This window comes from Duganella sp. Root198D2 (assembly GCF_001428585.1).
In the GTDB taxonomy this organism is placed as follows: Bacteria; Pseudomonadota; Gammaproteobacteria; order Burkholderiales; family Burkholderiaceae_D; genus Rugamonas.
In genome coordinates, this window is sequence record NZ_LMIC01000002.1 from 399,851 (window position 1) to 456,758 (window position 56,908).

52 protein-coding genes (2 of these 52 cut by a window edge) are annotated in these 56,908 nt (G+C 62.7%); 16 read left to right on the top strand and 36 right to left on the bottom strand.

Translation table 11 applies throughout. The features are described 5' to 3' along the window. The 8 genes from ASE26_RS04600 to puuE form a co-directional block, all read right to left on the bottom strand. A protein-coding gene (locus ASE26_RS04600) for a bifunctional UDP-sugar hydrolase/5'-nucleotidase (RefSeq protein WP_055932824.1) crosses the window boundary here: on the bottom strand, positions 1–161 show its 5' portion. The gene continues 1,495 nt to the left of window position 1, outside the view; only the first 161 of its 1,656 coding nucleotides appear in the window; it begins with the start codon at positions 159–161; the stop codon falls past the left edge of the window. A gap of 124 nt (positions 162–285) precedes the next feature. Next, positions 286–2,661 carry a TonB-dependent receptor gene (locus ASE26_RS04605; protein ID WP_055932821.1) on the bottom strand — a complete coding sequence of 792 codons (2,376 nt, stop codon included), beginning with the start codon at positions 2,659–2,661 and terminating at the stop codon, positions 286–288. Positions 2,662–3,003: 342 nt separating this feature from the next. Next, positions 3,004–4,434 (bottom strand): adenosine deaminase, encoded by a 1,431-nt coding sequence (locus ASE26_RS04610; protein WP_055932818.1) that lies wholly within the window; start codon positions 4,432–4,434, stop codon positions 3,004–3,006. A gap of 13 nt (positions 4,435–4,447) precedes the next feature. Beyond that, complete coding sequence (guaD, locus tag ASE26_RS04615; protein ID WP_055932816.1) at positions 4,448–5,755, bottom strand: guanine deaminase; 1,308 nt, start codon at positions 5,753–5,755, stop codon at positions 4,448–4,450. Between the two features lie 3 nt (positions 5,756–5,758). Then, positions 5,759–6,691: a xanthine dehydrogenase accessory protein XdhC gene (gene xdhC, locus ASE26_RS04620; RefSeq protein ID WP_057245705.1), complete on the bottom strand. Its 933-nt coding sequence runs from the start codon at positions 6,689–6,691 to the stop codon at positions 5,759–5,761. Between the two features lies 1 nt (position 6,692). Continuing rightward, positions 6,693–9,032 carry a xanthine dehydrogenase molybdopterin binding subunit gene (gene xdhB, locus ASE26_RS04625; RefSeq protein WP_057245673.1) on the bottom strand — a complete coding sequence of 780 codons (2,340 nt, stop codon included), beginning with the start codon at positions 9,030–9,032 and terminating at the stop codon, positions 6,693–6,695. Between the two features lie 9 nt (positions 9,033–9,041). Continuing rightward, positions 9,042–10,508, bottom strand: coding sequence for a xanthine dehydrogenase small subunit (gene xdhA, locus ASE26_RS04630; RefSeq protein ID WP_055932807.1), 1,467 nt, complete (start codon positions 10,506–10,508; stop codon positions 9,042–9,044). A gap of 78 nt (positions 10,509–10,586) precedes the next feature. Then, positions 10,587–11,537, bottom strand: coding sequence for an allantoinase PuuE (gene puuE / locus ASE26_RS04635; RefSeq protein ID WP_055932804.1), 951 nt, complete (start codon positions 11,535–11,537; stop codon positions 10,587–10,589). A gap of 94 nt (positions 11,538–11,631) precedes the next feature. Between puuE and uraH the strand changes: the two genes are divergently transcribed. Beyond that, positions 11,632–11,976: a hydroxyisourate hydrolase gene (gene uraH / locus ASE26_RS04640; RefSeq protein WP_055933528.1), complete on the top strand. Its 345-nt coding sequence runs from the start codon at positions 11,632–11,634 to the stop codon at positions 11,974–11,976. On the opposite strand, the gene ASE26_RS04645 is transcribed toward uraH, so the two are convergent. Both ASE26_RS04645 and ASE26_RS04650 read right to left on the bottom strand, forming a co-directional pair. Beyond that, positions 11,973–12,461 (bottom strand): NADH-quinone oxidoreductase subunit B family protein, encoded by a 489-nt coding sequence (locus tag ASE26_RS04645; protein ID WP_055932801.1) that lies wholly within the window; start codon positions 12,459–12,461, stop codon positions 11,973–11,975. The genes uraH and ASE26_RS04645 overlap by 4 nt on opposite strands. 80 nt (positions 12,462–12,541) lie before the next feature. After that, entirely contained in the window at positions 12,542–13,432 is an 891-nt protein-coding gene (locus ASE26_RS04650; protein WP_057245674.1) for an AraC family transcriptional regulator, read from the bottom strand. Between the two features lie 99 nt (positions 13,433–13,531). Between ASE26_RS04650 and ASE26_RS04655 the strand changes: the two genes are divergently transcribed. From ASE26_RS04655 to yacG, 7 genes are all read left to right on the top strand, one after another. Continuing rightward, positions 13,532–14,821 carry an HlyC/CorC family transporter gene (locus ASE26_RS04655; protein WP_055932795.1) on the top strand — a complete coding sequence of 430 codons (1,290 nt, stop codon included), beginning with the start codon at positions 13,532–13,534 and terminating at the stop codon, positions 14,819–14,821. A gap of 83 nt (positions 14,822–14,904) precedes the next feature. Further along, complete coding sequence (pilB, locus tag ASE26_RS04660; protein ID WP_055932792.1) at positions 14,905–16,635, top strand: type IV-A pilus assembly ATPase PilB; 1,731 nt, start codon at positions 14,905–14,907, stop codon at positions 16,633–16,635. Positions 16,636–16,645: 10 nt separating this feature from the next. Then, positions 16,646–17,857: a type II secretion system F family protein gene (locus tag ASE26_RS04665; protein WP_055932790.1), complete on the top strand. Its 1,212-nt coding sequence runs from the start codon at positions 16,646–16,648 to the stop codon at positions 17,855–17,857. 5 nt (positions 17,858–17,862) lie between these two features. Further along, positions 17,863–18,732, top strand: coding sequence for an A24 family peptidase (locus ASE26_RS04670; RefSeq protein ID WP_055932787.1), 870 nt, complete (start codon positions 17,863–17,865; stop codon positions 18,730–18,732). A 1-nt stretch (position 18,733) separates the two neighbouring features. Beyond that, on the top strand, positions 18,734–19,336 hold the full coding sequence (gene coaE, locus ASE26_RS04675) for a dephospho-CoA kinase (protein ID WP_055932784.1): 603 nt from the start codon (positions 18,734–18,736) through the stop codon (positions 19,334–19,336). A gap of 61 nt (positions 19,337–19,397) precedes the next feature. Continuing rightward, positions 19,398–20,153 carry a cell division protein ZapD gene (zapD, locus tag ASE26_RS04680; protein ID WP_057245675.1) on the top strand — a complete coding sequence of 252 codons (756 nt, stop codon included), beginning with the start codon at positions 19,398–19,400 and terminating at the stop codon, positions 20,151–20,153. 5 nt (positions 20,154–20,158) lie between these two features. Further along, positions 20,159–20,338, top strand: coding sequence for a DNA gyrase inhibitor YacG (gene yacG, locus ASE26_RS04685; RefSeq protein ID WP_057245676.1), 180 nt, complete (start codon positions 20,159–20,161; stop codon positions 20,336–20,338). Between the two features lie 63 nt (positions 20,339–20,401). Here the strand turns inward: yacG and ASE26_RS04690 are convergent, their stop codons facing one another. From ASE26_RS04690 to argJ, 3 genes are read right to left on the bottom strand one after another with little or no spacing between them, the layout of a single operon-like run. Continuing rightward, on the bottom strand, positions 20,402–20,812 hold the full coding sequence (locus tag ASE26_RS04690; protein ID WP_055932775.1) for an NUDIX domain-containing protein: 411 nt from the start codon (positions 20,810–20,812) through the stop codon (positions 20,402–20,404). Further along, positions 20,809–21,675 carry an ATP-binding protein gene (locus ASE26_RS04695; RefSeq protein ID WP_055932773.1) on the bottom strand — a complete coding sequence of 289 codons (867 nt, stop codon included), beginning with the start codon at positions 21,673–21,675 and terminating at the stop codon, positions 20,809–20,811. The genes ASE26_RS04690 and ASE26_RS04695 overlap by 4 nt, the downstream gene beginning before the upstream one ends. 4 nt (positions 21,676–21,679) lie before the next feature. Next, the gene (argJ, locus tag ASE26_RS04700) at positions 21,680–22,918 is read right to left on the bottom strand and encodes a bifunctional glutamate N-acetyltransferase/amino-acid acetyltransferase ArgJ (RefSeq protein WP_055932771.1); all 1,239 of its coding nucleotides are present in this window, start codon (positions 22,916–22,918) and stop codon (positions 21,680–21,682) included. A 250-nt stretch (positions 22,919–23,168) separates the two neighbouring features. Between argJ and ASE26_RS04705 the strand changes: the two genes are divergently transcribed. The 3 genes from ASE26_RS04705 (at position 23,169) to ASE26_RS04715 (ending at position 26,978) form a co-directional block, all read left to right on the top strand. Next, complete coding sequence (locus tag ASE26_RS04705; RefSeq protein ID WP_055932768.1) at positions 23,169–24,401, top strand: porin; 1,233 nt, start codon at positions 23,169–23,171, stop codon at positions 24,399–24,401. A gap of 12 nt (positions 24,402–24,413) precedes the next feature. Continuing rightward, positions 24,414–24,821 (top strand): hypothetical protein, encoded by a 408-nt coding sequence (locus tag ASE26_RS04710; protein WP_055932765.1) that lies wholly within the window; start codon positions 24,414–24,416, stop codon positions 24,819–24,821. A gap of 180 nt (positions 24,822–25,001) precedes the next feature. After that, positions 25,002–26,978, top strand: coding sequence for an ATP-binding protein (locus tag ASE26_RS04715; protein ID WP_057245677.1), 1,977 nt, complete (start codon positions 25,002–25,004; stop codon positions 26,976–26,978). Here ASE26_RS04715 and ureG read toward each other — a convergent pair. From ureG to ASE26_RS04755, 8 genes are read right to left on the bottom strand one after another with little or no spacing between them, the layout of a single operon-like run. Continuing rightward, a complete protein-coding gene (ureG, locus tag ASE26_RS04720; RefSeq protein WP_057245678.1) occupies positions 26,975–27,613 on the bottom strand; it encodes an urease accessory protein UreG in 639 nt (212 codons plus the stop codon). The two genes, ASE26_RS04715 and ureG, sit on opposite strands and share 4 nt — an antisense overlap. A gap of 4 nt (positions 27,614–27,617) precedes the next feature. Beyond that, positions 27,618–28,277 carry an urease accessory protein UreF gene (locus ASE26_RS04725; protein WP_055932756.1) on the bottom strand — a complete coding sequence of 220 codons (660 nt, stop codon included), beginning with the start codon at positions 28,275–28,277 and terminating at the stop codon, positions 27,618–27,620. A 2-nt stretch (positions 28,278–28,279) separates the two neighbouring features. Beyond that, on the bottom strand, positions 28,280–28,771 hold the full coding sequence (gene ureE / locus ASE26_RS04730) for an urease accessory protein UreE (RefSeq protein ID WP_055933526.1): 492 nt from the start codon (positions 28,769–28,771) through the stop codon (positions 28,280–28,282). A 13-nt stretch (positions 28,772–28,784) separates the two neighbouring features. Next, a complete protein-coding gene (gene ureC, locus ASE26_RS04735) occupies positions 28,785–30,485 on the bottom strand; it encodes an urease subunit alpha (protein ID WP_055932753.1) in 1,701 nt (566 codons plus the stop codon). Beyond that, positions 30,485–30,802 (bottom strand): urease subunit beta, encoded by a 318-nt coding sequence (locus tag ASE26_RS04740; protein ID WP_055932751.1) that lies wholly within the window; start codon positions 30,800–30,802, stop codon positions 30,485–30,487. The genes ureC and ASE26_RS04740 overlap by 1 nt, the downstream gene beginning before the upstream one ends. 7 nt (positions 30,803–30,809) lie before the next feature. After that, entirely contained in the window at positions 30,810–31,112 is a 303-nt protein-coding gene (locus ASE26_RS04745; protein ID WP_055932748.1) for an urease subunit gamma, read from the bottom strand. A 1-nt stretch (position 31,113) separates the two neighbouring features. Then, positions 31,114–31,956, bottom strand: a complete 843-nt coding sequence (locus tag ASE26_RS04750; RefSeq protein WP_055933524.1) for an urease accessory protein UreD — start codon at positions 31,954–31,956, stop codon at positions 31,114–31,116. Between the two features lie 11 nt (positions 31,957–31,967). After that, positions 31,968–32,801 (bottom strand): nickel transporter, encoded by an 834-nt coding sequence (locus ASE26_RS04755; RefSeq protein ID WP_055932746.1) that lies wholly within the window; start codon positions 32,799–32,801, stop codon positions 31,968–31,970. A gap of 104 nt (positions 32,802–32,905) precedes the next feature. Here ASE26_RS04755 and ASE26_RS04760 point away from each other — a divergent pair, with 104 nt between their 5' ends. Together ASE26_RS04760 and ASE26_RS04765 are read left to right on the top strand one after the other, a co-directional pair. Then, complete coding sequence (locus ASE26_RS04760; RefSeq protein WP_057245679.1) at positions 32,906–36,253, top strand: ATP-binding protein; 3,348 nt, start codon at positions 32,906–32,908, stop codon at positions 36,251–36,253. Continuing rightward, entirely contained in the window at positions 36,237–37,172 is a 936-nt protein-coding gene (locus ASE26_RS04765; RefSeq protein WP_055932739.1) for a response regulator transcription factor, read from the top strand. Before ASE26_RS04760 ends, ASE26_RS04765 begins: the two co-directional genes overlap by 17 nt. Here ASE26_RS04765 and urtE read toward each other — a convergent pair. The 7 genes from urtE to secA all read right to left on the bottom strand — a co-directional run bounded on the left by urtE (position 37,150) and on the right by secA (position 46,692). Beyond that, positions 37,150–37,848 carry an urea ABC transporter ATP-binding subunit UrtE gene (gene urtE / locus ASE26_RS04770; RefSeq protein ID WP_057245680.1) on the bottom strand — a complete coding sequence of 233 codons (699 nt, stop codon included), beginning with the start codon at positions 37,846–37,848 and terminating at the stop codon, positions 37,150–37,152. The two genes, ASE26_RS04765 and urtE, sit on opposite strands and share 23 nt — an antisense overlap. Positions 37,849–37,855: 7 nt before the next feature. Continuing rightward, positions 37,856–38,635, bottom strand: a complete 780-nt coding sequence (gene urtD / locus ASE26_RS04775; protein ID WP_057245681.1) for an urea ABC transporter ATP-binding protein UrtD — start codon at positions 38,633–38,635, stop codon at positions 37,856–37,858. Continuing rightward, complete coding sequence (gene urtC / locus ASE26_RS04780; protein ID WP_057245682.1) at positions 38,632–39,744, bottom strand: urea ABC transporter permease subunit UrtC; 1,113 nt, start codon at positions 39,742–39,744, stop codon at positions 38,632–38,634. Before urtC ends, urtD begins: the two co-directional genes overlap by 4 nt. Next, the gene (gene urtB / locus ASE26_RS04785; protein WP_373922400.1) at positions 39,741–41,312 is read right to left on the bottom strand and encodes an urea ABC transporter permease subunit UrtB; all 1,572 of its coding nucleotides are present in this window, start codon (positions 41,310–41,312) and stop codon (positions 39,741–39,743) included. The genes urtC and urtB overlap by 4 nt, the downstream gene beginning before the upstream one ends. A 53-nt stretch (positions 41,313–41,365) precedes the next feature. Beyond that, positions 41,366–42,565 (bottom strand): urea ABC transporter substrate-binding protein, encoded by a 1,200-nt coding sequence (gene urtA / locus ASE26_RS04790; RefSeq protein ID WP_057245707.1) that lies wholly within the window; start codon positions 42,563–42,565, stop codon positions 41,366–41,368. A 92-nt stretch (positions 42,566–42,657) separates the two neighbouring features. Further along, on the bottom strand, positions 42,658–43,767 hold the full coding sequence (locus tag ASE26_RS04795) for a hypothetical protein (RefSeq protein WP_057245683.1): 1,110 nt from the start codon (positions 43,765–43,767) through the stop codon (positions 42,658–42,660). A 162-nt stretch (positions 43,768–43,929) separates the two neighbouring features. Beyond that, positions 43,930–46,692 (bottom strand): preprotein translocase subunit SecA, encoded by a 2,763-nt coding sequence (gene secA / locus ASE26_RS04800; protein WP_055932725.1) that lies wholly within the window; start codon positions 46,690–46,692, stop codon positions 43,930–43,932. A 247-nt stretch (positions 46,693–46,939) separates the two neighbouring features. Here secA and ASE26_RS04805 point away from each other — a divergent pair, with 247 nt between their 5' ends. Then, on the top strand, positions 46,940–47,308 hold the full coding sequence (locus ASE26_RS04805; protein WP_229208113.1) for a DciA family protein: 369 nt from the start codon (positions 46,940–46,942) through the stop codon (positions 47,306–47,308). Positions 47,309–47,321: 13 nt separating this feature from the next. Here ASE26_RS04805 and lpxC read toward each other — a convergent pair whose 3' ends face one another. Next, the gene (gene lpxC / locus ASE26_RS04810; protein WP_055932719.1) at positions 47,322–48,257 is read right to left on the bottom strand and encodes a UDP-3-O-acyl-N-acetylglucosamine deacetylase; all 936 of its coding nucleotides are present in this window, start codon (positions 48,255–48,257) and stop codon (positions 47,322–47,324) included. A gap of 33 nt (positions 48,258–48,290) precedes the next feature. Further along, entirely contained in the window at positions 48,291–49,133 is an 843-nt protein-coding gene (locus ASE26_RS04815) for a DMT family transporter (protein ID WP_057245684.1), read from the bottom strand. A gap of 707 nt (positions 49,134–49,840) precedes the next feature. On the opposite strand from ASE26_RS04815, the gene ASE26_RS04825 reads away from it, so the two are divergent. Then, positions 49,841–50,374, top strand: a complete 534-nt coding sequence (locus ASE26_RS04825; RefSeq protein ID WP_057245685.1) for an SET domain-containing protein — start codon at positions 49,841–49,843, stop codon at positions 50,372–50,374. 66 nt (positions 50,375–50,440) lie between these two features. Further along, positions 50,441–50,791 (top strand): DUF2628 domain-containing protein, encoded by a 351-nt coding sequence (locus ASE26_RS04830; protein ID WP_055932707.1) that lies wholly within the window; start codon positions 50,441–50,443, stop codon positions 50,789–50,791. A 20-nt stretch (positions 50,792–50,811) separates the two neighbouring features. Here the strand turns inward: ASE26_RS04830 and ASE26_RS04835 are convergent, their stop codons facing one another. The 6 genes from ASE26_RS04835 to murC all read right to left on the bottom strand — a co-directional run. Further along, positions 50,812–51,315, bottom strand: a complete 504-nt coding sequence (locus ASE26_RS04835; protein WP_057245686.1) for a peroxiredoxin — start codon at positions 51,313–51,315, stop codon at positions 50,812–50,814. Positions 51,316–51,396: 81 nt separating this feature from the next. Then, on the bottom strand, positions 51,397–52,617 hold the full coding sequence (ftsZ, locus tag ASE26_RS04840; RefSeq protein ID WP_057245687.1) for a cell division protein FtsZ: 1,221 nt from the start codon (positions 52,615–52,617) through the stop codon (positions 51,397–51,399). Positions 52,618–52,715: 98 nt separating this feature from the next. Beyond that, positions 52,716–53,948 (bottom strand): cell division protein FtsA, encoded by a 1,233-nt coding sequence (gene ftsA, locus ASE26_RS04845; RefSeq protein WP_055932698.1) that lies wholly within the window; start codon positions 53,946–53,948, stop codon positions 52,716–52,718. 15 nt (positions 53,949–53,963) lie between these two features. Beyond that, on the bottom strand, positions 53,964–54,728 hold the full coding sequence (locus ASE26_RS04850; RefSeq protein ID WP_055932695.1) for a cell division protein FtsQ/DivIB: 765 nt from the start codon (positions 54,726–54,728) through the stop codon (positions 53,964–53,966). An 18-nt stretch (positions 54,729–54,746) separates the two neighbouring features. Beyond that, complete coding sequence (locus tag ASE26_RS04855) at positions 54,747–55,706, bottom strand: D-alanine--D-alanine ligase (RefSeq protein ID WP_057245688.1); 960 nt, start codon at positions 55,704–55,706, stop codon at positions 54,747–54,749. 4 nt (positions 55,707–55,710) lie between these two features. Continuing rightward, positions 55,711–56,908: the 3' portion of a UDP-N-acetylmuramate--L-alanine ligase gene (gene murC, locus ASE26_RS04860; RefSeq protein ID WP_055932689.1), read on the bottom strand. Its footprint extends 191 nt past the window's final position; only the last 1,198 of its 1,389 coding nucleotides appear in the window; the start codon falls outside the window, past its right edge; its stop codon occupies positions 55,711–55,713.

Below are 56,908 nucleotides of genomic sequence, written 5' to 3' on the forward strand. Positions count from 1 at the left end.
TCGACGCCGCCTGCCTTGGTGTTTTCAAAGCGCGATGATTCCAGGTGGCCGTGCAGGTCATTCAGCCCGACCAGCGTCAGCTCGACCTGGTTGTCGGGACGCTGTGCGGCGCAGCCGGCCAGCAAGGCGGCTAATGCAATAGGGCGCAGGAATGGCTTCATATGTTCAAAGGGTAAAACGAAGATTGTACAGGCGGCGCAAGGCGCGGCGCGCGCCGGGAAACGATATGTTACGTTCAAAAAAAAACGGGCCCGAAGGCCCGTCTTCATCTCAGCACGACAGCATTTAGAAGTCGACCGACAGGGTGCCCGAAATCATACGCGGAGCGCCCAGGTAGTAGCGGGTGGCGCCGGAAGCGGCCAGGCCCTGGTATGGCAGCGAGTTGACCACGGTGGTGGACGACGGGTTGCGATACTGCTTGTTGTTCAGGTTGCTGACGTTCCAGGTGAACTTAGGACGCTTCAGGTAACCAATGTTGGCGAAGGTGTAGCCACCGTCCAGGCTGAAGGTGGTGTAGCCAGGAGCCACTTCATCGTTCATGAAGGAAGCGTACTGGCGGCTGGTTGCACGCGCCTTGGCACGAACGTAGAACGAACCAACCTGGTATTCCACCGACACGCCTGCCTTGCGGCGTGGCGAGTTAGGCGCTTCCTTGCCTGCGGTTGGCAGGGTGATGGCGGCGCTGCCAGGGATGTTGTCCTTCAGTTCGGTCTTCAGCAGGCCCAGGGAACCGTAGAACGACCAGCCGTTGACCGGGGTGTTACCAATTTCAACTTCCAGACCGCTGTGCTTCTCGGCGCCGACGTTGACGTAGGTGTTCTTCTTGGTATCAGGGTCAAAGCTGGTTGCCTGCTTGTTCTTGAAGTCGGTGTAGAACGCAGTCACGGTCGCGATGAACTTCTTGTCCTGGTGGCGGTAGCCGATGTCGCCGCTCCACGAGGTTTCCGGCTCAACGTTGCGGAACATGGCAGCAACCAGGTTCGCGTCCACAGTCACGCTGGTGCCGATGTTGCCGAACACGAAGTTCGGTGGGGTCTTCATGTTCTTGGCGGCCGAGGCGAAGACCTGGTCGTCAGGAGTGAAGCGCCAGCGCGCGCCGAACTGCGGCAGTACTTCGCTGTACTTGCGGGTGTAGCTGTATGGCTTGACGTTGTTGCCCTCGTCGCCCCAGTTGCTGAATTCGCGCTTGACGTGCGGCGCACGAACGCCAACGTTGATCTGCACGGCGTCGTCAGCCAGGCTGACGGTGTCTTGCAGGAAGGCCTGGTAAGCGGTCGAGATCGAGATCCAGTCGCGGCTGTTTGCCGGATGGCCATCAGGACGCAGGATCTGGCCGTCTTCCAGCCAGACGTCGGCACGCTCGCCGGCATTGGTCAGCGCCAGCATTGGGCCGGTCTGCTCGTGGCGTGCACGCTCATACCAGACACCTGCCTTGATCTCGTGGTTGGCGATATTGTAGATCGCTGCGAAGTTGAAGCCAGGACGGAAGGTCTTGGTCACGCTGGCGTTAGCTACCAGCACGGTATCCAGGGTGTCGCCGTCGCCGTTCAGGTCCACAGTGCCGTTACGGTTGCCGGTAGTCGGGTTGTAGAAGCCCTTTTCCGACTGGGCGCGCTGCTGCACGCCGCCGTTGCCGAAGCCGTACCACAGGTATGGGGTGAAGGCCAGGTCCAGGTTGTCGGTCACGCGCATCTTGCTGACTGCCGAAGCGATCACGTTCTTGAACGGATTGATGCCCAGGCCGTAGTAAGCCGGCGACTGGGTGGTTTCGTTCTGCACAGTGCCCTTCACCGGGGTCAGGTGGCCCTTGAAGGTATCAGCGTAATCGAAGTAGTAACCGTTGGCATTCATTTCAGCCAGGGTGATGTTGTTGATGTTGTTGTTGACAGCCTTGTTGAACAGCACCGTACCGTGGATGTAGTTGAAGCGATCCCAGTCGTAGTTCATGCCGAGGTCGATGTGGTTACGCTCCGCACCGCCCTTGCCCTTCCACTTGTCCGCTTCTGCGTGCGAAGCCGAGATGAAGGCCTTGAACTTGCCGATCTCGCCGGTATCGTAGCGCACGAAGGTCTTTTTCAGGTTCAGCTGGCCGAGGGTTTGCATGACGCGCACGCGCTGCATTTTTTCAGGCTGGCAGGTGGTGATGCCGAAGTTGCCGCCGGTGGCGCCCACTTGTGGGGAGTCCACGTCGGTCGAACCCTGGGTCACGAACTGGGAGCAGGTGTTTTCCTGGTCCACGTATTCTTGCGGGTAGATCGCGAAGTTGCCGGAGTCGTTGACCGGCACGCCGTTGATGGTGGCGCCGATCTGGTCGGAGTTGAAGCCGCGCAGGGTCATGCCGCCGCCGAACAGGCCGGTTGCGTCATGGTTGTAGCTGTTCACTGCTGGCAGCATTTCCAATGCCTCGTAGGCGTTACCGGTTGGGCGCTGCTTTTCCAGCTCTTCCAAGGTAATCGTCGAACGCGCTTTCGGTGCGTCTTCGGTCACCATCAGGCCCATACCCAGCTTCTTGCCGGTGATGACCACGGTGCTCTCGCCCTTGGTGGTGGTAACTTGCGGCGCAACGTCCGACGCGGATTGGGCGTAAGCCGAACCGGCAGCGATGCTAGCCATCTGCGCCGCGACGGCGATCAGGCTCATGCGCAATTGTTTCGATTGCATTGGATTTCCCCTAGTGTGTTGTGAAACTGAAAAGCGTGTGTATATTAGTTGCCGAGCATGACGCTAGCATGACAAGGAACCACTATTGCATGGGTGCGACTGAGGCGACAAATATGTTTTCCCTAAGCGATTTATTCGTTGCCGAAATAAATAGACAATAAGGGAAGCTGTGCGCTCTTATTTAGTAAGGCGGCATTATATGTGAGCCGGCTCCGAATGAAATTTTCTAATTTTCGGAATGAAGCAATTGGCTGCTTCAGGCAGGTCAAACTGTAGCAAATGCGCTACATTGCATAATGGGAGGACAACAATCCGCCGCAGCGGATTGTCGTTTTTTTGCAATTACTGGCGGGATTTAGCGCCCAACTCCGCGATATCTGCCTCGAACTTGGCGAACCGGGTATCGAGCTGCTTCGTCAGGCGTTGCTTATCCGCCTCAGCCAGGAAGGCATAGCGGATGCTGTCATATGAAAGCCTTTTCACCTCGGCATAGCTGGTTTTGTAGCGGCTCGCGAACAAGACATACTCGTTCGACAGGGTGTTGCGGCTAACGCCGGTATCATCGCTCGAGAGGATAAACGGCACACCGTATTTGCGGTAAATATTGACCGGATGCGCCTCCCCTTTCACGCCCAGAATGAACTCGTTGGAAGTCAGGTTCACTTCCACCGCCACATTCTTTTCGCGCATCTTTTTCAGGATGGCTTGCGGCTGGCTTTCGTGGGCGATGTCCATGCCGTGGCCAATGCGCTTGGCGCCGGCGACATCGATCGCTTCAGCGATGTGGAACTTCAAGCCTTCCGGCGGCACCTGGCCCAGGGCCAGCTCGCCGGCGTGCAGCGACAGCTTCACGTTCGGGTATTTAGCGCTCAGGAATTTGTACATGCGCATGTGCAGGCGGTAGTCGCGCATCGACACCGGATAATGCTCGGCGCCGACGATATTGACCGACACCACTTTCGGGTTCTGGCTGGCGATCTTGAAGCCCGCCGCCATTTGCGAGAACACGATCGATGGCGACAGGAAGCGCAGCACGAAAGGCTGGTAGCGCATGGTGAAGTTGTCGTCGTCGATGCCGGCGCTGCTGCTGTCGACATAGGCGCTGTAGTCGGCGATGCCCTTGGCGAAAGCCGGGCTGGCTTCCAGTTTGGCCAGGTAGGCTGCAAAAGCTGCTTCATCGGTCAGCTTGCCGTCGAATTCAGCGTCGAAGGTGATCGGGGCGATTTCGAATACGGTTTCGATATAGCTGACATTTTCCGCGATCGCACGCTGTTTCAGGCGCTTCTGGCCATCATTGCCATTGGTCGAGGCAACGTCGTTGAAACGCGGGAAGGTGGTGAAAAAGGCCAGGTCGGGCGCCAGCTGGTTTTCGCTGTGGTTGTAGAAGTCCAGGGTAGACCACTTGTGCAGCAGCTCGCGGTAGGCGACGGGGTCTTGCTCGAGTTGGGCGACAGTTGCGCAATTCTTGCGGTCGGCAGCCTTGTCGGTCTGCACGCTCCAGCTGGTCTTGTCGACGCAGTAGCCCAGCTTGTCGACCCATTCCAGGTATTGCTCGGCGTAGATGGAGCCCGAGTAATGGTGGTGCAGGTCGGCCCCCTTCGGCATATTGTTAAAGAACATGGCCAATTCCGCAGTCTTCGGCGCCGGGCCGGAGACCAGTGCGGCGAAGTGGCGGGCAGTGATCTCGGCGTTCGAGGCTGCGCTGGCAGACGGAACAGCAACGGCGGCAGCAATTGCGGCGGCGATCACCGCGCTAGTCAGGTTCTTATGCATGGGCGTTCCCTTGTTAGTGTGCTTCGTGGACCAGCCTCCCCGCCGAATACGTGGCCGCGATGGCACGGTCATCCCCCAGCAGCGCCAGTGCGAACAGCTGTTCTTCCAGGCTGTCGGTATTGGCGCTGCGGCGTGCCAGCAGCGGCGTGGCCTGCGGGTCGATCACGATAAAGTCCGCTTCGCGGCCGGCGGCAAAGCTGCCGATCGTGTCGTCCAGGTGCAGGCTGCGCGCGGCGCCCAGCGTCGCCAGGTAGAACATGCGCATGGCAGGCAGGTAGCTGCCCTTCAAGCGCGCTACTTTATAGGCTTCATTCATCGTTTGCAACATGCTGAACGAGGTGCCTGCGCCGACGTCGGTCGCCAGCGACAGCAGCATGCCCGCCTTGTCGGCTTGCTCGAAGTCGAACAGGCCGGAGCCGAGGAACAGGTTGGAGGTCGGACACACGGCGGCGGCGGCCTTGGTTTCCGCCATGCGGGCGCGGTCGGTTTCGTCCAGCCAGATGCAATGGCCGTAGACGGCGCGCGGACGCATCATGCCGTAGCGGTCGTACACGTCCAGGTAGCTGCGCGCCTGCGGGAACAGTGTCTTGACCCAGGCGCATTCCTCCTTGTTTTCCGAGACGTGGGTTTGCAGGAAGGTGTCCGGGTACTTCTGCGCCAGCTCGCCGGCCAGCTGCAGTTGCGCTTCGGTTGAAGTCGGGGCGAAGCGCGGAGTAATGGCATACAGAGAACGCCCCTTCTTATGCCAGCGCTGGATCAGGGCTTCGGTCTCCTCCGCGCCGCTTTCGGCGGTATCGCACAGGAAGTCGGGGCAATGGCGGTCCATCATGACTTTACCGGCGATCATGCGCAGGTCGCGCTTTTCACTGGCGGCGAAGAAGGCGTCCACCGATTGCGGATGCACGGTGCCGTAGACCATGGCCGTGGTGGTGCCATTGCGCAGCAGTTCATCGAGGAAAAACTCGGCCACCTGGGCGCCATGCGCCGGGTCGGCGAACTGGCGCTCGGTCGGGAAAGTGTATTGCTCCAGCCATGGCAGCAGGCCGGGCGCCGGCGAGGCGATCATATCGGTCTGCGGGTAATGCACATGGGAGTCGATAAAGCCGGGCATGATGATCTTGCCGCGATAGTCCTTGACCTCCGTGCCCGGCGGCAGGGTCGGCGCCAGCGTGGCGTAATCGCCGGCAGCTTGCACCTTGCCGTCTGCCACGATCAGCAGGCCGTCTTCGTGCCAGGCATGGGCGCGTTCGATGAAGGCCGGATCGGCGTGAAAATGCAGCAAGCCTGCTCGGTAGGCCTGCACGCTGGTGGTTTTGCTCATTGCTTAGTCTTTCGCCTGGGATTCCCAGACCATCAGTAATTGGGCGGCAACCGAAGCGGCAATCACCGCTGGGGCCTTGTCGATGATACCCGGTAGGCCGATCGGGCATACCATGTTTTGCGTGCCCAGCCCCTTGACCTCGAGGCGGGAGGTAAACTGGGCGCGCTTGGTTTTGGAGCCGATCAGGCCGAACCAGCCAACCTTGGGTCGGCGCAGGATGGCCTCGGTCAGTTGCAGGTCCAGCGCGTGGCTGTGGGTCAGGACCAGGTAGCTGGCGTTGTCGGGCGCCTCGTCGATGCAGGCTTCCGGCGTGTCGGTGGCCTCGATGGTGACGTTGCCCGGCACTTCAGCCGGGAACATGGCGTCGCGCTCGTCGACCCAGGTAACGGTACACGGCAGCTCGGCAAGGGCGCGCACGATGGCGGCGCCGACGTGGCCCGCGCCAAACAGGACGAGGTGGGCACGCGGTGCTTTGACCGGGTCGACCAGCCAGCGGCGGCCGTCGGCGTCGGTACGGATGTGGGTTTCCTTATGCTCCTCGGCCACGAGCCTGCATTCCGCTTGGCCGTCGATGGCGGTGATGCGGCAGCTATCCTCCCGGCGCCGCAGATCCAGCTGCGCCAGGACCTCTTCCAGTCCACCGCTTACCGCTTCGAACAGCAACCAGACAACGCCGCCGCAGCATTGGCCCAGGCTTGGGCCCAGCGGGAAGCGTTCAAGGTGCGGCGTCACCGGGCGGCCGGCGCGCTGGGCGGCAATCATTTCGCGGGCAATGTCGAAAGCCTTGTGCTCCAGGTGGCCGCCGCCGATCGTGTCGAACTGGCCGCTGGCGGTGACCAGCATATGCGTCCCCGCCTCGCGCGGCACCGAACCTTCGGCGCGCGCGACCGTGACGAGAACCGCCGCTTCCCCGGCTGGCGTCAACCAGTCAGCCATGTCAGCCTGCCGCTGCAACTGCGGCTTCAACTGCCGCGATGGCGCGCAGGATTTCTTCGCTGGTCGCCGGCGCGTTCAGCGGAGGATTGACGCGATGCCCGCCGACTGCGGAAATCGCATCGCGGATGGCAAAGAATACCGAGAACGGCAGCAGCAGCGGCGGCTCACCCACAGCTTTCGAGCGATGGATCGAATCCTCCACGTTACGGTTCTGGAACAGCTTGACGCGGAAATCTTCCGGGCAATCCGAAATGCCGGGAATCTTGTAAGTGGACGGTGCATGCGTCATCAGCTTGCCGGCGCCATTCCACCACAGCTGCTCGGTGGTCAGCCAGCCCATGCCCTGGATGAAGGCGCCCTCGACCTGGCCGATATCGATGGCCGGGTTCAGCGACTGCCCGGCATCGTACAGCGCGTCGGCGCGCAGCAGCTTCCATTCCCCGGTCAGGGTATCGACCACCACTTCCGCCACTGCGGCGCCATAAGCGTAGTAAGAGAACGGATGGCCGTTCATGGTCTTCGGGTCCCAGTGCAGGTTGGGCGTCGCGTAGAACCCGTCGGACCAGAGCTGCACGCGCGCCAGGTAGGCCTTCTGCACCAGCGCTTCGAACGGCACGCTCTGGCCATTGACGTGGATTTCGTTGGCAAAGAAGCGCACATCAGCCGTCTCGCCGCCCAGCGTTTTCGCAGCAAATGCCGCCAGCCGCTCGCGGATCTGGCGCGCCGCATCCTGTGCCGCCTTGCCGTTCAGGTCCGCGCCGGTGGAAGCCGCCGTGGCCGAAGTATTTGCCACCTTGCTGGTATCGGTTGCCGTGATGCGCACGCGCTCCAGGTCCAGGCCCAGCTCATGCGCGACCACCTGCAGCACCTTGGTGTTGATGCCCTGCCCCATCTCGGTACCGCCATGGTTGACCAGCACCGAACCATCGACATAGACATGCACCAGCGCGCCGGCCTGGTTGAGATGGGTCACATTGAAGGCGATACCGAACTTGACCGGGGTCAGCGCCAGGCCGCGCTTCAGCACCGGGCTGGCCGCGTTGTAGGCGGCAGCCGCGGCGCGGCGCGCGCGGTATTCGCTGCTTTGCTCAAGCTCCGCCACCAGCTCGTGGATCACGTTATCGACGATCACTTGCCCGTACGGCGTCTCATTGCGCTCGGTCTTGCCGTAGAAATTCAGGCGGCGGATATCCAGCGGATCCTGGCCCAGGTTGCGCGCGATCTCGTCGATCACGTATTCGATTGCGATAGCGCCCTGCGGGCCGCCGAAACCGCGGAAGGCGGTGTTCGACTGGGTATTGGTCTTGCCGCAGGCGGCATGGATTTCCACGTCCGACAGGTAATAGGTATTGTCGAAGTGGCAGACCGCGCGCGTTGCAACGGGGCCCGACAGGTCGGCCGAATAGCCGGCGCGCGAAGTCATGTCGACCTTGGCCGCCACGATGCGGCCCGCGTCGTCGTAGCCGACTTCGTACTCGTAATAGAAGCAGTGGCGCTTGCCGGTCACCAGCATGTCGTCATCGCGGTCGGCGCGCAGCTTGACCGGCTTGCCGGTGCGCTTTGCAGCAATGGCCGCGGCAGCGGCCCACAATGCCGATTGCGACTCCTTGCCGCCGAAGCCGCCGCCCATGCGGCGGCATTCCACCGTCACATGGTGCGAATGCAGGCCCAGCGCATGCGCCACCACGTGCTGCATTTCGCTTGGGTGCTGGGTCGAGCATTGCACCAGCATGGCCTTGCCCTCTTTCGGGATGGCGTAGGCGATCTGGCCTTCCAGGTAAAACTGTTCCTGGCCGCCGACGTAGAGCTGGCCCTTGACCGTGTGCGGCGCTTTCTCGAACGCCGCCTGCGCGTCGCCGCGCAGCAGCTTCATTGGCGGCAGCACATACGAAGCAGCAGCCTTGGCCTGTTGCGGCGTCAGGATCGCCGGCAACTCTTGGTAGCCAACTACGCCGCGCTTGGCGGCACGCCGCGCATTGGTGTGCGAATCAGCGACCACGATGAAAATCGGCTGGCCTACGTACTGCACCAGGCCGTCGGCCAGGATCGGGTCGTCGTGGATGATCGGGCCGCAGTCATTGGTGCCCGGGATGTCGGCGACCGTATACACCGCAACCACGCCGGGCGCGGCGCGCACCGCATCCAGGTCCAGCGAAGTAATGCGGGCATGGGCTTTGGACGACAGGCCGAGCGCCGCGTGCAGGGTGCCCTGCACTTCCAGGATATCGTCGGTATAGGTTGCCTGGCCCAGCACATGCAGCTCGGCCGATTCATGCGCGCGCGGAATGCCGACGCCGGTCCAGGTGGCGGCCTTCAGTTCAGGCGTGACGGGATGGTTCATTTTGCCTCCTTACGCGCTGACGGCAAAGGCGTTGACCGCGTCGGCCGCCAGCGGTGCATCGTTGCGCGTCTCAAGCCAGAAGCGGCGCAGCAGGTTCTGCGCCGTCTTCATCCGGTATTCGCTGCTGGCGCGCATGTCGCTCAACGGCGCATAGTCGCGCGCCAGGGCGGCCATGGCGTCGGCCAGCGCAGTCTCGCTCCAGGCGCGCCCCTTCAGCGCCGCTTCCGCCTGTGCTGCGCGTTTCGGCGTCGCCGCCATGCCGCCAAAGGCAATGCGCGCTTGCGCGATCGCATCGCCGTCCATGCGGAACGCAAAGGCGGCGCAGACGGCGGAAATATCCTGGTCGAAGCGCTTGGCCAGCTTGTAAGTGCGGAAGCGCACGTCCTCGCGCGGCAGCGGCACGCGCACAGCCTGCACGAATTCGCCCGGCTGCAAGTCCTTCTTCATGTAATCGAGATAGAAATCTTCCAGCGCCAGCACTCGCTCGCCGGCTGCACCGCACAGCACGACTTGCGCACCGAGCGCAATCATCCATGGCATGGAATCGCCGATCGGCGAGCCGTTGGCGACGTTGCCGCCCAGCGTACCGGCATTGCGGATCGGCAGCGAGGCGAAACGCTGGCGCATTTCGCCCAATTGATCCGGGTAGTATTTGCACAACGCGTTGTAGGCATCTTCCAACGACACCCCGGCGCCGATTTCGATGGCGCCATCGCCCACGCGCAGCATCTTCAGCGCATCCACGTGTCCCAGGTAGATGATGTCGCCAAGGTCGCGCATCTGCTTGGTGACCCACAGGCCAACGTCGGTGGACCCGGCCAGCAGCACCGCGCCAGGATTGGCTGAGCGCAGCTGGATCAGTTCATCAAGGGTGCGCGGGGCCAGGAAGGTCTGGCCATGCGCGCTGTAGACGGCCAGCGAGTCGCGTTTCAGCGCCTCGAGCTGTTCGGCCACGCGGGCCGCATCGAATTCGACTTTCGGCAGTTCGGCCATGCGCTGGGCAGCGTCGATGATCGGGCGGTAGCCGGTGCAGCGGCACAGGTTGCCCGACAGGCAGTCGTCGACTTCCTTGCGCGAGGCGCATTGGCCTTCTTTTTTCAGGTACAGGCCCCACAGCGACATGGCGAAACCCGGCGTACAGAAGCCGCATTGCGAGCCGTGGCATTCGACCAGTGCCTGCTGCACCGGATGCAGCGCGCCGTCGGCCTGTTGCAGGTCTTCCACGGTAAACAGGGCCTTGCCGTCCAGCGTCGGGGTCAGCTGGATGCAGGAATTGACCGCTTTCAGTTCCAGCTTGCCGTCGACCATGCTGCCCAGCACCACGGTGCAGGCGCCGCAGTCGCCCTCGGCGCAGCCTTCCTTGGTGCCGGTGCAGTGCAAGTCTTCGCGCAGGTGCTGCAGCACAGTCTGCGTCGGGGCAGCGTCGCGTACTTCATGTACGGCGCCGTGGTAGTAAAAGCGGATCGGTTCTGACATCTTGTCCTCGCAGGTCTCCTAGCTTGCAAGATAACATTACCGGACCCCGGCCATATAAGAAATCTCTGATTTTGAATATCAGGCGTTTCGCATATGCGGATGGTGCTTGTGCCAGTGCTCGGCGATATCGATGCGGCGCGTGATCCACACCTTGTCGTGGCTTTGCACATAGTCAAGGAAACGTGCCAATGCGGCCGCGCGCGCCGGACGCCCCACCAGGCGGCAGTGCAGGCCGATCGACAGCATTTTCGGCTGGTTCAGGCCGTTCGGGTCCCCTTCCTTATAGAGTACGTCGAATGCGTCCTTGAGGTAATCGAAGAATTGGGTGCCGCTGTTAAAGCCTTGCATGGCGGCAAAGCGCATATCGTTGGTGTCGAGCGTGTAGGGCACGATCAGCTGCGGGGTGATGGCTGGCTTGCCGTCGGCGCCGGTATGCGCCACTTCCTGCCAGAACGGCAAATCGTCGCCGTAATAATCGGCATCGTAGCGGAAGCCGCCGTGTTCCACCACCAGGCGGCGCGTATTGGGCGAATCGCGGCCGGTATACCAGCCCAGCGGCGCGCTGCCGGTCAGCTCCTGGATGATCTGCACCGCTTCCTTCATATGCGCGCGCTCGGTTTCCTCGTCCATGTTCTGGTAAGTGATCCAGCGCAGGCCGTGGCAGGCAATCTCGTGGCCCAGTTCCCGGAAGGCGGCCACCGCTTCCGGGTGGCGCTGCAAAGCCATCGACACGCCGAAGACGGTCAGCGGCAACTTGCGCTCCTCGAACATGCGCAGGAGGCGCCACAGGCCGGCGCGCGAGCCGTATTCATAGATCGACTCCATGCTCATATGGCGGCTCTGGAAGGCCGCGGCGCCGATGATCTCGGACAGGAAGGTTTCCGACGCCTGGTCCCCGTGCAGCACACAGTTCTCGCCGCCCTCTTCGTAATTCAGCACGAATTGCAGGGCGACGCGGGCCTGGCCGGGCCATTGCGGATGGGGTGGATTGGGGCCGTAGCCGACGAGGTCGCGCGGGTAGTTGCTCATGATAGGTCCGGGATGAAAGGTATATCCTCAATAATATATTGGCGTTATGGCACCGGTATATCATCTGCCGGATAAGCAAAATAAGGAATGCAAAATGGGAAAACTGAGCACTCACGTCCTGGATACCGCCAATGGCAGGCCAGCCGCCGGCGTGCGCATCGCCCTGTACCGCGCCGATGGCTCGCTGGTAAAGGAAGATGTGACCAATGCCGACGGCCGCTGCAGCGCGCCGCTATTGGAGGGAGCCGCCATGCAACCCGGCCAGTACCGGCTGGTGTTTGGCGCAGGCGACTATTTCGCCGCAGCAGGCGTGGACTTGCCGGAGCCGCGCTTTCTCGATGAAGTGACGATCGCCTTCGGCATCGCGCACGCCGACCAGAACTACCATGTGCCGCTGGTGGTGTCGCCCTGGTCGTACTCCACTTACCGCGGCAGCTAGTCGCGCAGCATGACGGCGCGCTCGCCGCGCCGGGCTTTCCGCTGCAGCTGCATCAGGCCGTACAGCAAGGCTTCCGGCGTCGGCGGGCAGCCGGGCACGTAGACATCGACCGGCACGATGCGGTCGCAGCCGCGCACCACCGAATACGAGTAGTGGTAATAGCCGCCGCCATTGGCGCAGGATCCCATCGACACCACATAGCGCGGCTCGGGCATCTGGTCGTACACCTTGCGCATGGCGCGCGCCATCTTGTTGGTCAGGGTGCCGGCCACGATCATCAGGTCGGCCTGGCGCGGCGAAGGCCGCGGGCACATGCCGAAGCGGTCCATGTCATAGCGCGCCGATGCCGCTTGCATCATCTCCACCGCACAGCAGGCCAGGCCGAAGCTCAGGTACCACAGGCTGTTGGTGCGGACCGTTTCCATCAGCGAGTCCAGCGAAGCGAGTACGTAGCCGTCGCGCTCCAGAGTAGCATCCAGTTCCATTTCGTTCCCCTTTCAGTAGCGTCGCTACGATAGCGGGGAGTACGCAAGAAATATTGTATGGATGCGACACCCGCCGCGTACTAATAACGCTCGCGGGTGACGACGGCGCGCGAAACCTCGTCATAGCGCAGCAGGCGCAGGCTGCCGCTGGCATCGCTGGCGGCTTGCATCAAGGCCTTCGGCGCAAGGCCGGTGAAAAGCACGAAATCGCGCACCATATGCGCCTGGTCGTGGTAGCCGCAGTCGACAGCGAGGCGGGTCAGGCCGCCATGCCGCACCGGCGTACCGAGCATGCGCGACAAGGCGCGGACATAGCGCATCATGCGGCGGCTGTCGCGGATGCTCTGGCCGTAGCTGGCCATCACCCGCCGCTCTAGCTGGCGCACGCTGATGCCGAAACGGGTAGCTATTTCATCAGTAGGCAGGGCCAGCAAGGCCGGCGGCAGCACGAGTGGCGCATGCCCACGCGCCAGCCGTTGTTCGCGCGCGGCCAGGCGCTGCAACAGCCAATCGCCCATCAGCGCGACCCAGGCTGCACTACCAGCGCCGGCACGCAATCGGTGCTCCAGCTCTGCCGCGCCGCGCCATTCGGGAGCCGCGTCGGCCAGCGGCACCACGGCGTCGCGCAATTCGCCCAGCGGGATGTCGAACAGGCGGCCGAACTGGCCCGGCTCGATCACGGCGCTGATGAAGCTGGTACCCGGCTCCCACACGGCGGGAAAGTGCTGCGTCAGCGGTCCGGAGACGAAGGGCTCGCCATACAGGCGTTCGCGGCCATCGGCTTCGGCGAATCGCGAGCCGCCGCTGACAAAGAAGGTGACCATGGGACAAGGGGACGCGGGCACCAGCACGGCGCCGGGGCTTCGCAACTCGACATGGAAATAGCGCACCACGCCCGCCAGCCTGGACGGCGGGGTAATGGCCAGGCGCATCGGCGCCAGAATCGCATCCACATCACGCATGGCTTGCATTATAGAGGGCTTCGACAGCACGCGCCGGCCGCGGGCAACGGCACGGGCAGCGAGGGTGCCATGCTAGAATCGCCCTCTTACTGACTCGCCATACTGACCTTGGATACCGTTCCCTTGTGGGCGCAATTTGCCGCCCTCGCCTTCCTGATTCTTGCCTCGGCCTTCTTCGCCATGGCCGAAACCGCCCTGATGGCGGCCAATCGCTTCCGCCTGCGCCACCAGGCCAAACGCGGCAGCCGCCGCGCCATCGCCACCCTGTGGCTGCTGGAACGCACCGAACAGCTGCTGTCCCTGGTCCTGGTCGCCAACACCCTGCTCAATGCCATGGCCATCGCCCTGGCGACCGCCATTGCCATCACCCAGTTCGGTCTCGAGCAGCATGTGATCCTGCTGTCGACCGTGGTCGTGGTGTTCATCCTGATCGTGCTGGCTGAAATTTCGCCCAAGATCGTCGGCGCGCGCTATGCCGACCAGATCGTGCTGCCCGCTTCCCTCGTGCTGCGCCCGCTGCTGTCGGTGTCGAAACCGCTGCTGTGGTTCGTGCACCTGTTTGTCAACACCCTGCTGCACCTGTTCCGCATCAAGCCTACCGGCCAGGTCCACGAAGGCAACTTGTCGCCGGACGAATTACGCTCGGTGCTGCTGGAGAACGGCAGCTTCATCCCCAAGAAGCACAAGAGCATCCTGCTCAACCTGTTCGACCTCGACACTATCTCGGTGGAAGACATCATGACCCCGCGCGCCCACATCGAGGCGCTCGACCTGGCCATGCCGGTGGCGGACATCAAGTCCCAGCTCACCACCTGCTTCCACAACAAGCTGCCGGTGTATGACGGCGAGATCAACCGGATTGTCGGCATCCTGCACGTGCGCAAGGCCATCGCCCTGCTGAATGAACAGGATGAACTGACGGTCGAACACTTCCGCAAGCTGCTGTCCGAACCGTTCTTCATCCCGCAGGACACACCGGCCTTTGCTGCCTTGCAGAACTTCCAGGAGAACAAGGAACGCCTGGCCATCGTGGTCGATGAGTACGGCGAGGTGCAGGGCCTGGTCACGCTGGACGACATCATCGAAGAAATGATCGGCGAATTCACCACTTCGACCCCGAGCGCGGCGCGGGCCGACAGTTTCGGCTGGGACGGCCATGGCGAATGCCTGCTGGAGGGCAGCACGGCATTACGTGACATTAACAAGCGTCTGGGTTTAAACTTTCCTCTTGATGGGCCCAAGACCCTGAACGGCATGTTGTTGGAATTTTTACAAGACATTCCCGACGCTCCCATATCCATCAAAGTGGGATCCTGCATCGTGGAAGTGGTGCAGGCACAAGACCAGGCCATTAAAGTAGTGAAATTGCGACGTCCGGAGTTCCGCCAGGCCGAGTGAACCGTGCGGACCTTTACAAAAATGATGCCTACAGGCATCATCCGGAGACTCACTCTTTCTTAACATTCTGATAGTGCGCTCCTATGGCAGCAGTCCAACCCAACTCGGCGTCCGGTTCCCCTATGTCGGGACTGGCCCGAGCCCTGATGCAAGCGGGGCGTCTGACCCCGCCGCAAGCGGACGCTCTGAATAAGAAGGCTGTTGCCGAAAAGTCCACGTTTATCGACGTGCTGCTTGCCGGCGGCACCATCAATGCGCGCGAGCTGGCCGTTTTCTGTGCCGAAACCTTCGCTTATCCGCTGCTCGACCTGAGCGCCATCAATCTGGAAATTTTGCCGCCCAAGGCCATCGATACCCGGCTGATGGCGACCCAGCGCGTGATTCCGCTGGCCAAGCGCGGCAACAAGATGTCGGTGGCTTTGTCCGACCCGACCAATACCCAGGCCCTGGACCAGATCAAGTTCCAGGCCGAATCGACGGTGGAACCCGTCATCGTGCAGCACGACGTGCTGCTCAAGCTGCTCGAAACCCTGACCAAGAGCTCGACCCAGACCGTCCTCGAGATGACAGGCGACGAAGCCGAAATCGAGTTCGCCGAAGAAGAAAGCGTCTCGGCGGCGCAGGGCGCCGGCGCCGACGCCGAAGTGGAAGACGCGCCGATCGTGCGTTTCCTGAACAAGATGCTGATGGATGCGGTCAATATGGGCGCCTCCGACTTGCACTTCGAACCTTACGAAAAGTTTTACCGCATCCGCTTCCGGGTCGACGGCAACCTGCTTGAGCACGCCCAGCCGCCAACCTCGATCAAGGACAAGCTGGTGTCGCGTATCAAGGTGCTGTCCAAGCTCGACATCTCGGAAAAGCGCGTGCCGCAGGATGGCCGCATGCGCCTGATCGTCTCATCCACCAAGACCATCGACCTGCGTGTCTCGACCCTGCCGACCCTGTTCGGCGAAAAGACCGTGATGCGTATCCTGGATGCGACCCAGGCCCAGATGGGCATCGATTCGCTCGGGTACGACCCGGACCAGAAGGAAATCCTGATGGACGCCGTGCACCGCCCTTACGGCATGGTGCTGGTGACGGGCCCGACCGGCTCGGGCAAGACGGTGTCGCTGTACACCTGCCTGAACATCCTGAACAAGCCAGGCATCAATATCTCGACCGCGGAAGATCCGGCCGAGATCAACCTGCCCGGCGTGAACCAGGTCAACGTCAATGACCGGGCCGGCCTGACCTTCCCGGTGGCGCTGAAGGCCTTCCTGCGCCAGGATCCCGACATCATCATGGTCGGTGAGATCCGCGACCTGGAAACGGCGGACATCGCGATCAAGGCCGCGCAGACCGGCCACATGGTGTTCTCCACCCTGCACACCAATGACGCGCCGTCGACCTTGACGCGTTTGATGAATATGGGCGTTGCGCCCTTTAATATTGCCTCCTCGGTCATCCTGATCACGGCTCAGCGCCTGGCGCGCCGGCTGTGCACTTGCAAGAAGCCGATCGACATCGCGCCGGAATTGCTGGTGAAAGCCGGTTTCAAGGATGACGACCTGGATGGCAGCTGGAAACCTTACGGCCCGGTGGGCTGTGAGCGCTGCAACGGCTCGGGCTATAAAGGCCGGGTCGGTATCTACCAGATCATGCCGATCACGCCCGCGATCGAAGCATTGATCCTGGCACATGGTAACGCGATGCAGATCGCGGCACAATCTGAGGCAGAGGGCGTCAAGTCCCTGCGCCAATCGGGCCTGGTCAAGGTCAAAAACGGACTGACCAGCCTGGAAGAAGTGCTGGGCTGCACCAACGAATAGGAAATAAGATATGGCTACTGCGGGCACCGCAAAAGAACAGATATTCACCTGGGAAGGCAAGGACAAGACAGGCAAGACCGTGCGCGGAGAAATGCGCGCCGGTGGCGAGGCCGTGGTCAATGTTACCTTGCGCCGCCAGGGCATCATGGTCACCAAGATCAAGAAGAAGGTCTACCGCTCGGGCAAGAAGGTTACCGAGAAAGACCTGACCCTGTTCACGCGCCAGCTGGCGACGATGATGAAGGCCGGCGTGCCGCTGCTGCAGGCCTTCGACATCGTCGGCAAGGGCCACGCCAATCCTTCGGTCTCGAAGCTGGTGCTGGACCTGCGCGCCGATATCGAAACCGGTACCAGCTTGAACATGGCGTTCCGCAAATACCCTCTGTATTTCGACCCGCTGTTCTGTAACCTGGTGGCGGCCGGCGAACAGGCCGGTATCCTGGAAGACCTGCTGACGCGCCTGGCGATCTACAAGGAAAAGACGCTGGCCATCAAGGGCAAGATCAAGTCCGCCCTGACTTATCCGATTGCCGTGCTGGCGGTGGCCTTCATCGTGACCGCCGTGATCATGATCTGGGTGGTGCCGGCCTTCAAGGAGGTATTCTCCAGCTTCGGTGCCGACCTGCCGGCGCCGACCGTGTTCGTGATGACGGTGTCCGAATACTTCGTCAAATACTGGTACCTGATATTCGGCAGCCTGTTTGCCGGGCTGTACTTCTTCTTCCAAAGCTGGCGCCGTTCGGAAAAGATGCAGGCCACCATGGACCGCCTGCTGCTGAAGCTGCCGATTTTCGGCGACGTGATCCTGAAAGCCACCGTGGCGCGCTGGACCCGCACCCTGTCGACCATGTTCGCCGCCGGCGTACCGCTGGTGGAATCGCTGGACTCGGTGGGCGGCGCAGCCGGCAACCGCGTCTACATGGACGCGACCAAGAAGATCCAGACCGAAGTGAGTACCGGTACCAGCCTGACCGTGGCGATGCAGAATGCTGACGTGTTCCCGAGCATGGTGACGCAGATGGTGGCCATCGGTGAAGAGTCCGGTGCGCTCGATGCGATGCTGGGCAAGGTCGCCGACTTCTACGAAGAAGAAGTGGACGAGGCGGTAGCCCAGCTCTCGAGCCTGATGGAACCGATGATCATGGTGATCCTGGGCGTGCTGATCGGTGGCCTGGTGGTTGCGATGTACCTGCCAATCTTCAAACTCGGTTCGGTGGTGTAACCAGCATGCAAGACGTATTCATGCTGTTTTCGCCACCAGCCACGCTGGCCGCCGCTGTGGTGGCCGGCATCCTTGGCCTGCTGATCGGCAGTTTCCTGAACGTGGTGATCCACCGCGTGCCGATCATGATGCAGCGCGAGGTCGACAGCGTCTGCGCCTGCGAACGCGATGAACCGGAACCGCATCCGGAGCGCTACAACCTGGTGGTGCCGCGTTCGGCCTGCCCGCATTGCAAGCACCAGATCACGGCGCTGGAAAACATCCCGGTCATCAGCTGGCTGGTGCTGCGCGGAAAATGCAGCTCCTGCAAGGCGCCGATTTCGGCGCGTTATCCGGCGATCGAGCTCCTCAGCGGCCTGCTGTCGGCCGGCCTGGTGTGGCACTTCGGCTCGGGCTGGGCCGGCATGGCCACCCTGGTCTTCGGCTGGCTGCTGATCGCGATGACCTTTATCGACCTCGACACGCAGTTGCTGCCGGACGACCTGACCCTGCCGCTGATGTGGCTGGGCCTGCTGGTCAACGTGAAAGGCCTGTTCGTGCCGCTGCAGGACGCCGTACTGGGCGCAGCCGCCGGCTATATGGTGCTGTGGACGGTGTACTGGGTGTTCAAGCTGGTGCGCGGCAAGGAAGGCATGGGCTACGGCGACTTCAAGCTGCTGGCGGCCCTCGGCGCCTGGATGGGCTGGCAGATGCTGCCGGCAATTATCCTGCTGTCCTCGGTGGTCGGCGCAGTGGTTGGCATCGGCATCATCGTCGCGTCGCGCATGGGCTTCGACCACAAGATCCCCTTCGGCCCTTACCTGGCCGGCGCCGGCCTGGTGGCACTGCTGTGCGGCCAGCAAATCACTGCAATGTTGTACGGCGTACCGGGCTGACATGCCGGCGCGCTTCGTGGTCGGCCTGACAGGCGGCATCGGCAGCGGTAAAAGCCTGATCGCCAATATGTTTGCCGACCGCGGTGCCAGCATCGTCGACACCGACCAGATTGCCCACGCTTTAACCGGGCCCAATGGCGCCGCCATGCCCGACATCCTGGCCGAATTCGGCCCCCACATGGCCGACAGCCACGGCGCCATGGACCGCGCCAAAATGCGCGAACTGGTATTCCGCGAACCAGCGGCCAAGCGCCGGCTGGAAGCCATCCTCCACCCCATGATCCGCGACGCCACCCTGGCGGCCGCCGCCGATGCCAGCGGCGACTACGTCATGCTGGCCATCCCCCTGCTGGTTGAATCCGGCGCCTGGAAGCAGCGCGTCAACCGCGTGCTGGTCATCGACTGCCCGGAAGAAATCCAGGTAGCGCGCGTGATGGCGCGCAATGGCCTGGCGGAAGACCAGGTGCGGGCCATCATGGCGACCCAGGTACCGCGCGCCGTGCGGCTGGCGGCAGCCGACGATGTCATAGACAACGGCGGCCGGATCGAAGCTTTAACCCCTCAAGTAGACCATTTGCATGGTTTTTATCAGCAATATTTGTAATTTTGCTTCGCATAGTTCAGAATCACGAGATTATTAATAGGTCTTCCAGACGAGGGATGCTTTGATCGTTTACGAATATCCTTTCAATGAGCGCATCCGCACCTTGCTGCGCCTGGAGGATTTATACGAGAAATTCAAGTTCTTCGTGCATCAGGAACACCCGATGCAGCATCACGTCGCATTGGCCACCATCTTCGACATGCTCGAAGTCGCCGGCCGCGCCGACCTCAAGTCCGACCTGCTGCAGGAACTCGAGCGCCAGCGCCAGAGCCTGCTTGGCTACCGCTCCAACCCGAACGTCCAGGCCGAAATGCTGGACGCCATCCTCACCGAACTCGATAGCGTGTCGAGCGCCCTGGTCGCCTCCCAAGGCAAGACCGGACAGAACGTGCGCGACAATGAGTGGCTGATGAGTATTCGCGGCCGCACCATCATCCCCGGCGGCGCCTGCGAATTTGACCTGCCTTCCTATTACGCCTGGCAAAAGCAGCCGGCCGAAAAGCGTTTCAACGATATCGTCACCTGGTTCAACCCGCTGGCACCGTTGTTCGACGCCCTGGCCCTGGTATTGCGGCTGCTGCGCGATTCCGGCGCACCGGTCAAAATGATCGCTAATGCGGGAAGTTACCAGCAGATGCTTCAAGGCAAGGTCTACCAGATGCTGCGCCTGTCGGTCGACCAGGCGCTGGGGGCAATCCCCGAGATCTCGGCCAACAAATACATGCTGTGGGTGCGTTTCACCTCCCAGGGCGGCGACCTGAAGCCCAAGCCGCTGGATGAAGATGTACCATTCGAGCTCACCCTCTGTAATTTCTAAGCACCATGCCTACTGTCGTTGAATGCCCCACCTGCCACACCAAGGTAGAGTGGACGGAAGCCAATAAATACCGCCCTTTCTGCAGCGAGCGCTGCAAGATGATCGACCTGGGCGCCTGGGCCGAGGAAAAATACACCATCCCCGGCACCGCCCCCGCCGATCCCCTGGACGAAGACAAGCAATAAGAAAGTCGGGGTCAGCTCCGGCAATCGGACATTTTGTCCGATTGCCGGAGCTGACCCCGACTTTTAATATCGTACTTTGTCGAGCCACTCCAGCAAGGGTATGGTGGCTGGCAACAGCGGTTCGACACCTACCGTTCCTTGCCAGGCGAAGGCCTGGCCTTCCAGGCTTTGCGGTTCGCCGCTCCATTCGCGGCTGATGAAGAAGTGCAATCGCACGTGGGCGTGCTCGTACACGTGCTCCACGCCGCACCATTCTTCCGCACTCTGGATATGGATGCCCAGTTCCTCGACGAACTCGCGCTTGAGCGCTTCGAGGATGGTTTCGCCCGGGTCGACTTTCCCGCCCGGGAATTCCCAATAGCCGGCGTAGGGCTTGCCTTCCGGGCGCTGGCCAAGCAGGACGTCGCCATTGGGCTGCATCAGGATGCCGACCGCCACGTCGATCGGGCGCGGCGAATGCAGTGCGGCGCTCATGGCAGCCTCCCGGCGTAATCGCGTGCGAATTGCCAGGCTACGCGGCCGGAACGCGAGCCGCGCTGCAGCGCCCATTGCAGGGCTTCGGCGCGGGCGTCGGCGATCTGCGGTACGCTGCAACCGAATGCTGCCAGCCAGTGCGCCACGATGCCCAGGTAATCGTCCTGCTTGAACGGGTAGAACGACAGCCACAGGCCGAAGCGTTCGGACAGCGAAATCTTTTCTTCCACCGTTTCGCCCGGATGCAGGTCGCCATCCTCGTCATGCTTGTAAGTGGCATTGTCCGACATGCGCTCGGGCATCAGGTGGCGGCGGTTGGAGGTGGCGTAGATCAGCACATTGTCGATCACGGCCGACACCGAACCGTCCAGCGCCACCTTCAGCGCCTTGTAGCCGCTTTCCCCTTCCTCGAACGACAGGTCGTCGCAGAACACCACGAAATGCTCCGGGCGTCCTGCGACCAGGTCCATGATGTCGGGCAGGTCGTGCAGGTCGCCCTTGTCGACTTCAATCAGGCGCAGGCCTTGCGGTGCAAACTCCGCCAGGCAAGCCTTGATCAGCGAAGACTTGCCGGTGCCGCGCGCGCCGGTCAGCAGCACGTTGTTGGCTGGCTTGCCTTCCACGAACTGGCGCGTGTTCTGCTCGATCTGCGCCTTCTGGCGGGCGATATGCTGCAAGTCGTCGAAAGCGATTTGCGCAGGGCGCGGTACCGGCTGCAGGTAGCCGGTATGGCCCCGCTTGCGCCAGCGGAAAGCGGTGGACGCCTTCCAGTCGGGCTTTGCAGCCGCAGGCGGCACGATGGCTTCCACGCGCGCCAGCAAAGCCTCGGCGCGCTTGAGGAATTGGTCGAGTTGGTTCGACATCCGCTCAGGAACGGTAGTCGGCGTTGATCGACACGTAGTCGTGCGACAGGTCGCAGGTGTAGACGGTGGAAGCGGCAGTGCCGCGCGCTAGTTTCACGCGCACGGTGATTTCGCTTTGCTTCATCACGCGCTGGCCCTGCTCTTCCTTGTAGTCCGGATTGCGGCCGCCGTCCTTGGCCACCCACACGTCGTCCAGGTAGAGGTTGATTTTGCTGACGTCCAGGTCGTCCACGCCGGCATAGCCGATGGCGGCCAGGATGCGGCCCAGGTTAGGGTCGGAGGCGAAGAACGCCGTCTTCACCAGCGGCGAGTGGCCGATCGAGTAGGCGATCTTGCGGCACTCGTCGGTATCCTTGCCGTCTTCCACGGTGATGGTCATGAACTTGGTCGCGCCTTCGCCGTCGCGCACGATGGCCTGCGCCAGGAATACCGACAGCTCGGTCACCGCGGCAGCCAGCGCCTTGTATTCAGGCGAGTCGACGGAATCGACCACCAGGGTGCCGGCACCGGTGGCCACCAGCATGAAGGAATCGTTGGTCGACGTGTCGCCATCGATGGTGATGCAGTTGAAGGACTTGTCGGCCGCTTCCTTGACCAGCACGTCCAGCACCGGCTGCGCCACTTTGGCGTCGAAGGCCAGGTAGCCCAGCATGGTGGCCATGTTCGGCTTGATCATGCCGGCGCCTTTGGAAATGCCGGTCATGGTGACTTTGTGGCCGGCGATATCGACGGTGCGCGAACCCGCCTTAGGCTGGGTGTCGGTGGTCATGATCGCTTCGGCGGCATTGAACCAGTTGTCCAGTTTCAGGTTCTGGAGCGCCTTCGGCAGGCCGGCCACGATTTTTTCGACCGGCAGCGGCTCCAGGATCACGCCGGTGGAGAACGGCAGGATCTGCTGCGCGTCGCAACCCAGCTCCTTGGCCAGCGCAGCGCAGGTGGTGCGGGCATTGGCCAGGCCGGATTCGCCGGTGCCGGCGTTGGCATTGCCGGTGTTGATCATCAGCGCGCGGATCGGCTTGCCGCCCGCTTTCACGGCCGCCAGGTTTTCCTTCGAAATCTGCACCGGTGCGGCGCAAAAGCGGTTCAGCGTGAACACACCGGACACGGCGGCGCCATCGGCCAGCTTCAGGACCAGCACGTCCTTGCGACCCGGCTTCTTGATACCGGCTTCGGCATAGCCAAGCTCGATACCGGCAACCGGCTTCAGGTCGGCGGCGACAGGGATAGGGGAATTGACGGCCATGGTTTTCTTCTCAATCTTGATGGGGAACGAAGCTGTTATTTTAAACGCACGCGCATTCCAGTGCGCAGTGCAATAACACCAATCAACGAACGCAAAAACCCCACACTTTGTAGAAGCTGCTCTCTAATTGTGCAGGATTCGTTTCAAATCAGTTCAATTTTCGTTTATCATGGGCAACTGTCATAAATAAAATGATATCACTTTGGTGCGCTGCACTATCAATAAAATAACATTCGATCGGATCACTTTCATGAAGAAACAGCTTCTCGCCGCCGCCATGCTGGCTGCTACCGGCATGATGGCCCAGGCCGGTACCCTGGGCGACGGTAACCTGAGTATCAGTGGCTTTGGCACCCTGGGTGTGGCCAAGACCAACTCCGATGACGCAAAATTCGCACGCTACAACCAGGCAGCCGGCACCGGCGACTCGCCACGCATCGGCCTGGACAGCAACCTCGGCCTGCAAGCCACCTACACCTTCAACGAGAGCCTGTCGGGCACCGTGCAGGTACTGACCCGCAAGAACACCAGCCAGCAGTTCACCACCGACTTCACCTGGGGCTTCCTGAAGTACAAACTGAACGACGAGACCAATGTGCGCCTGGGCCGCGTTGTGCTGCCAGCCTTCCTGATCTCGGACTACCAGAACGTCGGCTACGCCAACACCATGATGCGCCCGCCGATCGAAATGTACGGCCAGGCCCCGATCGAAAACATGGACGGTGCTGACATCAACTGGCAGCACGCCTTCGGCGACACCAATGTCACCGTGCAGGGCTTCGGTGGCGTCAGCCGTGGCAAGCTGTACATCCCGACCGGCGGCGGCTCCGTTGCCAAGCACCAGTCGCCAGTCTTCGGCGCTGCCGTGACGGCCGAATACGGTCCGTTCACCGCCCGCCTGGCGCACGCCCGCGCCAAGATCGAAGTCAACAACCTGGCCCCGATCAACGCCCTGACCGACGGCCTGGCCGCGACCAAGGTGCCGGCCGCGATCCAGCTCGCCGACGACCTGACCCTGCGGGGCGGCAAGAAGATGAGCTTCACCGAAATCGGCCTGACGATGGACTGGAAGAACATCGTGCTGCAAGCCGAGTACGCCCAGCGCCGCGCCCACGAGCCGGTCTACATCCCCGAGACCAACTCGGGCTACATCATGGCCGGCTACCGTTTCGGCAAAGTGCTGCCTTACTACGCGCACGCCTATTACAAGGACGCCGGCACTTCCGTGAACGTGCCGACCCTGCCGGCAGCCCACCCGCTGGCCTCGACCTTCGGTGCGGTACGCGGCCTGCTGGCTTCGCCTGAGCAAAAGTCCGACCTGATCGGCATGCGCTGGGACTTCGCCAAATCGCTGGCCCTGAAAGTGCAGATCGACCACGTCAAGCCACAGAAAAAAGGCGGCTCCCTGATCCTGCCTGGCGGCGTAATGACCTACAACAACAGCGTGAACGTCTATGCCGCCGGCATCGACTTCGTCTTCTAAGGAGATCTGGCCATGAAAAAAATCCTGAGCGCCCTCCTCGCTTCGGCCCTGGCTGCCGCGGCCCTGCCGGCGTCGGCCGAAATCGTCGTGATCGTCAACAAGGACAATCCGGCTTCGCGCATGTTCTCGGAACAGGCATCCCAGTTCTTCCTCGGCAAATCGGCCATGTTCACCCCGGTGGACCAGGCTGAAGGCTCCAAGATCCGCACCGACTTCTACCAGAAAGTCGCGGAAAAGGACCCGGCCCAGGTGAAAGCCATCTGGTCCAAGCTGGTGTTCACCGGCAAGGCCACGCCACCGAAGGAATTCAAGTCCAACGCCGAGGTCAAGAAGGCCGTGGCGGACGATCCGAAAGCCATCGGCTACATCGACAAATCGGCTGCCGACGACAGCGTCAAGGTCATCCTGACCCTGCCGTAAGCCGAAAACGTTTTACTGCGCCCGCTACGCGCCAACGCCGCCCCGCAACAGCCGGGCGGCGTTTTTTTTCGATCTCGGCAACTTTCACAAATGAAGAGATACAATGCCGTGATAATTCATCAATAAGAATGTCCACCTAGGGGTCAGGAACAAAAGTGGACATTTATCCCGGGGGTCGCTTTGAAACTTTCGCTGCGCGCGAAATTCCTGCTGCTGAGCGCTTTCGTCCAGGCCGTGGTGGTGGCGCTGTTAATTGGCAACAGCTTGCGCCTGATGAGCAATGCCGTCAGCCGCAACGCCGACCGCGTTGCCCACGAATATGCCGTCAACCTCAACCTGACCCTGACGCCTTATTCCAGCAGCGGCCGGCTGGGCGAACTACGCAGCTATTGGTCGGAAATGCTGTCCGACCCGCGCGACAGCTTCTTGCGCTACATCGTGATCCTCGACGCTTCGGGCGACACCGTGCTGGAAGCCGGCGAGCGCCCGGACTTCATGCCGGAAGCGCTGCGCCAGGCCCAGTTGGGCGGCGGCGTGCGCACTTCCGTCGACGGCAACCTGCTGCACGCGCAGGCGCCGCTGCTGTTGAAGGACAACCAGGTCGGCATGCTGCACTTCGGCCTCTCCACCGTCGACCTGGTAACGGCGCGCGATGACGTGCTGCGCCAGGGCGGCCTGATCGCCCTGCTTGGCTTCGCGCTGGCCCTGCTCCTGTTCTATGCCATGACGCGCGGCGTCAGCATGCGCCTTGGCGCCCTGACGCGCCACTCGGAAAAGCTGGCCGAAGGCCAGTTCAGCCAGTTGCCCGAAAGCGGCGGCGACGAACTCGAAGTGGTGACCCACTCGCTCAACATGATGAGCGCCGCGCTGCGCGAACGCATCGCCCAGCTCGAAGAGTCGCAGCGCCGCCTGTGCGAGTCGGAAGAACGCTTCCGCACCCTGTTCGACATGACGCCTCTGCCGCTGTCGGTGTCCGACCAGGATGGCCGCATCATCGGCGCCAACCAGGCACTTGCCCGCACCTTCGGCACTCCGCTGCACGAACTGATTGGCAGGCGCTCGGATGAAGTGTCGTTCTGGGCGTCGCCGAACGAACGCCAGCGCATCTGGGACGAATTCCGCCGGCATGGCGTGGTGCGCGGTGAGATGGCCGATGTGGTACTGCCTGATGGCGGGCCGGGCCAGGTGGCGATCTGGTCGTCCTCACTGCTCCTGGACGGCAAGCACGCCATCATCTGGGCCCTGCTCGACCTGACGCAGGAGATGCAGGCCAAGCAGCAGTTACGCGAATTGAATGATGCGCTGGAGTCGCGCGTGCGCGAACGGTCGGCTGCACTGGAACAGGCCAACCGCGACCTGTCGCACGCGCTGGAGACTTTGCAGCGCACGCAGCATGACCTGATCGCCTCAGAAAAAATGGCGTCGCTCGGCTCGCTGGTGGCAGGCATCGCGCACGAACTGAATACGCCGATCGGCAATAGCCTGCTGGCCTCCACTGCGCTCGACGACCGAGTGAAGGAATTCAAGCAGTCGGTCGCCGACGGCTCGGTGCGGCGTTCGACACTGAATCATCACCTGGAAGAAGTGCAGCTCGCGTGCGGCCTGATTTCCAGTTCGCTGGAAAAGGCTGCCGCCCTGATTGCCTCGTTCAAGCAGATCGCTGTGGACCAGACCAACGACCAGCGCCGCCGCTTCCGCCTGCGGGCAGTGGCGCTCGATACCGCAGCAACTTACACGCCGCGCCTGCGCCGCGGTGCAATCCACATGGAAATCGACGTTCCGTATGAGCTGGAACTCGATTCTTATCCAGGCAGCGTGTACCAGGTGTTCAATAACCTGATCAACAACTCCCTGATGCACGCTTTCGAAGGCCGCAGCAGCGGCAAGCTGTGGCTTACAGCCCGCGCGATCGAGGGTGGACAGGTCGAAATTGTATTCCGCGACGACGGCGCCGGCATGCCGGAAGAAGTGCAGCGCAAAGTGTTCGATCCCTTCTTCACCACCAAAATGGGCAATGGCGGCACAGGCCTGGGCATGAACATCGTCTACAACATCGTCACGGGAGTAATGGGCGGCCGCATTACCATCGAGTCCGCGGCGGGCGACGGTACCACGGTGCGCATATTGCTCCCGGCCAGCTCACCGCAAAAGGACTAGGCGTCCGCCTGTGAACCTGGCGCGCCCAGCAAACCCTGCTCGCGAATAAAGCTGACCACGTCCTGCACGCCCTGCCCGCTGCGCAAATTGGTGAACACGAAAGGACGTTCGCCCCGCTGCTGTGCGGCGTCGCGCGCCATCACTTCCAGGTCTGCGCCCACATGCGGGGCCAGGTCGGTCTTGTTGATGATCAGCAGATCGGAGCGCGTGATACCCGGCCCGCCCTTGCGCGGAATCTTTTCACCGCCCGCCACATCGATCACATACAGGGTCAGGTCCGACAGCTCAGGACTGAAGGTCGCGGCCAGATTGTCGCCGCCGGATTCGACCAGGATCAGGTCCAGCGCCGGAAAATCCGCCTGCAGGCGCGCGATCGCCTCCAGGTTGATCGACGCGTCCTCCCGGATCGCAGTGTGCGGGCAGCCGCCCGTCTCCACGCCCATCAGGCGCTCCGGCGGCAGCGCCTGGGCGCGCAGCAGGATCTCCATGTCTTCACGCGTGTAGATGTCGTTGGTGATCACGGCCATGTCGTAATCGTCGCGCATGGCCTTGCACAGCATTTCGCAGAGGGCGGTCTTGCCAGAGCCGACCGGGCCGCCGATGCCGACGCGCAGGGGATTGGATACCATAGTCATTCCTTTATGAACGGTAAAGCCTGCCGTGCTGCACCTCGTGCCGCATCGACAGCAGGGACAGCCCGGGCGCCCAGTTGGACATGTCCCAATCGTCCAGCGCTTGCGCAACCCGCGCCGCTTCTTCAATTTCCGGGCGCAGCGACAGCAGCAGCCGCTGGCCCGCCACCTGCCCCAGCGGGATGGATTTGACGCACACCAGTACCTGGTTCTCGGCCCAGCCGAACAGCATGGCCAGCAACGCCGCGTTGTGAGGAACGCCCAGCGCATGCACGGCACGCGCCAGGGCGGCCAGGTAAGCCTCCTCGCCTTCCGTGGCCGGCGCCAGCTCCAGCTCGGCCAACAGGCGCGCCAGCGAAAAACCCATCTGCACCGATTCCGCGCGCAGTTCCGCCGTATCGCGCGAAGCCAGGTAGCGTTCGGCCCAGCACGCGGCACACGCCGCATCGCCTGCAGCGTGGGCGCGCAGCAGGCGCCAGAACAGCGGGGCGTCCCAGCGCGCCAGCACTTCGTGCAGCATGCTGCTCATCCACTGGCGCGCCGTTGCGGCGTCGTGCACGCTGCCTTGCTCCAGCGCCGCCTCCAGTCCTTGCGAATAACTGTAAGCACCAACCGGCAGCGCCGGGCTGGCGAATTGCAGCAGGTGCAGCAGGGCTTGCGCTTCCATCGCTACGCGTCCGCCGGGCGATGGATCTTTTGCCGCAGCGGCACCGGGGCCAACGGGTGGCCGTGCGCATGGCCGCCGGAATAGGCGCCCGGCTCCGGCTCGAATGCCGCCATGTCTTGCGTCACCAGCGCTCCCAGCCCGGTCAGCATGTCGCGCAGCACCGGATCAGCGCGGATGCGCAGGAAGCCGTCCCCCACCTCCACCTGGCTATGCCGGTTGCCGAGATGGAAAGCGCAGCGCAGCAGGCCGTGCGCGTCGGCGGCGCGCACGGTATAAACCGGCTCCGCAGCGGCGCGCACGCGCGCCACGAAACCGGTTTCACCGGCCAGCAGGTCGCCTTCGCGCAATACCGTGCCGCGCGCGGTGAACAAGGCGATTTCCTCGCCCGAAACCAGGCGCGCGCGCTGGCGGCACTTCTCGCGCTGGTCGTAAGTCAGTACCAGTTCGCCGTCCACGCGTTCGGCGGCGGCCAGTTTGGTGTGCAGGGTCAGCATCGTCATCGCTCGTTCAGAACAGGAAATAGCGCTGTGCCATCGGCAGCACTGGTGCGGCTTCGCACACCAGCAGCTGGCCATCGGCACGCACTTCATAGGTTTCGGGATCGACCTCCATGTGCGGGGCCGCGCCATTGTGGACCATATCGGCTTTGCGCAGCTTGCGCGTGGCGCGCACCGGCACCACGCGCTTGGCCAGCCCGAGGCGCTGCGCCACGCCGGCCTCGAACGCCGCCTGCGAGACGAAGGTCAGCGACTTTTTCAAGCCGCCGCCGAAGGCGCCGAACATCGGCCGCATGTACACCGGCTGCGGTGTGGGAATCGAGGCGTTCGGATCCCCCATCTGGGCACAGGCGATCATGCCGCCCTTCAGCACCATCGATGGCTTGACGCCGAAGAATGCCGGCCGCCACAGCACCAGGTCGGCCAGCTTGCCCACTTCCAGCGAGCCCACCACGTGCGACACGCCATGTGCGATGGCGGGATTGATGGTGTATTTCGCCACGTAGCGCTTGACGCGCGTGTTGTCGCTGCGTTCGCTGTCGCCCGGCAGCGCGCCGCGCTGCACTTTCATCTTGTGCGCGGTCTGCCAGGTGCGCATGATGACTTCCCCCACCCGCCCCATGGCTTGCGAATCGGACGACATCATCGAGATCGCGCCCAGGTCGTGCAGGATGTCTTCGGCCGCGATGGTCTCGCGGCGGATGCGCGATTCGGCGAAGGCCACGTCTTCGGCGATGGCGGCGTCCAGGTGGTGGCACACCATCAGCATGTCCAGGTGCTCGTCCAGGGTGTTGACGGTGAACGGGCGGGTCGGGTTGGTGGACGACGGCAGCACATTGGACTGGCCGACTGCCGCAATGATGTCCGGCGCATGGCCGCCGCCCGCGCCTTCGGTATGGAAGGTGTGGATGGTGCGGTCCTTGAACGCCGCCAGCGTCGCCTCCAGGAAGCCGCCTTCGTTCAGCGTGTCGGTATGGATGGCAACCTGCACGTCCATGCGGTCGGCAACCGACAGGCAGTTGTCGATTGCGGCCGGCGTGCTGCCCCAGTCCTCGTGCAGCTTCAGGCCGATGGCGCCGGCCTCAACCTGTTCTTCCAAGGGGCGCGGCAGGCTCACATTGCCCTTGCCCAGGAAACCCAGGTTCATCGGGAAGGCGTCGGCCGCTGCCAGCATGGCGTGGATATGCCATGGGCCGGGCGTGCAGGTGGTGGCCGCGGTGCCGACGGCCGGCCCGGTGCCGCCGCCGATCATGGTGGTCACACCCGATGCCAGGGCTTCTTCGATCTGCTGCGGACAGATGAAATGGATGTGCGTATCGACCCCGCCGGCGGTGACGATCATGCCTTCGCCCGCAATGATCTCGGTGGCGCCGCCGATGGCCATCGTCACGCCCGGCTGGATGTCGGGGTTGCCGGCCTTGCCGATGGCGGCGATCTGGCCGTCCTTCAAGCCGATATCGGCTTTCACGATGCCCCAGTGGTCGAGGATCACGGCATTGGTGATCACCGTGTCCATCACGTCCCGGTGCGGCAGCTGCGATTGGCCCATGCCGTCGCGGATGACCTTGCCGCCGCCGAACTTCACCTCTTCGCCGGGAATGGCGTAGTCATGTTCGATCTCGATGAACAGTTCGGTATCGGCCAGGCGGATGCGGTCACCCTTGGTCGGCCCGAACATTTCCGCATATGCGCGGCGCGAAATCCGGGCCATTACGCCTCCCCGTCCAATGCGCCCATCACGCGGGCGTTGAAGCCATACACCTGGCGCGTGCCGGCCAGCGCCACCAGCTGCACCGTGCGGCGCTGGCCGGGTTCGAAGCGCACCGCGGTACCGGCCGCGATATCAAGCCGCATACCGCGCGCCTGGGCGCGCTCGAACTGCAGCGCCTCATTGACCTCAAAAAAATGGAAATGCGAGCCGACCTGCACCGGCCGGTCGCCGCTGTTGGCCACCACCAGGGTGCAGCCGGCACGGCCGGCGTTGAGCGTGATGTCGCCCTCTTCAAGCAGGTATTCGCCAGGTATCATGCCGTCCTCAAATGATAGGGTGGTGGACGGTGACCAGCTTGGTGCCGTCGGGGAAAGTCGCTTCGACCTGGATGTCGGGAATCATTTCGGGCACGCCCTCCATCACATCGTCGCGCGCCAGCACCTGGCTGCCCTCGGACATCAACTGGGCCACGGTCTTGCCGTCGCGCGCGCCTTCCAGGATCGCCGCGCTGATCAGGGCCACCGCTTCCGGGTAGTTGAGCTTGAGGCCGCGCGCGCGGCGGCGCTCCGCCAGCAGCGCGGCCGTGAACAGCAGCAGCTTGTCTTTTTCACGTGGAGAAAGGTCCATATCAGGTATTCCATATGCGGAGTTCGGTTGCGGGGCGCGCCATCCAATGCGGGCGCAAGGCTTGCCAGGCCTGCGCCATCAGCTTGCGCGCACATTCGGCATCGTGCCCCAGGTAGCGCACTACCGACACGGATTTGAGCGCCGTCACGCCCAGCGCCGGGTCCAGCGCGCGCAACTGCGCGATAAGCGCGGCGTCGGCGCAGCGTCCTGCCGCCAGCAAGGTGGCGCATACCGTCGCGCCGCCCAGCACATGCGGACTTTGCATGGCGCTGCTGCCGCCATGCAGCACGCCCTGGTCCCACCACAGCAGGCGCCCGGCCTGGCGTACCTGCAATTGCTGGCGTACCGTACCGCGTGCAAAGCGCTCGCCGCTGGCGCTGCGGCCAAAGCACAGGATGTCGCAGCCGAGGTAGCGCGCGCCGGGCGCCAGTTCGACCTGCTGCAGCAGATGTGCATCGGTGGCGTCGAAGAAGATGGTTTCCTGCGGCAGCCATTCCAGCCGCGCGTCTTGTTCCAGCCGGATGCTGACCCGCTGCGAGGCAGGCTTGCCATTGGCGCGGTACCACTTGGCGGCGCCCGGCGTAGTCAGCAGGGCATGCGCAGCGGCATCAGCCGTGACGTCGATACACAGTGCATCGCCACCGGCAATGCCGGCCGGTGGATGCAGAACGATGTTATGGCAAACGGTTTCTCCTTCCGGATAGAACGCCTTTTGCACACGCAAGGGGCCGCTGTGTGTGCGCTGCACCAGCCGCGTCGCGGCGCCGGCGCGCGCATAGCGCAGCGCCAGGCTGGCACGCCACGAGGCGGGGGGCAACGATGCGGCGGGAAGGTCGATGCGCATGACAGCCACCACTATCCCAAGGATGCGTCGGAGGGCGCCCTTGCCCGCGGGCGCGCGACGACTTTGGCCAGCAGGAAGCTGCCCGCCAATACCACTACCAGTGCCGCACCGAAAGCAAGCTCCTTGCCTTCGCTCCAGGCGACGATCGCGGGCGATGACAGTTTCAGGATGCCGAAACCCGCGACCAGGAAACTCAGGCCAGCCACCACCCAGCCCATGATGCGCGACGCCAGTACCGCCGCCTCGCCACTACGGCGCAGCAAGCGCGCAATCCAGAAACCGTGCACGCCATCGGCTACCAGCATTCCCAGCGTAAACAACACGCCCAGCAGCAACGCATGCTGCCAGCCGCCGAACTGCGTGGCAGCAACGGCGAACAGACTGGCCTGGCTGACGGTATCGAACGACAACGCAAACAAGGCGCCCACCAGCGCCACCCCGCCCGGGCCCGATGCCGCGGCAAGAGGACCCAGGAAGCGGCCTTTCAATCCGACTGGCGCAACCATCTGCCCTGCAGGTGCACTAAGCAACGCGTGAGCATTCAACAGTCCCAAGCCGATCAGGCAGGCGATCGAGACCCAGGCACCGCATAGTTCAAGCCAGGCCGGCGGCTGCCAGTAGCCGGCCAGTGTGCTGAGCGCCAGCGCGATGGCGGTAACCACGGCGCCGTGTCCCAGTGAGAACCAGGCTCCGCACTGGCGCGCCAGTCGCGCGCGGGCCGGCATATTCCAGCGCGCCAGGCCGTCAATCGTTGCCAGGTGGTCAGCGTCGAAACCGTGCTTCAAGCCCAGGCTGAGCACCAGCAAACAGAGTCCAATCAAATTGTCGGGAAGCTTATCGGTCATGCTCTTCAATAAGCAAGACGCATACCAGTTACCCGAGAACCAAGCCACGGCCAATGGGCATAGTAATTGCATCAGAGCTGTAGCCTGCCAGAACAACGCGAACCATGAATAACTCTGCACCAAATGTGGAAAGCCCACGCACCAAAACGGTTCAGCGCATCGTCAAGATAAGGCGCGACTACAATACCTGGGTCGCCAATGAAACCATCGAAGACTATGCGCTGCGCTTCACGCCGCGCACCTTTCGCAAATGGTCCATTTTTCGCGTCGCCAATACCGCGTTTGGTGCGATTGCCTTCCTGGTGCTGGAAGCGATAGGCGGAACGCTGGCCGTGCATTACGGCTTCATCAATGCCTTCTGGGCCATCCTGGCGGTCAGCCTGATCATTTTCCTGTCCGGCCTGCCCATCAGCTATTACGCGGCGCGCCACGGCGTCGACATGGACTTGCTGACCCGCGGCGCCGGCTTCGGCTATATCGGCTCCACCATTTCCTCGTTTATCTACGCTTCCTTTACTTTCATCCTGTTTGCACTGGAGGCGGCCATCATGGCGTATGCGCTGGAACTGTATTTCGGCCTGCCGCTGTGGCTCGGCTACCTGGCCAGCGCGCTGGCGGTGGTGCCCCTGGTGACGCACGGCGTGACCCTGATCAGCCGCATCCAGATGGTGAGCCAGCCACTCTGGCTGCTGCTGATGGCGCTGCCCTTCATCGCCATTGCTTTCAAGCGGCCCGACCTTCCCGGCCAGTTGCTCCGGTTCGCCGGCACCGACCCGGCCCATGCCCATTTCAATACGCTGGCCTTTGGCGCTGCCACCGCCGTCGGGGTGGCCCTCATCCCTCAGATTGGTGAACAGGTCGACTTCCTGCGCTTCATGCCGCCGCCTGGAAAGAAGCGCCTGCACTGGCATCTTGGCGTGCTGGCCGCGGGTCCTGGCTGGGCGGTGGTCGGGGCACTGAAAATGCTGGCCGGCGCCCTGCTCGCCCTGCTCGCGCTGGAAGGCGGCGCCAGCCTGGCGCAGGCAGTCAACCCGACCCATATGTACCTGGCCGGCTTCAGCCTGGTCGGCGCCGGCCATGGCCTGGCGCTGCTGGCCACCGTCGTGTTTGTCGTGGTGTCGCAGGTCAAGATCAATATGACTAACGCCTATGCCGGCTCGCTGGCCTGGTCGAACTTCTTCGCGCGCCTGACCCACAGCCATCCGGGGCGCGTCGTGTGGGCCTGCTTCAATGCCCTGATTGCCGTGCTGTTGATGGAGCTCAATGTGTTCCAGGCGCTGGGCCAGGTGCTCGGGCTGTTCTCCAATATCGCCATCGCCTGGATCGCCGCCGTGGTGGCCGACCTGGTCATCAACAAGCCCTTGGGACTAAGCCCGGCAGGCATCGAATTCCGCCGCGCCTACCTGTACGATATCAATCCGGTTGGCGTGGGCGCCATGCTGCTTACCTCGCTACTGTCGGTAGCCGCGTTCACCGGCCTGTTCGGCGCTACGGCGCAAGCCTTTTCTGCCCTCATTGCGCTCGCCACCGCCTTCGCCACGGCGCCGGCCATCGCCTGCCTGACCGGCGGACGCTACTACATTGCACGCCAGGCCGCGGCGCCACACAGCAACACCTGCAGCATCTGCGAAAAATCCTACGAAGCGGAGGACATGGCGCATTGCCCGGCCTACCAGGGGCCGATCTGCTCGCTCTGCTGCTGCCTCGACGCACGCTGCGACGATGCATGCAAGCCCCATGCGCGCCTGTCCGTGCAATGGCAAGCGGCCATGCATTGGCTGCTGCCGAAGTCGGCCTGGCCTTACCTGGTCAGCGGGCTGGGCTACTACCTGCTGCTGCTGACGCTGACCCTGCTCTTCCTGGCGGGCCTGCTCGGACTGCTTTACCTGCATGAGGGTGCAGCCCTGCTGCAGGCCGGGCAGGCGCAGCTGCTGGCGCCATTGCGCCTGGCTTTCCTCAAGATCTTCGGCTCGCTGCTGCTGGTCAGCGCTATCGTGGCGTGGTGGCTGGTGCTGAACCGCGAAGGGCGCCGCGTGGCGCAGGAAGAAGCGCAGCAGGCCAGGAAGCTGGCCGACCAGGCCAACCAGGCCAAGAGCCGCTATATCGCCGGCATCAGCCATGAAATCCGCACCCCGCTCAACAGTATCCTCGGCTATGCGCAGTTGCTGGAGCACGACCCGGCCATGCCGCCGCACCGGCAGCAGGCCATCCGCGTCATACGCGGCAGCGGCGAGCACCTGCTGTCGCTGATCGAAGGCACGCTCGACATCGCCCGCATCGAGGGCGGCCGCCTGAGCGTCGACCTGCGCCCGCTGGAATTCGCCACCTTCATCGCGCAGCTGGTACTGATGTTCGAACAGCAGGCCGCCAGCAAGGCACTGGCTTTCCGCTACGAGGTGCAGGGCAGCCTGCCGGCGCTGGTGCGGGCCGACCGCAAGCGCCTTGGCCAGATCCTGATCAATATCCTCGGCAACGCGGTCAAGTTCACCAGCCAGGGCAGCATTGTTTTCCGCCTGCGCTACCAGCGCGACATGGCGCACTTTGAGGTGGAGGACAGCGGACCTGGCATCTTCGGGCACGAGCTGGAACGCATCTTCGAGCCCTTCGCGCGCGGCAGCGCCGGCGATGCCGCCAACTGCGGCGGCACCGGGCTCGGCCTGCCCATCAGCAAGCTGCTGACGGAGCTGATGGGCGGTGAACTGACGGTGCGCAGCACCCCGGGCACGGGCAGCGTCTTCGGCGTGCGCCTGTTGCTGCCACGGCTGCAGGCCGGGGCGCCGGAGCCCGATACCCCCGCGCTCCCGCGCAGCGGCTATGCCGGCGCCCGCCGCCGCATCCTGGTGGTCGACAATGACCCCAACGACCGCGAGCTGCTGGCGGAAATCCTGACGCCGCTCGGCTTCATCGTCGGCCAGGCCGCTTCCGGCCAGGAGTGCCTGCAATACCAGGCCGGCTTCACACCCGACCTGATCCTGATGGACCTGGCCATGCCAGGCATGGATGGCTGGGAAGCCAGCCACCTGCTGCGCACCGGGCATGGCTGTACTGTGCCGATCGGTATCGTTTCGGCCAATGCCTACGACAAGGGCTTGCCCAATCCGGCCGGCATCGGCGCCGATGACTTCTTCACCAAACCGGTGCAACTGGCCGAACTGCTGGATTGGATCGGGCGCCGCCTGCAGCTCGACTGGATCGTGCCGGCGGCCGCCGCTGCCAGCGCCCCGCCGCCCGGCTTGCCGCAACTGCCGCCGCCCGCCCAGCTCGCGACCCTGCGCGCCCAGGTCAGGGCCGGCTATATGCGCGGCATCAAGCAGCAGTTGGACGTCATCGCCGCGCTCGGCGAACCGTACCTGCATTTTGTCGCCATCATGCGGGCCCACGCGCAGCGCTTCGACCTGGAAGCGATGGCGCACTTGCTCGAACAGGGAGCATCCCATGCCACAAACGATTGAACGCCCGCCAGGCCAGCTGGTGCTGGTAGTTGACGACATGCCCGAAAACCTGGCCGTGCTGCACGACGCGCTGGATGAATCGGGCTACTCCGTGGTGGTTGCCAACAACGGCGCCACCGCGCTGCAACAGGCCCACTTGTTGCAGCCCGACGTCGTGCTGCTGGATGCCGTCATGCCCGGCATGGATGGCTTTGAAGTCTGCCGGCGCCTGAAAGCGGATCTCCAGACCCGCGCCATCCCGGTCATCTTCATGACGGGGCTGACCGAGAGCGAACATGTGGTGGCGGCATTCCAGGTCGGTGGCAGCGACTATGTGACCAAGCCGGTACGCCAGAACGAAATGCTGGCGCGCATCCGCACCCACACGCAGAACGCGCGCATGATGAGCCAGGCCCGCAGCGCCCTTGATGCCTTTGGCCATGCCGTGCTGGCGGTCGATCCGGACGAACGCATCATCTGGCAAACACCGTTGGCGCGGCAATGGCTGGATATTTACTTCCCGGCCCACGCCAAGTCGACGCTGCCGCCGCAGGTTTCGCCCTGGCTGCAGCGCGCCGTGCGGGCGCGCTCCGCCGGCGAGGAAGCAGCCGCGCTGGTCATTGCGCAAGGCGCGCGGCGCCTGATCTTCGCGCTGGGCGAGGCGGACGAAGCGGTCCAGTGGAGCGTGGTGCTGCGCGAAGAATCGGATGACGCGCTGGTGCAGTCGCTGATGGCGAAGCACCGCCTGACCCAGCGCGAAGCCGAAGTGCTGCATTGGGTCAGCAAGGGCAAGACCAACCACGACATCGGCGACATCCTCGGCACCAGCCCGCGCACCATCAACAAGCACCTGGAGCACGTGTTCGCGAAACTGGGCGTCGAGACGCGTACCGCCGCCGCCACGCTGGCCGTATCGTCTAGACCGCCAGGTGGCGGGTGATATCGCCGCTCGCCATCTGCGCCTGGCTGCCGGCCGCTACCACCTCGCCGCGCGCAAGCACGACGAAATGGTCGGCCAGCGCTTGGGCGAAATCGAAATACTGCTCGCACAACAGGATGGCGATGTCGCCGCGCTGGCGCAGCAGGCGGGTTACGCGTTCGATATCCTTGATGATGGAGGGCTGGATGCCCTCGGTCGGTTCGTCCAGGATCAGCACCTGCGGCCGTTGCAGCAGGGCGCGGGCGATGGCCAGCTGCTGTTGCTGGCCGCCGGACAGGTCGCCGCCGCGCCGCTGCAGCATCTCCTTCAGCACGGGAAACAGCTCGTAGACTTCGCCATTGATGCGCGCCGCCTCGCGGCCTGGCAGCGTGGCCATGCCCATGCGCAGGTTTTCCTCCACCGTCAGCCGGCCAAAGATCTCCCGGCCTTGCGGCACATAGGCGATGCCGGCCGCCGCGCGCGCATGGGGCGGCTGGCGCGTGATGTCGCGCCCGCCCAGCCGCACCGTGCCGCCGGAAACCGGCAGCACTCCCATCAGGCATTTCAGCAGCGTGGTCTTGCCCACGCCATTCCGGCCCAGCAAGGCCAGGCATTGGCCGCGCGCCACTTGCAGCGAGACGCCGCGCAAGGTGTGGGAAGAGCCATAGTACTGGTTCAGGTTTTCGGCTTGCAGCATCATCTTCCTAGCGCCCTAAATAGACTTCTATCACCCGTTCATCGGCCTGCACTTCGTCCATGCGGCCCTGTGCCAGTACCGCGCCTTCATGCAGCACCGTCACCTTGCCGCGCTGCGCGATCTCGGCCACGAAGCCCATATCGTGCTCCACCACCATGATGGAATGCTTGCCGCGCAGTTCGTTCAGCAATTCCGCGGTGCGCGCCGTTTCGGCGTCGGACATGCCGGCCACCGGTTCGTCCAGCAGGATCAATTGCGGGTCCTGGATCAGCAGCATGCCGATTTCCAGCCATTGTTTCTGGCCGTGCGAGAGCAATCCCGCCAGGCGTTGGGCCTGCCCTTCCAGGCGGATCTGGCGCAGGGTGGCGGCAATCTTGTCGCGCTGCTCGCCGCCCAGGCGCGCAAACAGCGAGGGGCGCACGCGCTTGTCCATTTTCATCGCCAGCTCCAGGTTTTCGAACACCGTATGCGACTCGAACACCGTCGGCCGCTGGAACTTGCGGCCAATGCCGGCTTGCGCAATCTGGTATTCCGTCAGCGCCGACAAATCGTGGCGCTGGCCGAACCAGGCGCTGCCCGAAGCGGGCCTGGTCTTGCCGGTGATGACATCCATCATCGTGGTCTTGCCGGCGCCATTGGGGCCGATGATGCAGCGCAGTTCTCCCACCGAGATATCGAGACTGAGCTTGTTCAGGGCACGCAAGCCGTCGAAATCGACCGTCACATCCTCCAGGTAAAGGATGGCGCCATGGCTGGTGTCCAGCCCATCGTCCTGCGCGAGCTTCATACCACCTCCTCCAGTTCTTGCCTGGGCGCCGGTGCGGTGCGTTGCGCGCGCCGAGGCAGGCGCAGACCCAGCAGCCCTTTCTGCATCAGCAGCGTCACCAGTATGAACAGCAGGCCCAGTGCAAACAGCCATAAGTCCGGGAAGGCGGCGGTGAACCAGCTCTTCAAGCCGTTTACCGTAAAGGCTCCGAGGATCGCTCCCAGTAGCGTGCCACGGCCGCCGACGGCCACCCAGACCACCATCTCGATCGAGTTAGCCGGCGACATTTCCGACGGATTGATAATGCCCACCTGCGGCACATACAAGGCACCGGCAATGGCGCACAGGATGGCCGACAGGGTCCAGACAAAGAGCTTGAACCATAACGGGTTGTAGCCGATGAACATCAGGCGTGCCTCCGAATCGCGCACTGCTTGCAGCACGCGACCCAGGCGCGACGTCACGGTCCAGCGGCACAGCAGCAGTGCGCCTGCCAGGAAGGCCAGGGTTACCAGGTACAGCACTGCCTTGGTGGAGGGCGCCGTGATGCTGAAGCCAAGAATGCGTTTGAAATCGGTGAAGCCGTTATTGCCGCCGAAGCCAGTGTCATTGCGGAAGAACAGCAGCATGCAGGCATAGGTCAGGGCTTGCGTGATGATCGAAAAATACACGCCCTTGATGCGCGAACGGAAAGCGAAGTAACCGAAAACGAAAGCCAACGCGCCCGGTACCAGCACTACCAGCGCCAGGCAGTACCAGAAGCTGTCCGTCATGGCCCAGTACCAGGGCAACTCCTTCCAGTCGAGGAAGACCATGAAGTCCGGCAGCGTGCTTTGATAGACGCCATCGCGCCCGATCGCGCGCATCAGGTACATGCCATGTGCATAGCCGCCCAAGGCAAAGAACAGGCCATGGCCCAGCGACAGGATGCCGGTGTAGCCCCACACCAGGTCAAGCGCCAGTGCCGCCAGGGCATAGCACATGAACTTGCCGGCCAGGCCGACCAGGTAGTCGGGCACATGCAGCGCATGTCCTGGCGGGAAGGCCAGATTGCAGGCCGGCAGCAAGGCCGCCAGCAACGCCAGGCCGGCCAGTGCGCACCAGGTGCGCCGGGAAAACAGCTTGTTCATTCGATGCTCCTGCCTTTGACCGCGAACAGTCCCTGCGGACGGCGCTGGATGAAGATGATGATGAAGGCGAGGATGGCGATCTTGGCCAGCACGGCACCTGCCGCAGGTTCCAGTAATTTGTTGGCTTCACCAAGCCCCAGGGCCGCGATCACAGTGCCGGCCAACTGGCCGACGCCGCCCAGCACCACCACCATGAAAGAGTCGATGATGTAGGACTGCCCGAGGTCCGGCCCCACATTGCCCAGCTGCGAAAGCGCCACGCCGCCCAGCCCCGCGATGCCGGAACCGAGACCGAAAGTCAGCATATCGATGCGCCCGGTCGGCACGCCGACGCAGCCGGCCATGCGGCGGTTCTGCATGACGGCGCGCACGAACAGGCCAAGCCGTGTGCCGTTCAGAAGCAGCCACACGCCGGCCGTCACCAGCACGGCAAACACGATGATGGCAATGCGGTTGTAGGGCAGCACCAGAGAGCCGAGCACCGTGACGCCGCCCGACATCCAGGCCGGGTTGGCGACTTCCACGTTCTGCGCGCCGAACAGGGTCCGCACCGCCTGCATCAGAACCAGGCTGATACCCCAGGTCGCGAGCAAGGTTTCCAACGGGCGTCCGTACAGCCAGCGGATCACACTGCGCTCCAGCGCCATGCCCACCAGCGCTGCCACGGCGAAAGCAGCGGGAACCGCCGCCAGCAGGTACAGGTCGACCGCCTGCGGCAGGTATTGACGGAACAGCGACTGCACCAGGTAAGTCGTATAAGCGCCGATCATCAGCAATTCGCCGTGCGCCATATTGATGATGCCCATTAAGCCGAAGGTAATGGCCAGGCCCAGCGCCGCAAGCAGCAGCACGCTGGCCAGCGAGACGCCGTAAAACAGGTGGCCAAGCAACTCGGTGCGTGCCTGCCGCGCATCGATGGCCTTCAAGGCCGCCGTTACCGCCAGGCGTACGGCGGCGTTGGGCTCAGCGGATGCCGGCTCCAGCATGGCCTGCAGCGGCGCGCGCTGCGCACTGCCACCCAGCTCGCCCACCTGGCGGGCGGCGGCAGCGCGTTCGGCCATTTGCGGCGCCTGCAAGCTGGCCAGGGCCAGCAGCAATTGCAGCGCGGAGCGCACTTGCCCGTCCTGTTCACCCTGCAGGGCGCGCTGCACCAGCGCCACCTGGGCGGGACTCATTTCCTGGTCCAGCAAGGAATGCGCGGCCGCCAGGCGCTGCGCCGGCCCGGGCGCCATCAGGTGCATGCCCGACAGGGCTGCTTCGATGGCGGCACGCAGGCGGTTATTGACGACAATCGCAGCCGCGCCCTCGGGCGCTGGCGCCGATGGCGCCAGGCTGGCCACCTGCCCGTCCGGCATGAGATACAAGGCATCGTCCTTCAATGTGCGTAGCAGGGACGCCGCTTCCGGCGTGCCGAGCGCCCCGATGGCGGCCACTGCTGCCACCCGCGCGTCGGGATCGTCGCCAGCCAGCGGTTGCAGCAGGGCTGGCGCAATGGCCGCCTGCGCGGCCCCGGCCAGCAGGCAAAGCACGATGCCGGCCAGCAGCCGGCGCACAGCGGAATGCATCATGGGAATTCTCCAGTAATCAAGGCCGGCGGGCGCAGCCCGGCCGGCATACCGATTTACAGCTTTTGCTTGCCTTCGTTACCCTGGATGAACGGGCTCCAGGGCTGGGCGCGGACCGGCTCTTTGGTCTTCCATACGACACTGAACTGGCCGTCAGCCTTGATTTCGCCGATCATCACGGGCTTGTGCAGGTGATGGTTGCTCGGGTCCATGGTCAGGGTGAAGCCGGAAGGCGCGCTGAAGGACTGGCCACCCATCGCCGCGATCACCTTGTTGGTATCGGTGGACTTTGCCTTCTCGACCGCCTGCGCCCACATATTGATGCCGACATAGGTTGCTTCCATCGGGTCGTTGGTGACTGCATTGGCGGCATTCGGTAGTTTCTTCGCCACGGCATAAGCCTTCCATTTCTTGATGAAGGCCTCGTTCACCGGATTTTTCACCGATTCGAAATAGTTCCACGCGGCGAGGTGGCCGACCAGCGGCTTGGCGTCCACGCCGCGCAATTCCTCTTCACCTACCGAGAAGGCGACCACCGGCACTTGCGTCGACTTCAGGCCGGCATTACCCAGCTCCTTGTAGAAGGGCACGTTGGAGTCGCCATTGATGGTGGAGATCACCGCGGTCTTGCCACCGGCCGAAAACTTCTTGATATTGGCGACGATGGTCTGGTAGTCCGAATGGCCAAACGGCGTGTAGCTTTCCTCGATATCGCTGTCCTTGACGCCTTTGCTCTTCAGGAAAGCGCGCAGGATCTTGTTGGTGGTGCGCGGATACACATAGTCCGTACCGAGCAGCACGAAGCGCTTGGCGCCGCCGCCCTCCTTGCTCATCAGGTATTCGACGGCAGGGATCGCCTGCTGGTTCGGCGCCGCACCGGTGTAGAACACATTCTTCTCGAGTTCTTCCCCCTCATACTGCACCGGGTAGAACAACAGGCCATTCAATTCCTTGAAGACCGGCAGCACGGACTTGCGCGAGACCGAAGTCCAGCAACCGAACACTGCGGCCACTTTGTCTTTCGCGATCAGCTGGCGTGCCTTCTCGGCGAACAGCGGCCAGTTCGAAGCCGGATCGACCACCACCGGCTCCAGCTTCTTGCCCAGCACACCACCCTTGGCATTGATTTCGTCGATAGCCATCAAGGCCACGTCTTTCAGTGACGTTTCAGAAATCGCCATGGTGCCGGACAGCGAGTGCAGGATGCCGACCTTGATGGTGTCGGCGGCGTAGGCGGCGAAGCTGCCACCCAGCATGGCGGCGGCCGCCGCGATGCGGGTCAGGGAAGCGACGAAATGACGGCGAGTTTGCATAATGGTTACCCTCTTTGATGGTGGAAAGATGGTGCTTAATATTGGACTTGCAGCGTGACCACGAACTTCGACTGGTCGGCGGCGGCGAAGGTTTCGGTCTTCGAATACTTGGCGCTCAACTGCGCGTTGTAGCCATCGATGATGTAATTGAGGCCGATGTCCGACTGCTTGACGTCGACGTTGTTATCGGGCTTGAACTTCTGGTATTGGACAAAGGGCTGCAGCTTGCCCTGGCCGGGCGCCAGGTTGAACAAATAGGCCAGTCCGGTCGACCAGGCCTTACCCTGCTCCGCAAGGATGACATCGCCGTTGCGGTAGTTGTAGTAGGCCGCTTCCACCGAGACCGCACCGGCGCCGACGCGCTTCTCCAGCAGGAAATCCAGGTTCCAGGCCTTGTAGTCGCCATTCTTCGCCACGGTCAGCACGCCGTCCTTCTGGTAGCGGCCAGCCAGGCCGATGGCCAGGATATCCTTGCTGCCCAGGTAGTTGCCAGTACCGTAATAGCCCGGCTCCGCATCCCAGAAGTCATATTGCACGCGGCCGGCATACATCAAGCTGTCATCGGCTTTGATGCCCGCCGCTTTGGCTTCCTTCTGTGTCAGGCTGCCTATGCCGAAGGTATGGCCCTCGAAAGCACCGAAGGAATATCCAAGCTTGCCATCGGCCGCATTACCCCACACCACCACGCCGTCGTCGCGGCCACGGAAAATGCCGCCGTTGTAGCCATAGCGCGAAGCCACACCCGCCCAGTAGCCGCCGCCGAGCGAATAATAGGGACCGGCCATATTGGCGCGGTCGCTGGGCGACAGGAGACGCCCGGCCCAGACATTCAGCTCCGGTGAAAATGCAAACTGGGCGGCAGCATCCAGCACCCGGATTTGGTCACCGTCCCATTCCGTGTTCAACATGCCCTTGATGGTCTTGTTCAGCGAAGCGCCAAAGAACAGGCGTGCGCTGTCCAGGTTGAAATCGTTCGATCGCGAGCTGCCATCCGGCGCTCCGTCCTTGGCACTGGTAAAACTGCCGCGCGCCCCAAAACCTGCGCTGACGGACTTATCCTCCCCGATTGGAATGGTGACGCCCGCGTGCGCCAGCGACGCCATGGCGGCGCTGAGTAATACGGAGAGCTTGATCTTCTTGTGCATGCCAGTCCTCTTTTGACAAGTTTGGAAATGTTTCCGCTTGTGTAAAGAGTAACGAGGCAGGCCACGACGGCCCATACGTCAAGTGACGTAGTGACTGTGGCGTCACAAAACAAAACGGCCCGGGCGCTTGCGCGGCCGGGCCGTTTTATGGGGCTTTAAAGCTTAAGCCAGCTTGCCGTGGCAAGCCTTGAACTTTTTGCCGCTGCCGCATGGGCATGGATCGTTGCGGCCAACCTTGAAGCCTTGGTTGATCGCATCTTCCAGGTCGCCGGCCGGCATGGCGGTCGGGGCCAGCAGTTCTTCCGGCGCCGCGTTCGGGTTGAAGTCGGCGTGCTGGTAGTGGACGTTTTCGACGTGCGACTGGTTCATGGCGGCTTCCGCTGCCTCGACCTCTTCGCGCGACTGGATGCGCACCATCATCACCATGCGAATCACGTCGTTCTTGATCATGTCCAGCATGGTGCCGAACAGCTCAAACGCTTCGCGCTTGTATTCCTGCTTGGGATTCTTCTGCGCATAGCCGCGCAGGTGGATACCCTGGCGCAGGTGGTCCAGCGCTGCCAGGTGCTCGCGCCAGTGGGTGTCCACCGACTGCAGCATGACATTGCGCTCGAAGCCGCCGAACGCTTCCTTCGAAACGATATCTACCTTGGCCTGGTACACGGCATCGGCCGCCGCAACCACGCGCTCGACGATGTCTTCGTCGGAGATGGTGCTTTCCTTCTCCATCATCTCAACCAGCGGCACGTCGATCATCCATTCCGCAGCCAGGGTCTTCTGCAGGGCAGGGATATCCCACTGCTCTTCCACAGACTCTTCCGGCACATAGGTGCGCACCACGTCGGTGAACACGCCATGACGCAGGTTCATGATGGTTTCGGAAATGTCGGTCGCTTCCAGCAGCTCGTTACGCTGCGAGTAGATCACCTTACGCTGGTCATTGGCGACGTCGTCGTATTCCAGCAGCTGCTTACGGATGTCGAAGTTGCGTGCTTCAACCTTGCGCTGCGCGGATTCGATGGAACGGGACACGATGCCCGCTTCGATCGGCTCGCCTTCCGGCATCTTCAGGCGGTCCATGATCGCGCGCACGCGGTCGCCGGCAAAGATGCGCAGGAGCGGGTCGTCCAGCGACAGGTAGAAGCGCGAGGAACCCGGGTCGCCCTGGCGGCCGGAACGGCCACGCAGCTGGTTGTCGACGCGGCGGGATTCGTGACGCTCGGTACCGACGATATGCAGGCCGCCAGCCGCCACCACCTGGTTGTGCAGCGACTGCCAGCCGCCGCGCAGGTGCTGCGCCTTGGCTGCTTTCTCTTCGGGGCTCAGCTCAGGGTTGGCTTCGATGATCTGGATCTGCTTCTCGATATTCCCGCCCAAAACGATATCGGTACCACGGCCTGCCATATTGGTGGCGATGGTGATCGCTTTCGGGATACCTGCCTGGGCGATGATCTCTGCTTCGCGGGCGTGCTGTTTTGCGTTCAGCACGTTGTGCGGCAGTTTGGCCTTGTCCAGGATGCCGGACAACAGTTCGGAATTTTCAATCGAGGTGGTACCCACCAGCACCGGCTGGCCGCGCTCGTAGCAGTCGCGGATGTCGAGCATCATCGCGTTGTACTTTTCGGCGTTGGATTTGTACACCTGGTCCTGGCGGTCTTTGCGCGCCGACGGACGGTTCGGTGGGATCACCACGGTTTCCAGGCCGTAGATCTCCTGGAATTCATACGCTTCGGTGTCGGCGGTACCGGTCATGCCCGACAGCTTGGCATACATGCGGAAGTAGTTCTGGAAGGTGATCGAGGCCAGGGTCTGGTTCTCGTTCTGGATCTTGACGCCTTCCTTGGCTTCGACTGCCTGGTGCAGGCCATCGGACCAGCGGCGGCCAGTCATCAGGCGGCCGGTGAATTCGTCGACGATCACCACTTCGTTGTTCTGCACTACATAGTGCTGGTCCTTGAAGTACAGCACGTGCGCGCGCAAGGCGGCGTACAGGTGGTGCACCAGGGTGATGTTGGCGGAGTCGTACAGGGACGCGCCTTCCGGCAGCAGGCCCATTTTGGTCAGGATGCGCTCGGCTTTTTCGTGGCCAGCTTCGGTCAGCAGCACCTGGTGCGCTTTTTCATCCTTGGTGTAGTCGCCAGGGACTTCGATCTTGCCCTTGCCGTCTACGGTCTCTTCGCCAACTTGCAGGGTCAGCTGCGGCGGTACCAGGTTGATCTTGTGGTACAGGTCGGTGTGGTTTTCAGCCTGGCCGGAGATGATCAGCGGGGTACGCGCTTCGTCGATCAGGATCGAGTCCACTTCGTCGACGATGCCGAAATTCAGGGTGCGCTGCACGCGCTCGCTGGCTTCGAACACCATATTGTCGCGCAGGTAGTCGAAACCGAATTCGTTATTGGTACCGTAGGTGATGTCGGACGCGTAAGCTTCCTGCTTGTCGTCGTGCGGCATTTGCGACAGGTTCACGCCACAGGACAGGCCCAGCCAACGGTACAGCTTGCCCATGGTCTCGGCGTCGCGCTGTGCCAGGTAATCGTTGACGGTCACGATGTGCACGCCTTTGCCGGACAGTGCATTCAGGTAGGCAGGCAGGGTCGCGGTCAGGGTCTTGCCTTCACCGGTGCCCATTTCAGCGATCTTGCCGTAGTGCAATACCATGCCACCGATCAGCTGGACGTCGAAATGACGCATCTTGAACACGCGCTTGGAGGCTTCGCGGCAGACGGCGAAGGCTTCCGGCAGCAGGTTATCCAGCGTTTCGCCATTGGCAACGCGTTCCTTGAGGGCGGGCGTTTTCGCCTGCAGCTCGGCATCCGACAGCTTTTCAAACTCCGGCTCCAAGGCGTTGATCGCCTTTACCGTTTTTTGGTATTGCTTAAGCAGACGCTGGTTGCGGCTGCCGAAAATCTGGGTCAGTAAGGACATTTCTTAAATTCTTCCTCGGGTCCGCCAATGGCAAAAGTGCGTGATTTTATCATGCGTTCGAAGCAAGGTTGGGATCTTGACCTATATAACAATAGGCTAGCGATGAAAAATTCACCGGTTGAGGCCGCCACTGTAAAATGGCGGCATGGGTTTCTCGTTCACAGATCGCAAGTACGCACCGCAGGAAGCAACGGATTTCTTGCGTGGCAACGCACGCCTGGCGGCCCTGCTACCCGCTGTGCAGCGCATGGCGAAATTACAACGCGATTGCGCAGAAGTACTACCTACAGCCTTCAAAAGCTGCGAAGTCTTTGCATTCGACGGCGGTGAACTGACCTTGGCCGTGCCTAACACGGCAGTGGCGGCCAAGCTCAAGCAGCAAGTGCCAAAATTGCAAGAAACGCTGAACGGTAAAGGGTGGCAGATAAGCAACATCCGCTTCCGCGTGCAGATGCCGAAAGGGATCGCGCACGTCGGTCCAAGCGGCGAAGGCTTGAAATTACCCGAGACTGCAGTCAATTCCTTCGACGAGCTCAGCCAAAAACTGGAACCGACCGCCGCCAACGAGCCGCTGATCGACGCCATGCGGCGCCTGGTTGCCCGCCGCCGCGGCTGAATGTCCACATTTCTTATAAGTAGGCCCACTCGCGCGACATCTGCTTGGCGTACGACGGCGGGGCCGTGTCGATGGAGTCGAAAGTGACCAGCTCGTAGGAATCCGGGTCGGCCAGCATGGCACGCAGCAGCTGGTTGTTCAGGGCGTGGCCGGACTTGTGGGCTTCATAGCTGGCGATGATCGGGTGGCCGACCATGTACAGGTCGCCGATCGCGTCGAGGATCTTGTGGCGTACGAACTCGTCGTCGTAACGCAGGCCATCCTGGTTCAGGATGCGGTATTCATCCATCACGATGGCGTTTTCCAGCGAGCCGCCGCGCGCCAGGCCGATCCCGCGCAGCATTTCCACGTCCTGCATGAAGCCGAAGGTGCGAGCGCGGGCAATCGCCTGGATGTAGGAGACGTCGCCGAAGTCCACGGTCGCACGCTGCGCCGTGCCGTCCACCGCCGGGTGGTTGAATTCGATGAAGAAGTCCAGCTTGAAGCCATCGTGCGGTACCAGGCGCGCCCATTTTTCAGCGGCGCCCTTGCCTTCGCGGATCTCGATCGGCTTTTTCACCTTGATGAACTTTTTCGGCGCTTCCTGTTCCTGCACGCCGCCCTGCTGCAGCAGGTAGACAAACGAAGATGCCGAACCATCCATGATCGGAATTTCTTCCGCCGTCACGTCAACGTACAGGTTGTCGATACCCAGGCCGGCGCAGGCCGACATCAGGTGTTCGACGGTCGAAACGCGGCCGCCGTCCTTCATCAGTACAGTTGCCATACGGGTATCACCCACGATGTCTGCCCTTGTCGGGAAGACAACCTGCGGGTTCAGGTCGACACGGCGGAAGACGATGCCGGTATCCGGCTCAGCAGGGCGCAAGGTCAGCTCGACCTTGGTGCCGGAGTGCAGGCCGACACCCGTGGTGCGGACGATTTCTTTGATGGTTCGTTGTTTCAGCATGCAAGGATTATAGCGCCCTGCGCCCTTCCCCGCTTACGGGTGCTCGGCCTCGGAATGTTCCGTCTCGCGCCGCACCAGGTAGATGCCGGAGCCGATGATGATGGCCGCACCGACCAGGGTATAGGCATCCGGCAGCGTATGCCACAGCAGCCAGTCGATGCCGACGCCCCAGGCCAGCGCCGTGTACTCGAACGGCGCCACGATCGAAGCCTTGCCCATGCTGAAAGCGCGCGTCAGCGCCAGCTGGCCGAAGAAGCCGCTTACCGCCAGCGCCGCCATGGCAGGCCACAGCGACCAGTCGATGCTCACCCAGGCGTTGATGGCCAGCGGCGCGACGCCGACGCCCATCAGGGTCAGGACCCAGAACATCACGTGTTCCGGCGCATCGGTCTTGGCCAGGACACGGCCGGCGATGGCGGAAATGCCGTAGCAGACGGCCGAGGCCAGCACGGCCAGGCCGGCAATCGACGCGAAGTTGGTGCCGTCCGGGCGCAGCACTACCAGTACGCCGCCCAGGCCGACAAAGATCGCCACCCATTGCCCCAGGCTGACTTTTTCTTTGAGGACGAACACCGCCAGCACCGTCACCAGTGCCGGTGCGATGAAGAAAATGGCGTAGGTATCGGCCAGCGGCAGCGACTTCAACGCGAAGGCGAACAGCGACAGCATGGCAATGCCGACCGCGCCGCGCAGCAGGTGCAGCGGCCAGCGGACATTGAAGATGCCGGTGAACTTGCCGCGGTAGGCCATGTACGCGCACACCAGGGGCATCGAAAGCATGCATCGCAACGCGGTCACCTGTACGGCCGGATAGCGCGCGGCCAGCACTTTCATGGAAGCGTCCATGAGGGAGAACATGGCGACCGCGGCCACCATGGCGTAAATTGCTTGCAGGTTTTCTCTTTGTTGCGGAGTCACGATGGCGGCCCAAAATCCGTTGGCGGGTCGTCCATTGTACTGAAAGAAATGGTTTGCTGCTGAGGCCGCGTCAGCTTAGGCGGTAGCAGTGAAAGTCCCTGTTTGCCCATTCATCCTGTCCGATGCCCCGCCCTTGCCTGCCATAGGGCATTCGGTTTCGTGCCTTTTGGTAAACGCCGTCCCAAGTGCCCCGGATATTGAAATAGTCAGGCCAAAGCTGCTGCCTTACAGCAGGCATGGAATCAATCACCTTGAAAACGCGCCGAATGATTTTGCGTGGGTCGCCCTTATCCGTCTTCTTCGTGATGATCTGCAGATACCAGTCCCTGCACTCTTCGGGCCGGCGCATGCGATGTATAGACATTGCGCCTTGTTCGCAGATACCTTGGACTGGTTGGGAAATTGGAACCGCTCGCAGTTTCTCGCGATCACCGCCTTGAGCGCGCACTCGACCGCGTATCCTGTCAAGTAATAGCTGCCGGCATACCGGCCCGCGTCAAGCAAGCACTTCCCTTCATCGGCACGCATCCGCGACAACGCCTGAAATTCGACTCGCTTCATATGACATCTCGTCGGACCAAAACGATGAGACAAGGCGGCGCTGGAATTGTTCCTGACTCCTGAAAGAAATCACGAAGAAATTCGCGGCGAGTTATGATGCTGGGATGAATACTGAAGCGCTACTGGTCGAAGTGATCGAAGAGGTCGAGCCGCTCTATGTGGTCCACGAGTCGCCCGTGCATGGGCGTGGTGTTTTCGCGCGCCGGATGATCCCGGCCGGCACCCGCATCATCGAGTACACCGGTGAGATCGTCGACTGGGAAGAATGCTGCCGCCGCACCGAGGAGAAAGGCGGCCCGATCGGCCACACCTTCTTCTTCAGCCTGAACAACGGCATGCTGATCGACGGCGGTTCGGGCGGCAACGAGGCGCGCTACATCAACCACTCCTGTGAGCCCAATTGCGAGGCCGAGGAAGACGATGAAGACCGCGTCTACATCTGCTCCCTGCACGACATCGAGGAAGGCGAAGAGCTGAACTACAACTACGGCCTGATATACGAGGCCCGCCACACCGCCAAAGTGAAGAAGGCATTCGCCTGCTACTGCGGCGCGCCTTCCTGCACCGGTGTCATGCTGGCGCCAAAGAAGCGCAAGCCGCGCGCAAAGCCCCAACAAGCCGAGACTCCACTGGGCTGACATTCCTCAAAACGCGATGCCAATGCCTTGCTAGGATGAAATTCCCAATCCAGCAAGGAGAACGCCATGTCCGACCTGTCGGAAACCTGGAAGCGCCGCTTTGCCTTGATCGAGAAGGCTGGGGGAGTTCATCTTACCGCTTTCAATACGCTAAGCATGGGTGAGCGCTATAAGGCTCGAGCGAACTGGCTCGCGTTTTTGTTCGGTCCGATTTACTACTGCTGTCTTGGGATGTGGCGCAAAGCACTGACTTTTGCCGGACTCTGGTTTGCTTTTGTCATCCTCGCGGAGCTAATCGGCATCAATGACAGGTTGGTCGAACTGATTGGCCGGTCAGTCCTGCCGGTGCTGTTTGCAGTCCGTGCAAACATCGACTACTACAAGCATATGGTCCTGGACGAAAACGGGTGGTGGTAGGGGCACCACCCGTCGGGAGATTACAGCTGGCCCAGCATGGTTTCGGCGTTCGACACTTCGAACTTGCCGCCTTGCTCGACGTTCAGTTGCTTGACCACGCCGTCTTCCACCAGCATCGAATAACGCTGGGAGCGGGTGCCCATGCCGAACTTGGAGAAGTCTGCGTCCAGGCCCAGAGCCTTGGAGTAAGCAGCGTTGCCGTCAGCCATCATACGGACGGTGCCGGTGGCTTTCTGGTCGCGGCCCCATGCGCCCATCACGAAGGCGTCGTTCACGGAGATGCACCAGATTTCATCCACGCCCTTGGCTTGCAGGTCGGCAGCGTGCTTGACGTAGCCTGGCACGTGCTGTGCGGAGCAGGTTGGGGTGTAGGCGCCTGGCAGGCCGAAGATCGCGATCTTCTTGCCTTTGGCGATGTCCTGCACATTGAAGGTATTCGGGCCGAGCGCGCAGCCTTCGGTCTCGGTTTCGATGAATTCGGACAGTTGGCCTTCCGGCAGTTTGTCGCCGATCTTGATGGTCATTTCGGGTTCTCCTTCTTGTGAAAACCCAGAGTATAACTCCGCGCCGCCGGACGCGTGATCCGGCGGCGCGGCTGACCTTATTTAGTCAGCCTGCTTGCGCAGGAAGGCAGGAATGTCGTAGGTTTCCATGCCCGACTTGGCCAGTGCGTTCACCTGCTCGGTGGCCGATTCGCGGCGCCACACGGCCGGCTGCTTCTGCACGTCCGAAGCCGTGCCGGAGAAGCCTGCGTTGCCGAAACCGCCCATTGCTGCAGTTGCTGCACCGCCGCCCAGGCCTGCGTTGACGTTCAGCGGGTTGCCGCCATGGGTGCCGGTGCGCAGTTGCTGCTGCGGTACCAGCTGCACCAGCTTCTTGGCTTTGCCCAGGCCGGTCGCCACCACGGTCACGCGGATATCGTCGCCCATCGCGTCGTCGTAGGCGATACCTTGGGCGATCGACGCATCCGGTGCGGCGAAAGCGCGTACGGCAGCCATGACTTCCTTGATTTCTTTACCTTTCAGGCCGCGCGATGCGGTGACGTTCACCAGCACGCCGCGTGCGCCCGCCAGGTCGACGCCGTCCAGCAGCGGGGATGCAACTGCCTGCTCGGCAGCCACGCGGGCGCGGTCCACGCCGGAGGCGGTGGCGGTGCCCATCATCGCCTTGCCCTGCTCGCCCATGATGGTCTTCACGTCGTTGAAGTCGACGTTGATGTGGCCAGGCACGTTGATGATTTCGGCGATACCGGCAACGGCGTTGTTCAGCACGTCGTCAGCATGCTGCAGCCACTCGATCAGCGATTCGTCTTCGTAGATCTCTTCCAGCTTCTCGTTGCAGATCACGATCAGCGAGTCGACGTTCTGCGACAGCGCTTCCAGGCCTGCCTCGGCGATGTCCAGGCATTTCTGGCCTTCGTGCGAGAACGGCTTGGAAACAACCGCCACGGTCAGCGCGCCCTGCTGCTTGGCGATTTCCGCCACGATCGGCGCTGCGCCGGTACCGGTGCCGCCGCCCATGCCGGCAGCGATGAACACCATGTGTGCGCCGCGCAGCGCATCTTCGATGCGGGTGCGGGATTCTTCTGCCAGCGCACGGCCGACATCAGGCTTCATGCCAGCGCCCAGGCCGCTCGCGCCGATCTGGATGATGTTGCTTGCCTTCGATGCGGCCAGCGCTTGTGCGTCGGTATTGGCAGCGATGAATTCCACGCCGCTCATGCCCTTGTTGATCATATGCTGGACGGCATTGCCGCCTGCACCGCCAACGCCGACGACCTTGATGACCGTTCCCAGTGTTGCGTTATCAACCATATCAAACTCCATGATTTACTCCTATCTAGAATGCGGTTTTCAAGCGCCAGGCCTCATAAATTTAGGAGAACTGGGGATTGAAAACTGCAGGTTTTATTTCGAATTTATGTTTAAAAGTTACCCAGGAACCATTCCTTCATGCGCTGCCAAACTGCCTTTACCGATCCATCCTGGCGCGTCACGATGTGGCCGCGCAGATACTGCTTCTTAGCTTCCAACAACAGGCCCAACACGGTTGCATAGCGCGGGCTGCGGACCACGTCGGCCAGCTGGCCGCGGTAGTCCGGGGTGCCCAGGCGCGCAGGCTTGAGGAAGATGTCTTCCGCCATCTCCACCATACCCGGCATGATCGAGGTGCCGCCGGTCAGCACGATGCCCGACGAGAGCACGCCCTCGTAGCCGGACTCGCGCACCACCTGGTGCACCATCGCAAACAGTTCTTCCACGCGCGGCTCGATCACGGCGGCCAGCGCCTGGCGCGACAGGTTGCGCGGGCCGCGGTCGCCCAGGCCCGGCACTTCCAGGTGCTCGCCCGGGTCGGCCAGCACCTGCTTGGCCACGCCGTAGCGGATCTTGATTTCTTCCGCTTCCCCGGTCGGGGTGCGCAGCGCCATCGCGATATCGTTGGTGATCTGGTCGCCCGCGATCGGGATCACGGCCGTGTGGCGGATCGCCCCGTCGCTGAACACCGCCACGTCGGTGGTGCCGCCGCCGATGTCGATCAGCACCACGCCCAGCTCCTTTTCATCCGTGGTCAGCACGGCGTCCGCCGAGGCCATCGGCTGCAGGATCAGGTCCGACACTTCCAGGCCGCAGCGGCGCACGCACTTGACGATGTTCTGTACCGCGCTCACCGCGCCGGTCACGATGTGCACCTTCACTTCCAGGCGGATGCCGCTCATGCCGATCGGCTCGCGCACGTCGTCCTGCGAGTCGACGATGAATTCCTGCGGCACCGTGTGCAGCAGCTGCTGGTCGGTCGGGATGTTGACTGCCTTGGCCGTTTCGATCACGCGCGCCACGTCGGTGGCGGTGACTTCCTTGTCCTTGATCGCCACCATGCCGCTGGAGTTGAAGCTGCGGATATGGCTGCCGGCGATGCCCGCATAGACATTGCGGATCTTGCAGTCGGCCATCAGCTCCGCCTCTTCCAGCGCGCGCTGGATCGATTCGACGGTCGCTTCAATGTTCACCACTACGCCTTTTTTCAGGCCGCTGGATTCGTGCTGGCCCAGGCCAATCACTTCGTGGCGTCCATCGCCCATCACCTCGGCCACCACGGCCACCACTTTGGAGGTGCCGATGTCGAGGCCGACGATCAGGTTTTTAGCGTCTTTAGTCATCTCTATGCCCTGCTTTCAACGTTTCTTCGTATCTGACGGGATCTTCAATCCCGCTGCGCTCAAAGCCAGGCCGTTCTGGTAGCGCATATCAATCGTTTCAATATTCGGCACGCGGCTGGAAATCTGCGGCCAGATCCCGACCAGGCGCTGCACCCGCTGATGCAGGGTGTCATGCGTTGCCTCGCGTCCCAGCGCCACACTGGCGCCGTTGTCCAACTTCACCGTCCACGCATAGCGCCCCGACAGGGCGACGCTCTTCGGCACCAGGCTGGCCGGTGCAAACCAGTTTTTCAGCTCGCCGTAGCGCGCCAGTACTTCCTTCTCGCTGCCGTCAGGGCCAGAAAACTCCGGCAACTCATGATCCTCTTCCGCTTCGGCCAGGTTGGCGGTGAAGACATCGCCTTTTACCGACAGCAGGCGGCCGTCTTCACCCCAGGTGCCGAGCGCTTCATGCTCTTCGAGCGACACGATCAGCTGGTTCGGCCACTCGCGCCGCACACTGGCGCGGCGCACCCACGGTACCGACTCGAACACCTTGCGCACCTGCTCCAGGTCGGCGGTGAAGAAGTTGCCAAGCAGGCGGCCCTGGGTGCCGTTGCGCAGCGTCAGGTGGTTCACATGCTTGAAATCCGACTTGTCCATGGTTTCAACGCGGATGGCACGCAAATCGAATACAGGACGATTCGCCACCCACCACACGCCGGCAACGGCGCAGGCCAGCACCGACAGCGCGACCAGGCCGCTGGCGGATGCATTCAAGGCTTTGACGTCGTGCCACATGGTTGGTCTTCGTTCCTTTTACTTCTTCAGCTTCAGGCGTGCGGTGCGCAGGATTTCCACGCACAGTTCTTCGTAGCTCACGCCAGTCGCGCGGGCAGCCATCGGCACCAGCGAGTGGCCGGTCATGCCGGGCGAGGTATTCACCTCCAGCAGGAACGGTTTGTTATCCTTGGCGCGCAACAGCACGTCGACCCGGCCCCAGCCTTCGCAACCGACGGCGCGGTAGGCCGCCACTGCCAGGCGCTGCATTTCGTCCTGCATCGCCTGGTCCAGCTGCGGCGGGCAGAAATACTGGGTGTCGTCGGTGAAGTACTTGTTCTGGTAGTCGTAGTTGCCTTGCGGGGCCACGATTTCCACGATCGGCAGCGCGCGCGCGTCCTTGCCGGTGCCCAGTACGGCGACGGTGAACTCGCGGCCTTCCACGAATTCTTCGGCCAGCACGCAGTCGTCCAGCGCGGCGGCGGCATCGTAGGCGGCTTTCAGTCCTGCCTTGTCGCTCACCTTGGTGATGCCGATGGTCGAACCCTCATGCGGCGGTTTCATGATCAGCGGCAGGCCAAGGCGTGCAGCTTCAGCGTCCAGGTCGGAATCGGCACCCAGCACCGCATATTCCGGGGTCGGCAGGTTTTCGCGCAGCCACAGGATCTTGGTGGTGATCTTGTCCATGCCCACGGAACTGGCCATCACGCCCGAGCCGGTGTAAGGGATGCCCAGCAATTCGAGCGCGCCCTGGATGCTGCCGTCTTCGCCGTAGCGGCCGTGCAGCGCGATGAATACGCGGTCGAATTTTTCCGCGGCCAGGTCGGCCAGCGAGCGCTGGCCCGGGTCGAAGGCGTGTGCGTCCACGCCCTGCGATTGCAGGGCTGCCAGCACGCCGGTGCCGGACATGATGGAGACGTCGCGTTCGGCCGACAGGCCGCCCATCAGCACGCCCACCTTGCCGAATGCTTGCGCTTCTTGTGCAGTCAGTTTCGTCATCGCGTCAAGCCTTCCAGTTCGTAAGTTTTGCAGGGACGCCGCTGATCGAGCCTGCGCCCATCGTGAGCACGACGTCGCCGTCGCGCACCACGTTCATGATCGTTTCCGGCATGTCGGCGATGTTTTCGACGAACACCGGTTCAGTTTTGCCGCGCGCGCGGATTGCGTGCGCCAGCGCGCGTCCGTCGGCCGCCACGATCGGCGCCTCGCCCGCGGCATAAACGTCCGACAGGACCAGCACGTCGACCGTGCTCAGGACTTTTGCGAAGTCTTCGAACAGGTCGCGCGTGCGGCTGTAGCGGTGCGGCTGGAAAGCCAGCAGCAGGCGGCGGCCGGGATAGGCGGCGCGCGCAGCGGCGGTGGTCACTTCCATTTCAATCGGGTGGTGGCCGAAGTCGTCGACCAGGGTGAAGCTGCCGCCCGAAGGGATGGCGACTTCGCCGTATTTGGTAAAGCGGCGGCCGACGCCGGCGAAACCTGCCAGGCCGGCTTGCGTGGCCGTATCCGGTACGCCGATTTCACGCGCGATGGCGACAGCGGAGCAGGCGTTCTGCACATTGTGCAGGCCGGGCTGGTTCAGCACGATGTCCAGGTCGGGGAAGCCCTCCTGCAGCACGGTGAAATGCATCTGGGTGCCGACGGCGCGCGCGTTAATGGCGCGCACTTCAGCGTCTTCCGCGAAGCCGTAGGTCGTCACAGGCTTGGTCACCTGCGGGATGATGGAGCGCACGTGCGGGTCGTCAATGCACAGCATGGCGCGGCCATAGAACGGCAGGCGGTGCGTGAAATGCACGAAGGCTTGCTTCAGTTTCTCGAAATCGTGCTCGTAGGTCTCCATATGGTCGGCATCGATATTCGTGATGACTTCGATCATTGGGGTCAGGTTCAGGAACGAGGCGTCCGATTCGTCCGCTTCGGCCACCAGGTACTCGCCGGAACCCAGCTTGGCGTTGGCGCCGGCTGCGGTCAGGCGGCCGCCGATCACGAAGGTCGGGTCCAGGCCGCCTTCGGCCAGCACCGACGCCACCAGGCTGGTGGTGGTGGTCTTGCCATGGGTACCGGCAATGGCGATGCCGCGCTTCAGGCGCATCAATTCACCGAGCATCACTGCGCGCGGCACAATAGGTATCTTGCGGGCGCGCGCAGCGACCACTTCCGGGTTGTCGGCCTTGACTGCGGTTGAAGTCACGACCGCGTCGGCG

Bases quoted from the DNA above. Each gene is read 5' to 3' on its own strand.
- ASE26_RS04645 (WP_055932801.1), bottom strand. From the start codon at position 12,461: ATGGAACTGGATGCTACTCTGGAGCGCGACGGCTACGTACTCGCTTCG.
- ASE26_RS04650 (WP_057245674.1), bottom strand. From the start codon at position 13,432: ATGCAAGCCATGCGTGATGTGGATGCGATTCTGGCGCCGATGCGCCTG.
- argJ (WP_055932771.1), bottom strand. From the start codon at position 22,918: ATGGCCGTCAATTCCCCTATCCCTGTCGCCGCCGACCTGAAGCCGGTT.
- ASE26_RS04690 (WP_055932775.1), bottom strand. From the start codon at position 20,812: ATGAGCGCCGCACTGCATTCGCCGCGCCCGATCGACGTGGCGGTCGGC.
- ASE26_RS04710 (WP_055932765.1), top strand. From the start codon at position 24,414: ATGAAAAAAATCCTGAGCGCCCTCCTCGCTTCGGCCCTGGCTGCCGCG.
- xdhB (WP_057245673.1), bottom strand. From the start codon at position 9,032: ATGAACCATCCCGTCACGCCTGAACTGAAGGCCGCCACCTGGACCGGC.
- ASE26_RS04825 (WP_057245685.1), top strand. From the start codon at position 49,841: ATGAATACTGAAGCGCTACTGGTCGAAGTGATCGAAGAGGTCGAGCCG.
- coaE (WP_055932784.1), top strand. From the start codon at position 18,734: ATGCCGGCGCGCTTCGTGGTCGGCCTGACAGGCGGCATCGGCAGCGGT.
- urtA (WP_057245707.1), bottom strand. From the start codon at position 42,565: ATGCTGGGTGGCAGCTTCGCCGCCTACGCCGCCGACACCATCAAGGTC.
- lpxC (WP_055932719.1), bottom strand. From the start codon at position 48,257: ATGCTGAAACAACGAACCATCAAAGAAATCGTCCGCACCACGGGTGTC.
- ASE26_RS04695 (WP_055932773.1), bottom strand. From the start codon at position 21,675: ATGTCGAACCAACTCGACCAATTCCTCAAGCGCGCCGAGGCTTTGCTG.
- xdhA (WP_055932807.1), bottom strand. From the start codon at position 10,508: ATGTCAGAACCGATCCGCTTTTACTACCACGGCGCCGTACATGAAGTA.
- ASE26_RS04835 (WP_057245686.1), bottom strand. From the start codon at position 51,315: ATGACCATCAAGATCGGCGACAAACTGCCGGAAGGCCAACTGTCCGAA.
- ureE (WP_055933526.1), bottom strand. From the start codon at position 28,771: ATGCTGACCCTGCACACCAAACTGGCCGCCGCCGAACGCGTGGACGGC.
- ureG (WP_057245678.1), bottom strand. From the start codon at position 27,613: ATGACTATGGTATCCAATCCCCTGCGCGTCGGCATCGGCGGCCCGGTC.
- yacG (WP_057245676.1), top strand. From the start codon at position 20,159: ATGCCTACTGTCGTTGAATGCCCCACCTGCCACACCAAGGTAGAGTGG.
- urtE (WP_057245680.1), bottom strand. From the start codon at position 37,848: ATGCTGCAAGCCGAAAACCTGAACCAGTACTATGGCTCTTCCCACACC.
- ASE26_RS04755 (WP_055932746.1), bottom strand. From the start codon at position 32,801: ATGACCGATAAGCTTCCCGACAATTTGATTGGACTCTGTTTGCTGGTG.
- urtC (WP_057245682.1), bottom strand. From the start codon at position 39,744: ATGAACAAGCTGTTTTCCCGGCGCACCTGGTGCGCACTGGCCGGCCTG.
- puuE (WP_055932804.1), bottom strand. From the start codon at position 11,537: ATGAGCAACTACCCGCGCGACCTCGTCGGCTACGGCCCCAATCCACCC.
- ASE26_RS04605 (WP_055932821.1), bottom strand. From the start codon at position 2,661: ATGCAATCGAAACAATTGCGCATGAGCCTGATCGCCGTCGCGGCGCAG.
- ftsA (WP_055932698.1), bottom strand. From the start codon at position 53,948: ATGACTAAAGACGCTAAAAACCTGATCGTCGGCCTCGACATCGGCACC.
- ASE26_RS04670 (WP_055932787.1), top strand. From the start codon at position 17,863: ATGCAAGACGTATTCATGCTGTTTTCGCCACCAGCCACGCTGGCCGCC.
- ASE26_RS04815 (WP_057245684.1), bottom strand. From the start codon at position 49,133: ATGGTGGCCGCGGTCGCCATGTTCTCCCTCATGGACGCTTCCATGAAA.
- secA (WP_055932725.1), bottom strand. From the start codon at position 46,692: ATGTCCTTACTGACCCAGATTTTCGGCAGCCGCAACCAGCGTCTGCTT.
- urtD (WP_057245681.1), bottom strand. From the start codon at position 38,635: ATGAAGCTCGCGCAGGACGATGGGCTGGACACCAGCCATGGCGCCATC.
- ASE26_RS04765 (WP_055932739.1), top strand. From the start codon at position 36,237: ATGCCACAAACGATTGAACGCCCGCCAGGCCAGCTGGTGCTGGTAGTT.
- xdhC (WP_057245705.1), bottom strand. From the start codon at position 6,691: ATGGCTGACTGGTTGACGCCAGCCGGGGAAGCGGCGGTTCTCGTCACG.
- ASE26_RS04745 (WP_055932748.1), bottom strand. From the start codon at position 31,112: ATGGACCTTTCTCCACGTGAAAAAGACAAGCTGCTGCTGTTCACGGCC.
- ASE26_RS04705 (WP_055932768.1), top strand. From the start codon at position 23,169: ATGAAGAAACAGCTTCTCGCCGCCGCCATGCTGGCTGCTACCGGCATG.
- pilB (WP_055932792.1), top strand. From the start codon at position 14,905: ATGGCAGCAGTCCAACCCAACTCGGCGTCCGGTTCCCCTATGTCGGGA.
- ureC (WP_055932753.1), bottom strand. From the start codon at position 30,485: ATGGCCCGGATTTCGCGCCGCGCATATGCGGAAATGTTCGGGCCGACC.
- ftsZ (WP_057245687.1), bottom strand. From the start codon at position 52,617: ATGGAGTTTGATATGGTTGATAACGCAACACTGGGAACGGTCATCAAG.
- ASE26_RS04795 (WP_057245683.1), bottom strand. From the start codon at position 43,767: ATGCACAAGAAGATCAAGCTCTCCGTATTACTCAGCGCCGCCATGGCG.
- ASE26_RS04760 (WP_057245679.1), top strand. From the start codon at position 32,906: ATGAATAACTCTGCACCAAATGTGGAAAGCCCACGCACCAAAACGGTT.
- ASE26_RS04805 (WP_229208113.1), top strand. From the start codon at position 46,940: ATGGCGAAATTACAACGCGATTGCGCAGAAGTACTACCTACAGCCTTC.
- ASE26_RS04850 (WP_055932695.1), bottom strand. From the start codon at position 54,728: ATGTGGCACGACGTCAAAGCCTTGAATGCATCCGCCAGCGGCCTGGTC.
- uraH (WP_055933528.1), top strand. From the start codon at position 11,632: ATGGGAAAACTGAGCACTCACGTCCTGGATACCGCCAATGGCAGGCCA.
- ASE26_RS04740 (WP_055932751.1), bottom strand. From the start codon at position 30,802: ATGATACCTGGCGAATACCTGCTTGAAGAGGGCGACATCACGCTCAAC.
- guaD (WP_055932816.1), bottom strand. From the start codon at position 5,755: ATGAGCAAAACCACCAGCGTGCAGGCCTACCGAGCAGGCTTGCTGCAT.
- ASE26_RS04855 (WP_057245688.1), bottom strand. From the start codon at position 55,706: ATGACGAAACTGACTGCACAAGAAGCGCAAGCATTCGGCAAGGTGGGC.
- ASE26_RS04665 (WP_055932790.1), top strand. From the start codon at position 16,646: ATGGCTACTGCGGGCACCGCAAAAGAACAGATATTCACCTGGGAAGGC.
- ASE26_RS04610 (WP_055932818.1), bottom strand. From the start codon at position 4,434: ATGCATAAGAACCTGACTAGCGCGGTGATCGCCGCCGCAATTGCTGCC.
- ASE26_RS04750 (WP_055933524.1), bottom strand. From the start codon at position 31,956: ATGCGCATCGACCTTCCCGCCGCATCGTTGCCCCCCGCCTCGTGGCGT.
- ASE26_RS04830 (WP_055932707.1), top strand. From the start codon at position 50,441: ATGTCCGACCTGTCGGAAACCTGGAAGCGCCGCTTTGCCTTGATCGAG.
- ASE26_RS04725 (WP_055932756.1), bottom strand. From the start codon at position 28,277: ATGGAAGCGCAAGCCCTGCTGCACCTGCTGCAATTCGCCAGCCCGGCG.
- urtB (WP_373922400.1), bottom strand. From the start codon at position 41,312: ATGATGCATTCCGCTGTGCGCCGGCTGCTGGCCGGCATCGTGCTTTGC.